Annotated in this window: 56 protein-coding genes (1 of these 56 only partly in view); 30 read left to right on the forward strand and 26 right to left on the reverse strand. The window is 71.6% G+C overall.

Translation table 11 applies throughout. The features are described 5' to 3' along the window. Positions 1-32: 32 nt before the first annotated feature. A complete protein-coding gene (locus ACERZO_RS44200; protein ID WP_372671972.1) occupies positions 33-1,442 on the reverse strand; it encodes an FAD-dependent monooxygenase in 1,410 nt (469 codons plus the stop codon). Positions 1,443-1,486: 44 nt separating this feature from the next. Here ACERZO_RS44200 and ACERZO_RS44205 point away from each other — a divergent pair, with 44 nt between their 5' ends. Beyond that, complete coding sequence (locus ACERZO_RS44205; protein ID WP_372671973.1) at positions 1,487-2,134, forward strand: TetR/AcrR family transcriptional regulator; 648 nt, start codon at positions 1,487-1,489, stop codon at positions 2,132-2,134. On the opposite strand, the gene dapC is transcribed toward ACERZO_RS44205, so the two are convergent. The 3 genes from dapC to ACERZO_RS44220 all read right to left on the reverse strand — a co-directional run bounded on the left by dapC (position 2,128) and on the right by ACERZO_RS44220 (position 3,828). Beyond that, positions 2,128-3,219, reverse strand: coding sequence for a succinyldiaminopimelate transaminase (gene dapC, locus ACERZO_RS44210; protein ID WP_372671974.1), 1,092 nt, complete (start codon positions 3,217-3,219; stop codon positions 2,128-2,130). The genes ACERZO_RS44205 and dapC overlap by 7 nt on opposite strands. After that, on the reverse strand, positions 3,216-3,536 hold the full coding sequence (gene fdxA / locus ACERZO_RS44215; protein ID WP_003083029.1) for a ferredoxin: 321 nt from the start codon (positions 3,534-3,536) through the stop codon (positions 3,216-3,218). Before fdxA ends, dapC begins: the two co-directional genes overlap by 4 nt. 109 nt (positions 3,537-3,645) lie before the next feature. Further along, positions 3,646-3,828 carry a hypothetical protein gene (locus ACERZO_RS44220; protein ID WP_372671975.1) on the reverse strand — a complete coding sequence of 61 codons (183 nt, stop codon included), beginning with the start codon at positions 3,826-3,828 and terminating at the stop codon, positions 3,646-3,648. Between the two features lie 57 nt (positions 3,829-3,885). On the opposite strand from ACERZO_RS44220, the gene ACERZO_RS44225 reads away from it, so the two are divergent. Genes ACERZO_RS44225 through ACERZO_RS44255 form a run of 7 tightly spaced genes read left to right on the forward strand, consistent with a single transcriptional unit; the run spans position 3,886 to position 8,631 of the window. Next, positions 3,886-4,638 (forward strand): GNAT family N-acetyltransferase, encoded by a 753-nt coding sequence (locus ACERZO_RS44225; protein ID WP_372671976.1) that lies wholly within the window; start codon positions 3,886-3,888, stop codon positions 4,636-4,638. Further along, entirely contained in the window at positions 4,635-5,624 is a 990-nt protein-coding gene (gene cofD, locus ACERZO_RS44230) for a 2-phospho-L-lactate transferase (RefSeq protein ID WP_372671977.1), read from the forward strand. The genes ACERZO_RS44225 and cofD overlap by 4 nt, the downstream gene beginning before the upstream one ends. Next, entirely contained in the window at positions 5,560-6,954 is a 1,395-nt protein-coding gene (locus tag ACERZO_RS44235; RefSeq protein WP_372671978.1) for a coenzyme F420-0:L-glutamate ligase, read from the forward strand. Before cofD ends, ACERZO_RS44235 begins: the two co-directional genes overlap by 65 nt. Continuing rightward, positions 6,951-7,496: an NUDIX hydrolase gene (locus ACERZO_RS44240; RefSeq protein WP_372671979.1), complete on the forward strand. Its 546-nt coding sequence runs from the start codon at positions 6,951-6,953 to the stop codon at positions 7,494-7,496. The genes ACERZO_RS44235 and ACERZO_RS44240 overlap by 4 nt, the downstream gene beginning before the upstream one ends. A 27-nt stretch (positions 7,497-7,523) precedes the next feature. Then, positions 7,524-7,991 carry a hypothetical protein gene (locus ACERZO_RS44245; protein WP_372671980.1) on the forward strand — a complete coding sequence of 156 codons (468 nt, stop codon included), beginning with the start codon at positions 7,524-7,526 and terminating at the stop codon, positions 7,989-7,991. Then, the gene (locus tag ACERZO_RS44250) at positions 7,988-8,353 is read left to right on the forward strand and encodes a GntR family transcriptional regulator (RefSeq protein WP_372671981.1); all 366 of its coding nucleotides are present in this window, start codon (positions 7,988-7,990) and stop codon (positions 8,351-8,353) included. The genes ACERZO_RS44245 and ACERZO_RS44250 overlap by 4 nt, the downstream gene beginning before the upstream one ends. 5 nt (positions 8,354-8,358) lie before the next feature. Beyond that, the gene (locus tag ACERZO_RS44255) at positions 8,359-8,631 is read left to right on the forward strand and encodes a hypothetical protein (RefSeq protein WP_372672139.1); all 273 of its coding nucleotides are present in this window, start codon (positions 8,359-8,361) and stop codon (positions 8,629-8,631) included. A gap of 93 nt (positions 8,632-8,724) precedes the next feature. On the opposite strand, the gene ACERZO_RS44260 is transcribed toward ACERZO_RS44255, so the two are convergent. Continuing rightward, entirely contained in the window at positions 8,725-9,621 is an 897-nt protein-coding gene (locus tag ACERZO_RS44260) for a DNA-3-methyladenine glycosylase family protein (protein WP_372671982.1), read from the reverse strand. Positions 9,622-9,623: 2 nt separating this feature from the next. Next, entirely contained in the window at positions 9,624-10,703 is a 1,080-nt protein-coding gene (locus ACERZO_RS44265; RefSeq protein ID WP_372671983.1) for a sugar phosphate nucleotidyltransferase, read from the reverse strand. Positions 10,704-10,844: 141 nt separating this feature from the next. On the opposite strand from ACERZO_RS44265, the gene ACERZO_RS44270 reads away from it, so the two are divergent. Further along, positions 10,845-11,312 carry a hypothetical protein gene (locus ACERZO_RS44270; RefSeq protein ID WP_372671984.1) on the forward strand — a complete coding sequence of 156 codons (468 nt, stop codon included), beginning with the start codon at positions 10,845-10,847 and terminating at the stop codon, positions 11,310-11,312. Here the strand turns inward: ACERZO_RS44270 and ACERZO_RS44275 are convergent. Beyond that, complete coding sequence (locus tag ACERZO_RS44275; protein ID WP_372671985.1) at positions 11,309-12,169, reverse strand: glycosyltransferase family 2 protein; 861 nt, start codon at positions 12,167-12,169, stop codon at positions 11,309-11,311. The two genes, ACERZO_RS44270 and ACERZO_RS44275, sit on opposite strands and share 4 nt — an antisense overlap. 127 nt (positions 12,170-12,296) lie before the next feature. Here ACERZO_RS44275 and ACERZO_RS44280 point away from each other — a divergent pair, with 127 nt between their 5' ends. Then, on the forward strand, positions 12,297-12,830 hold the full coding sequence (locus ACERZO_RS44280) for a DUF3800 domain-containing protein (protein WP_372671986.1): 534 nt from the start codon (positions 12,297-12,299) through the stop codon (positions 12,828-12,830). 119 nt (positions 12,831-12,949) lie between these two features. Here ACERZO_RS44280 and ACERZO_RS44285 read toward each other — a convergent pair whose 3' ends face one another. Together ACERZO_RS44285 and ACERZO_RS44290 are read right to left on the reverse strand one after the other, a co-directional pair. Further along, complete coding sequence (locus ACERZO_RS44285) at positions 12,950-14,080, reverse strand: glycosyltransferase family 4 protein (RefSeq protein WP_372672140.1); 1,131 nt, start codon at positions 14,078-14,080, stop codon at positions 12,950-12,952. A 46-nt stretch (positions 14,081-14,126) separates the two neighbouring features. Then, positions 14,127-15,227 carry a glycosyltransferase family 4 protein gene (locus ACERZO_RS44290; RefSeq protein WP_372671987.1) on the reverse strand — a complete coding sequence of 367 codons (1,101 nt, stop codon included), beginning with the start codon at positions 15,225-15,227 and terminating at the stop codon, positions 14,127-14,129. A 9-nt stretch (positions 15,228-15,236) separates the two neighbouring features. On the opposite strand from ACERZO_RS44290, the gene ACERZO_RS44295 reads away from it, so the two are divergent. From ACERZO_RS44295 to ACERZO_RS44305, 3 genes are read left to right on the forward strand one after another with little or no spacing between them, the layout of a single operon-like run. Further along, positions 15,237-16,172, forward strand: coding sequence for a glycosyltransferase family 2 protein (locus ACERZO_RS44295; protein WP_372671988.1), 936 nt, complete (start codon positions 15,237-15,239; stop codon positions 16,170-16,172). Between the two features lie 32 nt (positions 16,173-16,204). Then, on the forward strand, positions 16,205-18,715 hold the full coding sequence (locus ACERZO_RS44300; RefSeq protein ID WP_372671989.1) for a glycosyltransferase: 2,511 nt from the start codon (positions 16,205-16,207) through the stop codon (positions 18,713-18,715). Then, entirely contained in the window at positions 18,708-19,793 is a 1,086-nt protein-coding gene (locus ACERZO_RS44305; protein WP_372671990.1) for a glycosyltransferase family 4 protein, read from the forward strand. Before ACERZO_RS44300 ends, ACERZO_RS44305 begins: the two co-directional genes overlap by 8 nt. Here the strand turns inward: ACERZO_RS44305 and rfbD are convergent. Together rfbD and rfbB are read right to left on the reverse strand one after the other, a co-directional pair. Beyond that, positions 19,787-20,674: a dTDP-4-dehydrorhamnose reductase gene (gene rfbD, locus ACERZO_RS44310; protein ID WP_372671991.1), complete on the reverse strand. Its 888-nt coding sequence runs from the start codon at positions 20,672-20,674 to the stop codon at positions 19,787-19,789. The two genes, ACERZO_RS44305 and rfbD, sit on opposite strands and share 7 nt — an antisense overlap. Before the next feature lie 8 nt (positions 20,675-20,682). Further along, the gene (gene rfbB / locus ACERZO_RS44315; protein WP_372671992.1) at positions 20,683-21,672 is read right to left on the reverse strand and encodes a dTDP-glucose 4,6-dehydratase; all 990 of its coding nucleotides are present in this window, start codon (positions 21,670-21,672) and stop codon (positions 20,683-20,685) included. A 138-nt stretch (positions 21,673-21,810) separates the two neighbouring features. Here rfbB and ACERZO_RS44320 point away from each other — a divergent pair, with 138 nt between their 5' ends. Both ACERZO_RS44320 and ACERZO_RS44325 read left to right on the forward strand, forming a co-directional pair. Continuing rightward, entirely contained in the window at positions 21,811-23,337 is a 1,527-nt protein-coding gene (locus ACERZO_RS44320) for an LCP family protein (RefSeq protein ID WP_372671993.1), read from the forward strand. A gap of 38 nt (positions 23,338-23,375) precedes the next feature. Further along, the gene (locus ACERZO_RS44325; protein ID WP_372671994.1) at positions 23,376-24,671 is read left to right on the forward strand and encodes an LCP family protein; all 1,296 of its coding nucleotides are present in this window, start codon (positions 23,376-23,378) and stop codon (positions 24,669-24,671) included. Here ACERZO_RS44325 and ACERZO_RS44330 read toward each other — a convergent pair. Beyond that, positions 24,664-25,491, reverse strand: coding sequence for an NmrA family NAD(P)-binding protein (locus tag ACERZO_RS44330; RefSeq protein WP_372671995.1), 828 nt, complete (start codon positions 25,489-25,491; stop codon positions 24,664-24,666). The two genes, ACERZO_RS44325 and ACERZO_RS44330, sit on opposite strands and share 8 nt — an antisense overlap. Before the next feature lie 108 nt (positions 25,492-25,599). On the opposite strand from ACERZO_RS44330, the gene ACERZO_RS44335 reads away from it, so the two are divergent. After that, positions 25,600-26,310 (forward strand): TIGR03089 family protein, encoded by a 711-nt coding sequence (locus ACERZO_RS44335; protein WP_372671996.1) that lies wholly within the window; start codon positions 25,600-25,602, stop codon positions 26,308-26,310. Here ACERZO_RS44335 and ACERZO_RS44340 read toward each other — a convergent pair. Next, positions 26,307-26,747, reverse strand: a complete 441-nt coding sequence (locus ACERZO_RS44340) for a DoxX family protein (protein WP_372671997.1) — start codon at positions 26,745-26,747, stop codon at positions 26,307-26,309. The genes ACERZO_RS44335 and ACERZO_RS44340 overlap by 4 nt on opposite strands. 247 nt (positions 26,748-26,994) lie before the next feature. Here ACERZO_RS44340 and ACERZO_RS44345 point away from each other — a divergent pair, with 247 nt between their 5' ends. Continuing rightward, positions 26,995-28,839, forward strand: coding sequence for a GTP-binding protein (locus ACERZO_RS44345; RefSeq protein WP_372671998.1), 1,845 nt, complete (start codon positions 26,995-26,997; stop codon positions 28,837-28,839). On the opposite strand, the gene ACERZO_RS44350 is transcribed toward ACERZO_RS44345, so the two are convergent. Then, entirely contained in the window at positions 28,836-29,651 is an 816-nt protein-coding gene (locus ACERZO_RS44350) for a DUF1206 domain-containing protein (protein WP_372672141.1), read from the reverse strand. The genes ACERZO_RS44345 and ACERZO_RS44350 overlap by 4 nt on opposite strands. 137 nt (positions 29,652-29,788) lie before the next feature. Between ACERZO_RS44350 and ACERZO_RS44355 the strand changes: the two genes are divergently transcribed. Further along, complete coding sequence (locus ACERZO_RS44355) at positions 29,789-30,184, forward strand: hypothetical protein (protein WP_372671999.1); 396 nt, start codon at positions 29,789-29,791, stop codon at positions 30,182-30,184. On the opposite strand, the gene ACERZO_RS44360 is transcribed toward ACERZO_RS44355, so the two are convergent. The 3 genes from ACERZO_RS44360 to ACERZO_RS44370 all read right to left on the reverse strand — a co-directional run bounded on the left by ACERZO_RS44360 (position 30,181) and on the right by ACERZO_RS44370 (position 33,311). Further along, entirely contained in the window at positions 30,181-30,606 is a 426-nt protein-coding gene (locus tag ACERZO_RS44360) for a hypothetical protein (RefSeq protein WP_372672000.1), read from the reverse strand. The genes ACERZO_RS44355 and ACERZO_RS44360 overlap by 4 nt on opposite strands. Positions 30,607-30,674: 68 nt before the next feature. Continuing rightward, on the reverse strand, positions 30,675-31,604 hold the full coding sequence (locus ACERZO_RS44365; protein WP_372672001.1) for an esterase/lipase family protein: 930 nt from the start codon (positions 31,602-31,604) through the stop codon (positions 30,675-30,677). A 549-nt stretch (positions 31,605-32,153) separates the two neighbouring features. Then, a complete protein-coding gene (locus tag ACERZO_RS44370; protein WP_372672002.1) occupies positions 32,154-33,311 on the reverse strand; it encodes an acyl-CoA dehydrogenase family protein in 1,158 nt (385 codons plus the stop codon). Between the two features lie 110 nt (positions 33,312-33,421). Here ACERZO_RS44370 and ACERZO_RS44375 point away from each other — a divergent pair, with 110 nt between their 5' ends. Then, positions 33,422-35,095: a class I adenylate-forming enzyme family protein gene (locus ACERZO_RS44375; protein WP_372672003.1), complete on the forward strand. Its 1,674-nt coding sequence runs from the start codon at positions 33,422-33,424 to the stop codon at positions 35,093-35,095. Here the strand turns inward: ACERZO_RS44375 and ACERZO_RS44380 are convergent. Continuing rightward, complete coding sequence (locus ACERZO_RS44380) at positions 35,092-36,105, reverse strand: Lrp/AsnC family transcriptional regulator (protein ID WP_372672004.1); 1,014 nt, start codon at positions 36,103-36,105, stop codon at positions 35,092-35,094. The two genes, ACERZO_RS44375 and ACERZO_RS44380, sit on opposite strands and share 4 nt — an antisense overlap. 106 nt (positions 36,106-36,211) lie before the next feature. On the opposite strand from ACERZO_RS44380, the gene ACERZO_RS44385 reads away from it, so the two are divergent. Then, positions 36,212-36,898: an SDR family NAD(P)-dependent oxidoreductase gene (locus ACERZO_RS44385; RefSeq protein ID WP_372672005.1), complete on the forward strand. Its 687-nt coding sequence runs from the start codon at positions 36,212-36,214 to the stop codon at positions 36,896-36,898. A gap of 4 nt (positions 36,899-36,902) precedes the next feature. On the opposite strand, the gene purE is transcribed toward ACERZO_RS44385, so the two are convergent. From purE to ACERZO_RS44410, 5 genes are all read right to left on the reverse strand, one after another. Next, positions 36,903-37,400, reverse strand: coding sequence for a 5-(carboxyamino)imidazole ribonucleotide mutase (gene purE / locus ACERZO_RS44390; protein ID WP_372672006.1), 498 nt, complete (start codon positions 37,398-37,400; stop codon positions 36,903-36,905). Positions 37,401-37,414: 14 nt separating this feature from the next. Continuing rightward, positions 37,415-38,599: a 5-(carboxyamino)imidazole ribonucleotide synthase gene (locus ACERZO_RS44395; protein ID WP_372672007.1), complete on the reverse strand. Its 1,185-nt coding sequence runs from the start codon at positions 38,597-38,599 to the stop codon at positions 37,415-37,417. Positions 38,600-38,611: 12 nt separating this feature from the next. Further along, positions 38,612-39,820 carry a glycosyltransferase 87 family protein gene (locus ACERZO_RS44400; RefSeq protein ID WP_372672008.1) on the reverse strand — a complete coding sequence of 403 codons (1,209 nt, stop codon included), beginning with the start codon at positions 39,818-39,820 and terminating at the stop codon, positions 38,612-38,614. Then, entirely contained in the window at positions 39,795-41,144 is a 1,350-nt protein-coding gene (locus tag ACERZO_RS44405; RefSeq protein WP_372672009.1) for a glycosyltransferase 87 family protein, read from the reverse strand. The genes ACERZO_RS44400 and ACERZO_RS44405 overlap by 26 nt, the downstream gene beginning before the upstream one ends. A gap of 71 nt (positions 41,145-41,215) precedes the next feature. After that, positions 41,216-42,049, reverse strand: a complete 834-nt coding sequence (locus ACERZO_RS44410) for a GGDEF domain-containing protein (protein ID WP_372672010.1) — start codon at positions 42,047-42,049, stop codon at positions 41,216-41,218. A gap of 269 nt (positions 42,050-42,318) precedes the next feature. On the opposite strand from ACERZO_RS44410, the gene ACERZO_RS44415 reads away from it, so the two are divergent. The 3 genes from ACERZO_RS44415 to ACERZO_RS44425 are packed head-to-tail and all read left to right on the forward strand — an operon-like array spanning position 42,319 to position 45,582. Next, entirely contained in the window at positions 42,319-44,508 is a 2,190-nt protein-coding gene (locus tag ACERZO_RS44415) for a sigma-70 family RNA polymerase sigma factor (protein ID WP_372672011.1), read from the forward strand. Positions 44,509-44,518: 10 nt separating this feature from the next. Further along, the gene (locus ACERZO_RS44420) at positions 44,519-45,016 is read left to right on the forward strand and encodes a GtrA family protein (protein WP_372672012.1); all 498 of its coding nucleotides are present in this window, start codon (positions 44,519-44,521) and stop codon (positions 45,014-45,016) included. A gap of 38 nt (positions 45,017-45,054) precedes the next feature. Next, positions 45,055-45,582, forward strand: a complete 528-nt coding sequence (locus ACERZO_RS44425; protein ID WP_372672013.1) for a GtrA family protein — start codon at positions 45,055-45,057, stop codon at positions 45,580-45,582. Between the two features lie 16 nt (positions 45,583-45,598). Here the strand turns inward: ACERZO_RS44425 and ACERZO_RS44430 are convergent, their stop codons facing one another. After that, positions 45,599-46,060 (reverse strand): hypothetical protein, encoded by a 462-nt coding sequence (locus ACERZO_RS44430; RefSeq protein WP_372672014.1) that lies wholly within the window; start codon positions 46,058-46,060, stop codon positions 45,599-45,601. A 343-nt stretch (positions 46,061-46,403) separates the two neighbouring features. Here ACERZO_RS44430 and ACERZO_RS44435 point away from each other — a divergent pair, with 343 nt between their 5' ends. From ACERZO_RS44435 to ACERZO_RS44455, 5 genes are all read left to right on the forward strand, one after another. Further along, positions 46,404-47,708, forward strand: a complete 1,305-nt coding sequence (locus tag ACERZO_RS44435) for an MFS transporter (protein ID WP_372672015.1) — start codon at positions 46,404-46,406, stop codon at positions 47,706-47,708. Continuing rightward, positions 47,705-48,559: an NAD(P)H-binding protein gene (locus ACERZO_RS44440; protein WP_372672016.1), complete on the forward strand. Its 855-nt coding sequence runs from the start codon at positions 47,705-47,707 to the stop codon at positions 48,557-48,559. Before ACERZO_RS44435 ends, ACERZO_RS44440 begins: the two co-directional genes overlap by 4 nt. A gap of 18 nt (positions 48,560-48,577) precedes the next feature. Then, positions 48,578-49,222 carry a response regulator gene (locus ACERZO_RS44445; RefSeq protein WP_372672017.1) on the forward strand — a complete coding sequence of 215 codons (645 nt, stop codon included), beginning with the start codon at positions 48,578-48,580 and terminating at the stop codon, positions 49,220-49,222. A 119-nt stretch (positions 49,223-49,341) separates the two neighbouring features. Further along, positions 49,342-49,974 carry a response regulator transcription factor gene (locus tag ACERZO_RS44450; RefSeq protein ID WP_372672142.1) on the forward strand — a complete coding sequence of 211 codons (633 nt, stop codon included), beginning with the start codon at positions 49,342-49,344 and terminating at the stop codon, positions 49,972-49,974. 3 nt (positions 49,975-49,977) lie between these two features. Next, entirely contained in the window at positions 49,978-50,403 is a 426-nt protein-coding gene (locus tag ACERZO_RS44455) for a Pvc16 family protein (protein ID WP_372672018.1), read from the forward strand. On the opposite strand, the gene ACERZO_RS44460 is transcribed toward ACERZO_RS44455, so the two are convergent. Then, positions 50,400-51,683, reverse strand: coding sequence for an ATP-binding protein (locus ACERZO_RS44460; RefSeq protein ID WP_372672019.1), 1,284 nt, complete (start codon positions 51,681-51,683; stop codon positions 50,400-50,402). The two genes, ACERZO_RS44455 and ACERZO_RS44460, sit on opposite strands and share 4 nt — an antisense overlap. Before the next feature lie 3 nt (positions 51,684-51,686). Beyond that, positions 51,687-52,382: a response regulator transcription factor gene (locus ACERZO_RS44465; RefSeq protein ID WP_372672143.1), complete on the reverse strand. Its 696-nt coding sequence runs from the start codon at positions 52,380-52,382 to the stop codon at positions 51,687-51,689. Positions 52,383-52,424: 42 nt separating this feature from the next. Here ACERZO_RS44465 and hisN point away from each other — a divergent pair, with 42 nt between their 5' ends. Together hisN and ACERZO_RS44475 are read left to right on the forward strand one after the other, a co-directional pair. Next, positions 52,425-53,210: a histidinol-phosphatase gene (hisN, locus tag ACERZO_RS44470; RefSeq protein ID WP_372672020.1), complete on the forward strand. Its 786-nt coding sequence runs from the start codon at positions 52,425-52,427 to the stop codon at positions 53,208-53,210. Between the two features lie 134 nt (positions 53,211-53,344). Beyond that, positions 53,345-56,286: the 5' portion of a GH92 family glycosyl hydrolase gene (locus ACERZO_RS44475; RefSeq protein WP_372672021.1), read on the forward strand. 298 nt of this gene lie beyond the right edge of the window; the window shows 2,942 of its 3,240 coding nt (coding positions 1-2,942); its start codon is at positions 53,345-53,347; its stop codon lies beyond the right edge, outside the window.

Genomic DNA, 56,286 nt, shown 5'->3' on the forward strand with positions numbered 1-56,286 from the left:
CCTGACGACATGAATGAGTCATTCACGTCGTTTCAAGCGCGGACCGACCAGACGTAACCATCGGGGCGAACGAGCACCTCGGCACCCGGCTTGACGTCGTAAGCCGCGTACGCGAACCCGCCGTCGTCCACCAGGTCCGCACCCGTCGCGACACTCCCCGCGGGCAGGATCCGGACCCCCTCGGAAGGCCCGTCGCCAAACACCAAACGCGTCGCGTGCGGGCCCCGGAACACCTCGAACAACCGCACCCGCTTGCCATCGGCGGAGACCAACGGCGAGTCCGGCGCCCGGTCGCCAGGCCGCAGCGCGCCAGCACCCGAAGGGGACAGCGGGCCGCCGCGGTAGCTGATGTCCAGCTGCTGCGTCTCCTCGCCGCGGTGGTGGGCGTCCTCGTCGCCGTCGACGTACTTCTGCATCAGCCCGGTCGAGACCCCCAGCACCCGCGCCGCCACCGTCCGGCGCTCGGCCTCGTAGCTGTCGAGCAGCTCGGGTGAGCCGTCCGCGAGCTTCCAGCCCAGGTTGTACGCGTCCTGGACGCCGGTGTTCAGGCCCTGGCCGCCGGTCGGCGGGTGGACGTGCGCGGAGTCGCCGGCCAGGAAGACGCGCCCGTCGCGGAACCGCGCGGCCAGCCGGACGTTCGGCCGCCACACCGTCGACCACGCCAGGTCCGACAGCCGGACCGTGCCGCCGCTCAGTGCGTCGAGCCGGGCCTGGACCGCGGGCAGCGCCGTCTCGACGTCGGTCTCGCCCTCGGCGAGCGACGCGCCGAACTGGAAGTGCGGCGTCCCCGGCAGCGGGCTGAACACCATGCCGCTCATCGGCTCATCCGGCGTCGCGAACCAGTGGCCGTAGCTCCGGTCGAGCCCGTCGGCCCGGACGTCGCCGAGCAGCATCCGGATCGACTCGTCGGTCGTGCCCTCGAACGCGATCCCCAGCGCCTTGCGCACGAAGCTCTTGCCGCCGTCGGCACCGACCAGGTACTCCGCGCGGACCGTCTCGCCCGTGCTCAGCGTGGCCGTGACGCCGTCAGAGGACTGCTCGAAGCCGGTCAACGCGGTCGCCAGCTCGACATGGACGCCGAATTCGGCCAGCCGGTCGCGCAGGATGCCCTCGGTCTGCGACTGGCCCAGGAACCAGCCGGTCGGGTACGGCTTGTCTGGCGTCGGCTCGACCGGGTCGAACATCATCCGCTCGCCGACCACCTCGCCGCCGAGGTGGATCTTGATCGGCACCGGCGCGGCCCCCTGCGCCAGCACCTCGTCGAGCACGCCGAGGTCTTCGAAGACCTCCAGGGTCCGCGGCTGGAGCCCGTCGCCGCGCGAGCCCACGAAGAAGGTCTCGGCCTTGTCGATGATCCGGACTCCGACGTCGCGCCGCGCCAGCTCGATGGCCAGCGTCAGCCCGGTCGGTCCCGCCCCCGCGATCAGCACCCGTGTGTCCATGTCGCCCTCCCAGTGAATTGCGATTCAGTGAATCTGGATTCAGAATGACACTGCTAGCGTCCCGCGTCAAGGAGGTGCCGGTGAACCGCAAGGAGAAGGCGGCGGAGACCGAGGCCGCGCTGAAGGCGGCCGCCCGGCGCGTGTTCGCGCGCAAGGGCTACCTGAACACGAAGATCACGGACATCACCGCCGAGGCGGGCCGGGCCGCGGGATCGTTCTACAACCACTTCGCGGGCAAGGAGGAGCTGCTCGAGTCACTCCTGGCCGACATCGCGGCGTCCGGCGACGAAAGCGCGCTGTCCGAGGGCCACCTCTCCGACTTCAGCGACCCGGCGGCGGTGCGCTGGCACGTGGCCCAGTACTGGGACTTCTACAAGGAGCACGCGTCGACGATGCAGGCGCTGCGCCAGGCGGCGATGGTGAACGAGGCGTTCGCCCGCACGATGGCGAGCTTCGGCGCGACCCAGGCGGCGGACCTGAACGGCCACCTCGCCCAGGTGACGGCCGCCGGCCTGCGGCTGCCGGCGAGCACGGAACTGTCGATCGCGATGATGTACCAGCTGGTCGACAGCTTCGCGCAGATGTGGCTGCTCGACCCGGTCCCCGCGGCGTGGACACCACCGACCGACGACGAAGCGATCGAGGCGCTCACCCGGTTCGTCTACCGGGGCTTCACCGGCCGGGACTACTGAGCCAGCCGCTCCACAGCGGCGTCGACGCGCTCATCGGTCGCCGTCAACGCGACCCGGACGTGCGTGTCGCCCTTCGGGCCGTAGAACGTCCCCGGCGCCACCAGGATCCCGCGATCGGCCAGCCACTCGACCGTCGCCGAGGCGTCCTCGTCCCGGGTTGCCCACAGGTACAGGCCGGCCTCGGAGTGGTCGATGCGGAACCCGTTGTCCTGCAACGCCTTCCGCAGTGACAGCCGGCGCCGGGCGTACCGCTCGCGCTGGGCGGCCAGGGCCTCGTCGTCGGTCAGGGCGGCGACCATCGCCTCCTGGACCGGGCGCGGCACGATCATGCCCGCGTGCTTGCGGATGTCGAGCAGCCGCTTGATCAGCCGCGGGTCACCGGTCAGGAAGCCGGCGCGGTAGCTGGCCAGGTTCGCCGACTTGGACAGCGAGTGCACCGCGATCAGGCCGTCCGTGCGGCCGCCGCTGACGTCCGGGTGCAGGACCGACAGCGGGGACGTCTCCCAGCCCAGCGCCAGGTAGCACTCGTCGGACACGACGACGACGTCGCGCTCGCGGGCCCACTCGACGACCTTGCGCAGGTGCTCCGCCGGGAGCACGCGACCGGTCGGGTTGGACGGCGAGTTCAGCCAGATCATCGCCGGTTTCTGCGGGCCGAGCGCGACAGTGCTGTCGGCACGCAGGATCGACGCGCCCGCCAGGAGCGCGCCGACCTCGTACGTCGGGTAGGCCAGCTCCGGGATGACCACCAGGTCGCCGGGGCCGAAGCCGAGCAGGCGCGGCAGCCAGGCCACGGCCTCCTTCGACCCGATCGTCGGCAGCACGGCGTCCGGCTCGATGCCGGTGACGCCGTGCCGGCGGCCGAGCGCGGCGACGGCCGCCGCGCGCAGGGCCGGGATGCCGTGCGTGGTCGGGTAGCCCGGGATCTCCGAGACGGACGCGAGCGCGTCGCCGATGCCGGCCGGGACCGGGTCGACCGGCGTGCCGATGGAGAGGTCGACCACCCCGCCGGGGTGGGCGCTCGCCTTGGCCTTGACCTCGGCGAGCGAATCCCAGGGGAAGTCGGGCAGCGCGACCGGGCTCATTCGCCCTGCGGGGGCAGCGCCTTGATGAACGCCGGGTCGTGCGCGGTCTTGCCCACCTTGGAGGCGCCGCCGGGCGAGCCCAGCTCGTCGAAGAAGTCGACGTTGGCCTTGGTGTAGTCCGACCAGTTGTCCGGGACGTCGTCCTCGTAGTAGATCGCCTCGACCGGGCAGACCGGCTCGCAGGCGCCGCAGTCGACGCACTCGTCCGGGTGGATGTACAGCATCCGCTCGCCCTCGTAGATGCAGTCCACGGGGCACTCGTCGATACACGCCTTGTCGAGCACGTCGACGCAGGGCTCGGCGATCACGTAGGTCACTGCGCACTCCTGCTTTTCTCTGCAAACAGCCAGTCGTGGCCGACACTACGCGGTTCGGCCACCCGTTCGGTTGGTGAGGCAAGCCTTAGCCATACCCGGGGTATGGCGCTCACCTCCGCCGACGGCGCGGGGGCGGGGTGGCCCGGGCGTCGCCGGTGATGACGAAGCGGGGTTTCGGAGCTTCGCCTGCGTCACTCTCGGCCTTCTTCTCCCCCACGGCGCGGTTGAACCCCTCGGAGATCTCGTCGACGAGCTTCTCGTTGTGCCGCTCGTCCTTGCGCTGGATGCCCACGGCCACCTCCTCGGAAATCCGCTCCGCGCCTTTCACGGCCTCCGTCACAATCTAGTCGTGAACGCACGTGAAGCGCTCGAAATCGTCTGCAGCAGAGCATGGCCGCCCCTGGTCGAGGAACCCCTGAACGACTGGCGGCTGCGCTGGGCAGGGGGCTTCACGGGCCGCGCGAACAGCGCGCTCGCGGTCGGCGACCCCGGCCGGCCGATCCCGGACGCCCTGCGCGCGGTGTGTGACTTCGCCCACGATCGGGGGATCCAGCCGATGGTGCAGGTGATCCGCGACAGCCCGAACGAGCGCGCGGTCGTCGCCGAGGGCTGGTTCCAGGCGACCCGCCACCACCGTGGCCACGAGGTCGTCGTGCTCACCACCCCGCTCACCGGCACGTCCCCGGTCGACGGCGTCGAGGTGCACGACGAGCCGACGCCGGCGTGGTGGGAGCTGACGCTCGGGCCCGGCGAGGACGTCCCGGCCGCGCGCAGCGTCTTGACCGGCGGGAAGGTCGGCTACGGCGTCGCGACGCTCGACGGCGCCACCGCCGGCGTCGTCCGCGGCGCCCTGGTCGACGGCTGGCTGCACGTCGGCCGTCTGGAGGTCGGCCCCGCCTTCCGCCGCCGCGGGCTCGCGAAGGCGCTGATGGGCGCCCTGCACACGTGGGGCGCGGAACACGGGGCCGACCACGCGGTGTTGCAGGTGGCGGAGGGGAACGCGGGCGCGCTCGCGCTCTACGCGGGGCTCGGCTACGCCCCGCACCACAGATACCGGTACTGGGTGCCCGCACCCGGCTCGTGCGAGGATTCGACGTCGTGAAGATCGTGGTAGTGGTCGGCGGAGTGGGCGGGGCCCGCTTCCTGCTGGGTGTCAAGGCAGCGCTGGGGATGCCGGCGGAGGGTTCCGGGGACTCGGAGCACGAGGTGACGGCGCTGGTCAACACCGGCGACGACGTCTGGATGCACGGGCTGCGGATCTGTCCCGACCTGGACACCTGCATGTACACGCTGGGCGGCGGGATCGACAAGGAACGCGGCTGGGGGCACTCGGGCGAGACCTGGGTGGTCAAGGAGGAGCTGGCGGCCTACGGCGCCGACCCGGACTGGTTCGGCCTCGGCGACAAGGACATCGCCACCCACCTCATCCGGTCGCGGATGCTGCGCGCGGGCTACCCGCTCTCGGCGGTGACCGAGGCCCTGTGCGACCGCTGGCAGCCCGGCGTCCGGCTGCTGCCGATGTCCGACGACCGCGTCGAGACGCACGTCGTGATCGACGACCCGGAGCAGGACGGCCAGCAGAAGGCCATCCACTTCCAGGAGTGGTGGGTGCGCTACCGCGCCGAGCCGAAGGCCCACTCGATCGTCGCGGTCGGGGCCGACGAGGCCAAGCCGGCGCCGGGGGTGCTCGACGCGATCAAGGACGCCGACGCGGTGCTGTTCGCGCCGTCGAACCCGGTGGTCTCGGTCGGGACCGTGCTGGGCGTGCCGGGGGTCCGGGACGCACTGCGCAAGACGTCCGCGGGCGTCGTCGGGGTGTCGCCGATCATCGGCGGCAAGGCGCTGCGCGGGATGGCCGACGCGTGCCTGACCGCGATCGGCGTCGAGACGTCGGCGGAGGCGGTGGGCCGGCACTACGGCTCGCGCCAGGACGGCGGTGTGCTGGACGGCTGGCTGATCGCCGAAGGCGAGACCGCGGACGTGCCGGGCGTGACCGTCCGCGACGTGCCGCTGCTGATGTCCGATGTGGACGCGACCGCGGCGATGGCCCGCGCCGCCCTCGACCTGGCCGGAGCCCCCGTTGCATGACCACGCCTCCCCCAAGCTGGAGATCCTGCCCGTCACCGGGCTGCCGGAGTTCCGCCCCGGCGACGACCTGACCGGCGCGATCGTCAAGGCCGCGCCGTGGCTGCGCTCGGGTGACGTCCTGGTCGTGACCAGCAAGATCGTCTCGAAGGCCGAAGGCAGGCTCGTCAAGGTGCCCCAGGATCCCGAGGCCCGCGACGCCGAACGCCGGAAGCTCGTCGAGCGCGAGGCCATCCGGGTGGTCGCGCGGATCGCGCGCACGGTGATCACCCAGAACCACCTCGGGATCGTGCAGGCGGCGTCGGGCATCGACGCGTCGAACGTCGAAGGCGACGAGGTCGCGCTGCTGCCCGCGGACCCGGACGCGTCGGCGCTGGCCCTGCGCAACGGGCTGCGCGAACGGCTCGGCGTCGAGGTCGCCGTGGTCGTCACGGACACGATGGGCCGCGCGTGGCGGGTCGGGCAGACCGACGCCGCGATCGGCTCGTCCGGGCTGCGCGTGCTGCACGCCTACCGCGGCGAGGTCGACGGGCAGGGCAACGAGCTGGCCGTCACCGAGGTCGCGATCGCCGACGAGCTGGCCGCGGCCGCCGACCTGGTCAAGGGCAAGCTCGGCGGGACGCCGGTCGCGGTCGTGCGCGGGCTGGACCTCTTCGACGACGGCTCGACCGCGCGGAACCTCGTCCGGCCGCTGGAGGAGGACCTCTTCCGGCTCGGCACGAACGAAGCGATCGCGCAGGGCAAGCGGGCGGCCGTGCCGTCGCGGCGGTCGGTGCGGCAGTTCGCGGACGCGCCCGTCGACCCGGCCGCGATGCGCCGCGCGGTGGCGTCCGCGCTGACCGCGCCCGCGCCGCACCACACGCACCCGGTGCGGTTCGTCTGGCTGCGCGACGCCGGCCTGCGGCACAAGCTGCTCGACGCGATGCGCGAGTCGTGGCGGGCCGACCTCGAGGGCGACGACTTCACGCCGGAGCAGATCGCGAAGCGGCTCAGCCGCGGCGACATCCTTTACCGCGCACCGGAAGTCGTCATCCCGTTCCTGGTCCCGGACGGCGCGCACACCTACCGCGACGAGCGCCGCAACGACTGCGAGAAGACGATGTTCACCGTCGCCGGCGGCGCCGCGGTGCAGGGCCTGCTGGTGTCGCTGGCGGCCGAAGGGCTCGGCTCGTGCTGGATCGGGTCGACGATCTTCGCCGCGGACATCGTCCGGGACGTCCTCGGCCTCGACGAACGCTGGCAGCCGCTGGGTTCGGTCGCGATCGGCGTCCCGTTGGACGACCCCGGCCCGCGCGGGCCGATCACGCCCGGCGAAGGGCTGCTGGAGCTGTGAGCCTGCACGCGGAAGCCGTCGCGACGCTGGGTTCGTGGCGGCCCGCGCTCGCTTCCCAGGAGTCCCTGCGCCAGGCGTTCCTGGGGTTCCTGGCGGCGCGCGAGGACTCGTGTCAACGGTCGTGCGCGGCCGGGCACCTGACGGCGTCGGCGGTGGTCCTGGACCACACCGGGACCCAGGTGCTGCTGACGCTGCACCCGCGCGTCGGCCGGTGGCTGCAGCTGGGCGGGCACTGCGAGCCCGCGGACGCTTCGCTGGCCGACGCGGCGCTGCGGGAAGCGACCGAGGAGTCCGGCATGACCGGGCTGCGGATCGACCCGGAGCCGGTGCACCTCGACGTCCACCCGATCACGTGCTCGCTCGGCGTGCCCACGCGGCACTTCGACGTCCGGTTCGCGGTGCACGCCCCGGCGGGTGCTTCGCCGGTGCGCAGCGACGAGTCCGACGACCTGCGGTGGTGGCCGGTGGACGCGCTGCCGGCGGGGTCCGAAGATCTCGCCGATCTGGTGAAAGCGGCCGTTCCTGTCGGTGCCGGGCACTAGCCTGGGGTGCGGACAGGGAGGGACCACATGGCTACGCAGTTTCCGCAGCGCGTGCACTACCACTCGGGAGGGGGCGGCGGCGACGGGGTGTTCGGCTACATCGTCGTCGGCCTGCTGATCCTGGCGATCATCGTGTTCGTGATCGTCGTGGCGGTGCGGGTGTCGAAGATGCGCCGCGAAGAGGCGATGAAGCAGAGCGGGCAGTTCCCGCAGCAGAACTTCCCGCCGCAGCAAGGGTTCGCGCCGCCGCCGGGCGGGTTCACCGGGCCGCAGGGCACCGCCGCGTTCCCGCCGCAGCCGGGGTCGGGCGGGTTCCCCGCGCCGCAACCGGCGTACCCGCCGGGTCCGCAGGCCGGGTACGCGCCGCAGCAGGCCGGGTTCCCGCCGTCGCAACCGGTTCCGCAACAGCCGGGCTTCCCGCCGTCGCAACCGGTGCCGCAGGGGCCGTACGGGCAGCGGCCGCCGGGCCCGGGAGCGGGTCCGCAGAGCTGGTGATCGTCCCCTTCGACAGCGCTTCCCCGGTCCCGCCGTTCGAGCAGGTGCGGTCCGGGCTCGCGACGCGGATCAACGACCGGAGCCTGCCGGTCGGCACGAAGCTGCCCACGGTCCGCGCCCTGGCGGCCGACCTGGGGATCGCGCCGAACACGGTGGCCCGCGCGTACCGCGAGCTGGAGGAGGCCGGGCTGATCGAGACGCGCGGCCGGGCGGGCAGCTTCGTCGCGGCGGCGGGCGACCAGACCCGCCGCCGCGCCCAGCAGGCGGCGGCCGGCTACGCGGACCTCACCCGTAAGCTCGGCCTGGACGACGCCGAGGCGCTGGCGATCATCCGCGCGGCGCTCGACGAAGGAAGGGGCTGATCTTGGTGCTGAGCGTCCTGACGCTGCTGATCATCCTGGTGCCGGTCGCGGTGGTCGTGACCGTGGTGGTGCTGGTGCTCAAGATGAACAAGCCGAAGCAGCCGCCGTACCAGGGTTATCCGCCGCAGCAGGGGTATCCGGGGCAGCAGCAGCCGGGTTATCCGCCGCAGCAAGGCTTTCCGCCTCAGCAGGGCGGCTATCCCGGGCAGCAACCGCCTTACCCGCCCGAGCAGGGCGGCTATCCCGGCCAGCAACCGCCTTACCCGCCCCAGCAGTAAGCCCCTCCCACGCGTAGCGACTTTCCTGCCCTGTGAGGAGAGCTTGTGTGCGGCGGCTTGCTTCGAACCGGCCGCCGCAGCGACTTCGGCTGATCACATCGCGCGGTAGTCGCGCAGCTCGATGCGCGGTCCGAACCGTGGCCGCCGGTGGCCCGCCGCCTCCAGGTACCGCACCGCCCGCTGCCGCTGCGGCGCGTACGGCGCCAAAACCTCCGCCATCCCCGCGTCGTCGAGTTTCGCGCCCAGCACGGCGTTCCCGACCATCGACGGGATGTTGTAGTCGCCGAAGCTGACCGCGTCCGGGTCGCCCCACGCGCGCTGCGCGATCTCCGCCGCCGTCCACACCCCGATGCCCGGGACGTTCCGCAGCAGGTGGCGCCCCGCCAGCCCGCGCAGCTCGACCGCCCGCTCGAGGTGGCCGGCCACCCGCGCCGCGTTCAGCAACGCCGTCCGCCGCTTGATGTCGACGCCCGCGCGGTGCCAGTGCCAGTCCGGCAACGACCGCAGCGCCACCGGTGTCGGCGGCACGCGCAGCCGCTCCGGCCCCGGCCCGGGCGCCGGCGCGCCGAACCGGCGGCACAGCTCGGCCCACGACCGGATCGCCTCCTTGCCGGTCACCTTCTGCTCCAGCACCGCCAGCACCAGCCAGTCCCACACCACGCCCGTCGCGCCCAGCCGCAGCCCCGGGTTCTCCCGGCGGGCGCGCGCGACGACGTCGTGGTGCGCGACGAACTCCGAATCGTCGTCGTCCGCGCCGAGCAGCGCCGGGACGCCGGTGAGCAGCCGGTCCGCGCCGTCGCCCCAGGCCGCCGCCTCGATCCGGCCGTCGGTGAGCTTGCGCAGGGCCAGCGTGCCCGGGCCGTCCGGGGTGTTCGACGCGAGCCACGTGATCCCGCGCTCGTCGGTCAGGATGTTGAGCGACCCGCGCCCGCGCTTCAGCGGACTCAGGACGCTGCCCAAGTCGACCTCGAACGCGGGACGCCAGTACATCGCTACGCGTCGCTCGAGAAGCGGACGGAACCGTCGGGCAGCACGGTGTCCGGCCAGATCCGGGCCCCGTCGAGGAGTTCGCAGCCGGCGCCGACGGACACGCCGTCGCCCAGCACGACGCCGCGCAGCACCGCGCCGGCGCCGACGCGCGCGCCGTGGCCGAGCACCGAGCGCTCGACGATCGCGCCTTCGGAGACGGCCGCGCCGTCGAACAGCACCGAACCGTCGATCTTCGCGCCGGAGCCGACGACCGCGCCGCCGCCGATGGTCGAACCACCGCACAGGTGGGCGTCTTCGGCGACGGAAGCGCCGTCCAGCACCAGGAAGTCGCCGGGCCGGCCGGGCAGCGCCGACGTCGGCGCCACACCCCGCACCAGGTCCGCCGACCCGCGCACGAACGCTTCCGGCGTGCCGACGTCCAGCCAGTAGGAGGCGTCGACGAAGCCGTGGATGTGCGCACCCTGCTCCAGCAGCTGCGGGAATGTCTCGCGCTCGACGGAAACCCGACGCCCGGTGGGGATCGCCTCGATCACCGGGCGGCGGAAGACGTAGCAGCCGGCGTTGATCTGGTCGGTCGGCGGGTTCGGCGTCTTCTCGAGGAAGGCCTGGACGCGGCCGGTTTCGTCGGTCGGCACCGAGCCGAACCGGCTCGGGTCGGGCACGCGCTGCAGGTGCAGCGTGACGTCGGCCTCGGACTCGCGGTGCACGCGCAGCTGCTCGCCGAGGTCGGAGCCGGAGATGATGTCGCCGTTGAAGACGATCACGTGGTCGGCGCGCAGCTTGTCGTAGACGTTGCGGATGGCGCCGGCCGTGTCGAGCGGCTCCTCCTCGACGACGTACTCGAGGTCCAGACCGATCGACTTGCCGTCGCCGAAGTACTCCTCGAACACCTCCGCACGGTAGCTCGTGCCCAGCACGACGTGCCGGATCCCGGCCTCGCGGATCCGGGAGAACAGGTGGCTCAGGTAGGGCGTCCCGGCTGTCGGGAGCATCGGCTTCGGTGCCGAAAGGGTCAGTGGCCGCAGGCGCGTGCCCTTGCCCCCGACCAGCACGACGGCGTCGATCTCGACCTCGGACGTCACGGAAATCTCCTCTTGTATCACGCACCGCTGAGCGACAAGCCGCGGGAAACCCTGACGGAGGTCGCCCGGAGGGCCTACCCTAGACAGGAAACAGGCGGGCCTTTCCCCAGAGGGCCCCGGGTCAGTCGGGAGGCCGAGGGGATGGACCCCCGCGATCGGGCGGACGCCCTGCTCGCACGAGCCCAGGCGCGCGGTGTGTTCGTCGTGACACCCGACAGCGCGACGTCACCGATGGACTCGTCGAACACCCAGCAGATACCCCGGGCGCAGATCGACGGGCTCGACCGCAGCCAGGACCCCGACACGACCACGCAGCTGCCGGCGTCGCTGATCGAGGAGAACGACCACCCGCTGGCCGGCGCGGCGCCGACGCGGCGGCTGGAGGCCCGCGGTGGCCGCCGCCCGCAGGCGACGACGCCGTTGAGCACGCCGTCGCAGACGACCCCGCTGCCCACACCGCCGGTGACCACGCCGCTCGCGCGCCGGCCCCAGGCCGAGCCGATCACGAGCCCGCTGAAGGAGCCGGACCCGGAGGACACCGGCCTGGTGCCGACGGTGACGCAGACGAACGGCAAATCCGACCTCTCGCGCCGGCTCGACGGGATCTAGCGGGTCTCGAGCTTCAGCCGCAGCGCGAGGCCGAGCTTCGCGGCGGCGAGCACCGGCTTCCAGGCGAAGCCCTGGTGGCGGTCGGCGAGGAAGCGGTAGGCGCTGTCGTGGTGTGCCTTGAGCATCTTCGCCGACGCCTGCGACGTCGAGTGGCCGCCTTCGTGGGTGACGCGCGCGGAGGGCGCGTAGACGTTCAGCCAGCCGGCCTGGGCGAGGCGGTCACCGAGGTCGACGTCCTCGAAGTACATGAAGTAGCGCGTGTCGAAGCCCCCGACGGAGTCGAACGCCTCCCGGCGGATCAGCTGGCAGGAGCCGGAGAGCCAGCCGGACGTGCGCTCGACCGGGGTGCCGGTTTCCTGGCGGTACTGCCGCGTCCAGGGGTTGCCGGGCCAGACCTTCCCGAAGACGGCGTGCCCGATGCCGCGCCCGAAGGAGGGCAGCAGGCGGGCGGAGGGGTAGACGGTGCCGTCGAGATCGTGGATGAGCGGCCCGAAGGCCCCACCCCGAGGCCACCGGCTCGCGACCTCGAGCAGGGCGTCGAGCGACCCGGGTTCCCATTCGAGGTCCGGGTTGACGACGACGACCCAGCCGTAGCGGTCGTCCAGCTCGGCGACCCCGCGGTTGGCGGCGGTGCCGTAGCCGACGTTCTCGCCGATGCTGAGCAGCTGAACGTTCTTCCGGTTGGCGGTGGCCTCCTCGAGGGCACCTTCGACGGAGGCGTTGTCGGCGACGACCACCTTGACCTCGCGCTCGGTGGCCTTCTCGAGGGTGTCGAGGAACCGTCCGATGGTGTCCTCGGAGAAGTAGGTCACGGTCACGACGCCGACTTCGTCGCCATAGCGGGGGTGCTCAGTCACCCGGCCATTGTCCACCGGTCACGGATCGCGACCCCGCCACCCCGTCGACGGTGACCCTTCGCCGAACTGTCACGCCAAGTAGTGACCCGACTGCGATACGTGTGATCGACAACGCCATGATGAAGCGATGACGGTGCACGCGTTCGTCGACGAATCCGCACGTGCGGGCAGCTACCTGCTCTGCGCGACGATCGTGGAGCCCGCTCACCTGTCTTCGACCCGCCGCGCATTGATGTCCCTGCTGTTGCGGGGGTCACGCGAGCTGCATTTCAAGAAGGAAAAGGAACCCCGCCGCCGGATGCTCATCGACCGCATGGCGGCCATGACCGTCTCGTCCAGGCTCTACATCGCCGAGTGCTCCCCCAAAACCGCGGAATCGGCCCGCCAGCGCGGACTGGACCGCCTGGCCCAGGAGCTCCTCGCGCTGCAAGCACATCGGCTGGTCCTCGACACCCGCGACCACCGCGACGGGCAGGACCGCCGAACTCTGCAGCAAGCTCTCGGTCACCGACCTTCCAAGACCGAACTCACCTACGAGCACGTCGATTCGACGGCCGAGCCGCTGCTGTGGATTTCCGACGCGGTGGCGTGGTGCTACGGGGCGGGTGGCGACTGGCGCAAGCGAGCCGGCACCTTGATCACCGACATCGTCACCGTCTGAGAACGGCGAAAAGCCCGCGAGACGACCGTCCGGACGCGTCGCGGGCTTTCATACTCGGCCCCACCGGGGCCTCGCAATGTCACTTTACCACTTTCACCTCTGCCGCAGCCGAGCGCTGCTCAGCGGGTCCGGAGGTGCCGGGACCAAGCCTTGGCGTAAGCCTCCCGATGCCGCTCCGCAGTCGTGGCCCAGGAAAACTCCTTGGCCCGCTGCTGAGCCGCCGTCGCCAGCTCCGCCCGCCGCCCGGGGTCGGCCAGCAGTTCCGACAACCCCGCCGCCACGTCGCCGGCCCCGACCCCGCAGTACGCCACGGCATCACCACCCACCTCGGGCAACGACAACCGCCGCGTGGTCAGCACGCAGGCCCCGCACGCCATCGCTTCCAGCACCGGCAACCCGAACCCCTCGCCCAGCGACGGGTAAGCCACCAGCTCGGCACCCCCGAGGAACCCGGCCAGCGTCCCGAAGGGCAGATACCCTGCCCGAATCACGCGAAGCCGGTGCGGAACGGCGTCCAAAGCCCGCTCCACCTGGGTGTCCCACCCCGGCTGCCCGGCCAAGACCAAAGCCGGCGCGTCACGCTGTCCGGCCACCGCCCGCGCGAACCCGCGGATCAGCGCCGGCACGTTCTTGCGCGGCTCCAGCGCCCCCAGGAACGCCACGTACGGCGTCCGTCCGAGGCCTACCGCCGAACGGGCGGCCTCGACCTCCGATGGTGACGGTGGGTGAAACCGCTCGCTGTCGACGCCGTGGTGAATCACTTCCAAGGACGCGTGCCGGACCGGGCCCACGCGGGCCAGCTCCGCCGCCGTCGCCGCCGAGGGGACCACGCACAGCGTCGCGCGGCGCAACGCCGTTGCCGTCCACGCCCGGAAGAACCGCGCCTTCACCGACGAGTGCAGCACGGCGTCGGTGAAGAACGTCGCGTCGTGGAGCGTGACGACCGATGCCGCCGACGTGGCCAGCGGCATCGTGTAGTGCGGCGAGTGGACGACGTCCGCGCCCAGGCGGCGCACCAACCGGGGCAGGGTCGCCTGCTCCCAGGTCAGCCGCGCGGTGCGGGTGGTCGTCGTCGGGGACGCGGGCACTACGCGCGAGCTCGGCGCCAGCCGATCGTAAAGCTGCAGGTCCCGCGGCTGGCACACGACGGTGAGCCGCGCCCCGTCCGCGTCGAGCGCGGCGACGAGCGAATCCACGTACCGGCCGACCCCGCCGCGGTCCGCGGGAACCGCGGTCGCGTCGATCAGCACCCGGGGGTCATCGCTCACCCCTGCAGGGTACGGCGGTGACCCGGTGTCATGGTGAGGAACTGGCAAACCGGTCAGGGGCGGCACGGGTGTGGATCGCCCAGACGGCTTCCGCCGCGCGGCGCCAGGTGAACGTCCGCGCCCGCTCGCGCCCCGATCGAGTGAGGTCAGCCGCCACGGAGGGTGATCCCAGGACCTCTCGCAACGCCGAAGCCAGCGCCCGGGCGTCGCCGCGCGGAACCATCCGGCCCGCGCCGCCCGCCACCTCGGCCAGCGCCGGGACGTCCGTGTGCACCACCGGAACCCCGGCCGCCATCGCCTCCAGCAGGCCCATCCCGAACCCCTCGGCCAGGCTCGGCACCGCCAGGACGCTCGCCTGGCGCAACGCCGTCGCCAGCTCGGCGTCCGACACCTTCCCCAGCATCCGCAACCGGTCCGCGGGAAGCCCGCGGTCCGCCGCCAGCGCGGCCGGGTCGACGCCGCCCCAGCCCGGCTGCCCGGCGAGCACCAGCACCACGTCGTCGAGCGCCGCGACCGCGTCGACCAGGACGTCGATCCCCTTGCGCGGCTCGATCGTCCCGACGGCCAGCACGTACCGCGGCGGCAGGTCCAGCGGCGCCGACCCGGCCGGGACCCGCACGCCGTGCGGCACCACGCGCACCGGGACGTCGACGTCGATCAGCACCGCCAGCTCGTCGGCGACCGCCCGCGTCGGCACCACCAGCCCGGACGCCCGCCGCGCGGCCCGCGCGATCATCGACCGGTGCCAGCTGACCCCGCGCGCGGTCAGCGTCTCGGGATGGGTCCAGGGCACGGTGTCGTGCACGGTGACGCTCAACGTCTTCCCGGCCGGCGCCCGCGGCGGCGCGAACGGCGTCGGCGCGTGCACCGCGTCGCCGCCCGGCCACCAGCGCAGGCCCAGCTGCCACGCGGCGACCAGCGCCCGCGGCGGGATGCGCAGCACCCGCGGGCCCTCGACGCCGTCCAGCCGGGCCGCGCCGACGTCGGCGTGCCGCGCGACGACGCTGGACACCGTCCAGCCGCGCGGCGCGGTCTGCGCGAGCGCGGGCAGCAGCTCGGCCGTGTAGCGCCCGGTGCCACCGGGCACGGGCGCGAGGAGCTGCTCGGCGAGCACGACCAGTTCGGGCACGCGGCTATTGTGCGGGACGTGACCGCGAATCCCGCCACCACGGTGGTCGTCGTGACCTGGCGGGGTGCCGGGCACGTCACCGCCTGCCTCGACGCGCTCGCCGCGCAGACGCGTCCACATCGGACGCTCGTGGTGGACAACGCCTCCGACGACGGCACCGCCGCCCTGCTCGCAGCCCATCCTTCGCACCCGCAAGTAATTCGCCTGCCGCGCAACACGGGTTACGCGGGCGCGCTCGCCGTCGCCGCGAAACGCATCGAGACGCCGCTGATGGCGTGGCTGAACGACGACGCCGAACCCGAGCCGGACTGGCTCGCGACGCTCGAAGACACCCTGGAAAAGGCGCCTTTGGCCGGCGCGGCGACGTCCCGGCTCGTGCGCCCCGACGGCACCACGCAGTCCGCCGGCGTCCGGCTGACCGCCGACGGCCACGGCGCCGACCTCACCGAGCCCGCCGCCGAGGTGTTCGGCTTCTGCGGCGGCGCGGCGCTCCTGCGGTCGGACGTGCTGACGAGCGTGCACGGCGTCCCGGCCGGGTTCTTCTGCTATTACGAAGACACCGACACGGCGTGGCGCCTGCGGCTGGCCGGCTGGGACGTCGTCGCGGCGCCCGAAGCCCGCGTCCGGCACGCCCACGGCGTCAGCAGCGAGCTGGGTTCCCCGCTGTTCCACCGCTGGAACGAGCGCAACCGGCTGCTCATGCTGCTGCGCTGCGCACCTCGCGGGATCGCGGTGAACCAGCTGGTGAAGTTCGCCGTGTTGACAGCGGTGCTGCCGCTGCGACCGGGACGTCCCCAGGCGGCGAACTTCCGGTTCGGCCTGCGCTGCCGCGTCCTGGCCGAGGTGGTCACGCGGCTGCCGGCGACGCTGGCGGCCCGCCGCAAGATCGGCCGCGAGGCCGCGCTGAGCCGAGGCGCGGTCTGGGAGGCTTGGGCTGGCCTTTAAGCTGGCGCTCGATCCCGACGAAGGAGCTGGCTTTGGCGCAGGGGGAACCGCAACCGCTCGTCTCGGTGATCGTGGTCAACTACCACGGTGCCGACGACACGATCACCTGCCTGCGCGCGCTCGCCGAGCACGACTGCCCCGAGCTCGAGCTGATCTGCGTGGACAACTCCGTCAACTCCGACGAAGCCGCGCGCATCCGCGAAGCCGTCCCTCAGGCCAACGTCATCGAGGCCGGCCGCAACACCGGGTTCGCCGGCGGTTGCAACCTCGGCGCGAAGCACGCGAAGGGCACCGTCCTCGGCTTCCTCAACAACGACGCCCGCCCAGCGCCCGGCTGGGTCTCCGCCGCGGTCGCCGAGCTGCGCGCGCAGCCCCGCGTCGCCGCCGTGGCCAGCAAGGTCCTCGACTGGGACGGCACCGGTACCGACTTCGTCGACGGCGGCCTCACCTGGTTCGGCATGGGCTACAAGCGCCACGCGGGCTCGCCGCTGGCCGACGTCCCCGCCGCCGAGCACGAAGTCGCGAAGGACGTCCTCTTCGGCACGGGCTCCGCGATGTTCGTGCGCGCTTCGGTGTTCGCCGAGCTCGGCGGCTTCGACGAGCGGTTCTTCATGTTCTACGAGGACGTCGACCTCGGCTGGCGGCTCAACCTGCGCGGCTGGCGCGTCCGGTACGTGCCGGAATCGCTGACGTACCACCGCCACCACGGCACGATGGCCGCGGTCGACGCGCCGGAAACCGGCCGCGAGACCTTCCTCCTGGAGCGCAACGCCCTGGCCGCGCTCTACAAGAACCTGTCCGACGAGACACTCGCCCGCGCGCTGCCCGCGGCGCTCGCCCTGGCCGTGCGTCGCGCCACCGCGCGCGGCGAGCTGGATGCGACCCAGCTCGACCTCGAGCAGGGCGTCGGCCCGATCGAATCCGGTGACGTCGCCATCCCGCGCACCACGCTCGCCGGGCTCCTCGCGATCGACCAGTTCGTCGAGCAGCTGCCCTCGCTGGCCGAGTCACGTGCGGTCGAACAAGCCGCCCGCGTTCGCACCGATGCCGACCTGCTTCCGTTGCTGCGCAAGGCTTTGGAGCCCGCCTACCCGCTGCCGCGCTACCTCGCCGCGCACGACATCCTCGTCGAGGCGTTCGGCATCGAGAAGGCGTTCGGACAGCGCCGCAAGATCCTCGTGATCACCGGTGACGCGCTCACCGAGCGGATGGCCGGGCCGGCGATCCGCGCGTGGAACATCGCGCTCGCGCTGTCCGCCGAGCACGACGTCCACCTGGTCACCACGAACCCGCTGGCGACGCCGCCGCCCGCGCCGTTCCGCGTCAGCGCCGGCAAGCACCGCGAGCTGGAAGCGCCGGTCGCCTGGGCCGACGTCGTCGTCCTGCAGGGGCACGTGCTCGAACTCGCGCCGTCGCTGAAGAAGGAGCACAGCGGCAAGATCGTCGTCGCCGACCTCTACGACCCGATGCACCTGGAGCTGCTGGAGCAGGGCAAGGGCGTCGCCGACGACCGGCGCGCGGCCGACCTCGCCGGCGTCACCCGCGTGCTGGACGCACAGATCGAGCGCGGCGACTTCTTCCTCTGCGCGTCCGAGCGGCAGCGGCACCTGTGGCTCGGCCACCTCGCCGCGCTGGGCCGGCTTTCCCCGCGGCTCTACGACGCCGACCCGACGACGCAGTCGCTGCTCGCGGTCGTCCCCTTCGGACTGTCGCCGCAGGCCCCGGTGCGCACCGGGCCCGGGCTGCGCTCGTCACTGGGCATCGGCGGCACCGACCACGTGATCCTGTGGGCCGGCGGGGTGTACAGCTGGTTCGACCCGCTGACGCTGATCCGCGCGGTGGACGAGCTGCGCCGCCGCCGCGCCGACGTCCGGCTGGTGTTCCTCGGCATGAAGCACCCGAACCCCGAGGTCGCCGAGATGGACATCGGCACGCGCACGATCCGGCTCGCGGATTCGCTGGGGCTGACCGGGAAGCACGTCTACTTCAACGAGCAGTGGGTGCCCTACCACGAGCGCCAGAACTGGCTGCTGGACGCGAACTGCGGCGTCACCACGCACTACGAGCACGTCGAGACGACGTTCGCGTTCCGCACCCGGGTGCTCGACTACCTGTGGGCCGGGCTGCCGATCGTCACGACCGACGGCGACTCGTTCGCCGACCTCGTGCGGGCGGAACGGCTGGGTGTCGTCGTCCCGGCGGAAGACGCGTCCGCGCTCGCCGACGCGCTCGAGAAGTGCCTGTACGACGAAGAGTTCGCCGCCGGCTGCGTCGAGCGGATCGCCGTCGTCGCGCAGCGGTACACCTGGCCGGAGGCGCTGAAGCCGCTGGTGGAGTTCTGCCGCGACCCGCGCCCGGCGGCCGACCGGCTGCCCGGCTCGGCGGACCTGACGACGACGGCGCCGGTCCGCGGCCGCGCGATGCTGCGCCGCGACGCCGACCTGATCCGCGAGTACCTCGCCGCGGGCGGGCCGTCGGAGCTGGCGCGGCGCGCGGGCGGCCGGGCGTTGAAGATCGTGAAGCAGCGGCTCCGCCGTGGCTAGGTCCCTGAGCGTCCTCCTCGACGGCACTCCGCTGCTCGGCGCGCGCACCGGGATCGGCCGGTACACGTCGGCGCTGATCGAAGAGCTGGTGTCGATCCCCGAGGTGGACACGCGCGCGGTGGCGTTCACGCTGCGCGGCTGGCGCCGGCTGCGGCACGTGCTCCCGTACGGCGCCCGGGCGCGCGGGATGCCGGTGGCGGCGCGGCTGCTGCGGGCGGCGTGGGAGCGTTCGGACTTCCCGCCGGTGGAGCTGTTCGCCGGCCCGACGGACGTCGTGCACGGCACGAACTTCGTGCTGCCGGGGCGATTGCGCGCGGCAGGCGTGGTGACGATCCACGATCTGGCCTTTTTGGACAATCCCGCGGAGCTGGCCCCGAGTGACCGGGGTTTGCCCGAGCTGGTCCGCCGCGGCGCCCGCCGCGCCAACGTGATCTGCACCCCGACGGCGGCGGTGGCCGACTCGGTGGCGGAGCGCCTGGACGTCTCCCGCGACAAGATCGTGGTGACGCCGCTGGGGGTCAACCCGGCATGGTTCACCGCCCGCCCGCCCGACGACGAGCGCCGAGCGCGCCTCGGCTTGCCGGCGCGGTACTTGTTGTTCGCGGGAGCGGCGGGCCCGCGCAAGGGCTTGGACTGGCTGACCCGCGCGCACGAGGCCGCCCCGGACCTGCCGGACCTGGTGTTCGCGGGCCCGGGCCCGTTCCCGCGCTCGTCCCGGACGTCCCAGACCGGCTATCTGTCCGATGTGGACCTGCGCACGGTGGTGGCGGGGGCATCGGCACTGGTGCTGCCCTCGCGCGACGAGGGGTTCGGGCTGCCGGTGCTGGAGGCGATGGCCTCGGACGTCCCGGTGGTGTGCACGGACATCCCGGCGCTGCGCGAAGTGGCGGGCGACTGCGCGAGCTTGGTCCAGTACGGCGACGTGGACGGGCTGGCGGAGGCGTTGCGAACGGCGGTGACGGACCCGCACGCGGTGGCGACATCGGCGTCCCGGCGAGCGCACGCGGCGAACTTCACGTGGCGGACCTGCGCCGAGCTGACCGTCGGCGCCTACCGGATGGCCTCAGGCCGTCACTGAGCTTCGAAGTAGGCCGCCAGGGCTTCTTCCCACGGCCGCATCGGGGTCAGCCAGGCCTCATTCCACGAAACCGGCGACAGCACCGAGTACGCCGGCCGCGTCGCTGCCTGCGGGTACTCCGCCGACGTGCACGGCTTCACCCGCGCCGGATCCGCCCCCAAATGGGAAAAGATCGCCCGAGCGAACCCGCACCAGCTCACCGCACCGCCGTTCGTGCAGTGCAGGATCCGCCGCTCCGGCCCATCCCCGGCAGCCACGCGCGAAGCCAGCTCGAGAAGTCCCGAGGCCAGATCGGAAGTCCAAGTAGGACCGCCGACCTGATCGTCCACAACAGACAGTTCCGAACGAGAAGACTCCAACCGCACCATGGTCTTCACGAAGTTCGACCCCGACCGCCCGTACAGCCACCCGGTCCGCACGACCCACGAGGAAGCACCGGAACCAAGCACAGCGTCCTCACCAGCCGCCTTGGTGCGGCCGTACGCCGACCGCGGTCCCAGCTCGTCCGACGGCTCGTACGGCGAAGAAGCGTCCCCAGGAAACACGTAGTCCGTCGACACGTGGATCAACGGCACCCGCCGCGAAGCGCAAGCCGCCGCCAAGACGCGTGGCCCGTCCGCGTTCACCGCGAACGCCCGCTCCTCGTCCGTCTCGGCCTTGTCGACCGCCGTGTACGCCGCCGCGTTGATCACCACCGGGGACGACCCGTTCTCGCGGGCCCGGTCGGCCAGCGCGCCGACCGCGGCCAGGACCTGACCCGTCGAAGTCACGTCCAGCTCGGCCGAGCCCGGAGCGACGACGTCGAGACCGGAACCAGCCAGCGCGGCCAGGTCCCGGCCGAGCTGCCCGGAACCCCCGGGCACAAGCACCGTCAGCGGCACGAAAACCCCTACTTCTTCAGCGCGGCCCGCTCCGCCAGGGGCTCCCACCACGCGCGATTGTCCGTGTACCAGGCCACTGTCGCGGCCAGACCGTCCTCGAAGGACACGCGCGGAGCGTACCCCAGCTCCGAACCGATCTTCGTGATGTCCACCGAGTACCGGCGGTCGTGACCCTTGCGGTCCTCGACCGGCTCGACGCTGTCCCAGCCCGCGCCCACCGCGGCAAGGAGCTTCTCCGTCAAAGCGCGGTTCGTCAGCTCGGTGCCGCCGCCGATGTTGTAGATCTCGCCCGGCCGTCCGCCGTCGGCGACCAGCTGGATGCCGTGGCAGTGGTCGTCCACGTGCAGCCAGTCACGGACGTTGAGGCCGTCGCCGTACAGCGGCACCTTCCGGCCGTCGAGGAGGTTCGTCACGAACAGCGGGATGACCTTCTCGGGGAATTGGTACGGACCGTAGTTGTTGGAACACCGCGTGATGCACACCGGCAGCCCGTGGGTGCGGAAGAACGACCGCGCCACCAGGTCGGACGACGCCTTCGACGCCGAATAGGGCGAGTTCGGCTCCAGCACGTGGTCTTCGGTCCAGGACCCGGTCTCGATCGAGCCGTACACCTCGTCGGTGGACACGTGCACGAACTTCGAGACGCCCGCTTCCAGGGCCGCCTGCAGCAGGTTCTGCGTGCCCAGCACGTTCGTCAGCACGAAGTCGGCGGCACCGAGGATCGAGCGGTCCACATGCGACTCCGCGGCGAAGTGCACCACCAGGTCCACCCCGCGCATGACTTCGGCGACCTTCCGCGCGTCGCAGATGTCGCCGCGGACGAACCGCAGCCGCGGGTCGGCGGCGACCGGGGCCAGGTTGGCCTCGTTGCCGGCGTAGGTGAGCTTGTCCAGCACCACCACCTCGGCGTCGCGCAGCGCCGGGTAAGCGCCGCTCAGCGTCTGCCGGACGTAGTGCGACCCGATGAAGCCGGCACCACCGGTGACCAGGACCCGCATCTTCCCGCCTTTCCTCGGCCCCCGACCGGGGCAATCGGCCCCCAGCCTACGGAGGCCTGACAACACCCTCAGTAGAGTCATGGTGGAGGCACATCGGTGCCCTGGGGGAAGCACGGGGTTTCACAGGGGAGGAAGCGCGTGACCGAATGGCCTGCGCCGACCGTCCCGGCGCGCCGGAGCCACGGCGCCGCGGTCTTCGCCCGCCGCGGTGGCAAGGTAGTGGTTTCGTTGCTGTCCGTCGCGATCCTGGCCCTGACCTGGTACGGCTGGCACTACATCGGCGACCCGAACACCGGCCTGACCACGACGAACGTCTTCGCCGACACCGAAGCCCACGCGAAGCCGCTCGACGGCGCGATCGACATCCTCCTGGTCGGCCAGGACAGCCGCACCGACGCGCAGGGCAACCCGCTGCCCCGCGAGGTGCTGGACATGCTGCACGCCGGCGTCTCCGACGGCGAGCTCAACACCGACACGATGATCCTCGTGCACATCCCCCAGAACGGGAAGCACGCGATCGCGATCTCGTTCCCGCGCGACTCCTGGGTGGAACTCGCCGGCGGCTACGGCAAGCACAAGCTCAACAGCGCCTTTGTCTACGCGTACACGGACACTTACAAAACGTTGCAGCGCCAGGGTATGACCGACCTGAAGCAGGCCGACGCGGAAGCCAAGGTCGCCGGCCGGAAGAACCTGATCGCGACGATCGAGAAGTTCATCGGCAAGCCGGGCATGATCGACCGCTACGCCGAGGTAAACCTGGCGAGCTTCTACGAGATCACCAAGTCGATCGGCGGCGTCGAGGTCTGCCTCAACGGACCGGTCAAAGAGGTGAAGTCCGGCGTGGACCTGCCGGGCGGGCGCCAGACGATCGAGGGCGTGCAGGCGCTCGCGTTCGTCCGCCAGCGCTACGGCCTGCCGAACTACGACCTCGACCGGATCGCGCGCCAGCAGGCGTTCCTCTCCGGGCTCGCCCGCAAGGTGATCTCGTCCGACGTCCTGACCAGCCCGGCGAAGATCGCCGACCTCGTGTCGGCGGTGAAGAAGTCCGTCGTGGTCTCGCAGGGCTGGGACCTGACCGAGTTCGCCGAGCAGATGCGCGGCCTGACCGGCGGCAACATCGAGTTCCACACCATCCCGACGCTGGGCAACGCGGTGATCGGCGGCGCCGACGTGCTGCGCGTCGACCAGGCCGCGGTCCAGGCCGAGGTGACGCGGCTGACCTCGGACGGCGACGCCCCGGCCCAGCCGACGTCGACGCAGCTGCCGGGCGCGAAGGCCGTCACGATCGAGCTGTTCGACGGCACGGGCTCGGCGGCGCTGGCCGGCCAGACGCACACGCTGCTCCAGACCAAGGGGTTCACGCTCGCCGCCGACCAGAAGCTGAGCACCCGCAACACCACGGTCGTCCGGTACAACCCGGCCGACAGCACCGCGCTGGACCTCGTCAAGCAGGCGCTGGGCACGACGGTCCAGGCCGAGCCGGACCGCGACGTCACCGCCGGGCACGTGCGCGTGCTGCTCGGCAAGGACTTCCGCAGCTCGGCCGCCGGCGCGGGCGGCGCGCCGACGTCGTCGGCCCCGAAGGCGCCGCCGTCCACCGCGGCTTCGTCCGCTCCCGCCGCGCCGCCGATCACCGCGGGCGACGTTCCCTGCGTCAACTAGACTGAGCACGCAGGGTGGTCGGGGGAGGTAAGCAGGGGATGGAAGACGAGCAGGAACAGCCGGAACCGGTCGAAACGCCGGTGACGCAGCGCGACGATCCGGAGTGGAAGCCGTCGCCGTTCCCGCGCACGGCTCCGGTGGCCGAGGCGCCTTCGCGGGTGCGACGCGCCGGGCGGGTGACGCGCCGGATCGCGGTCGGGCTCGTCTCGTTGCTCGCGCTCGGCGCCAGCGGCTACGCCTACGTCACCAAGGACCAGCTGCAGGAGAACGTCCCGACGACCGACGCGCTCACCCCGCGGGCCGGCGAGCCCGCGCCGCCGCCCGCCGACGACGGCGCCGACGACATCCTGCTCGTCGGCAGCGACGCGCGGACGGACGCGCAGGGCAACCAGCTCCCGCTGCGCGTGCTGAAGGAGCTGCGGACCGAGGCCAACAGCGGCGCGGTGAACACCGACACGGTCATCCTGCTGCGGGTGCCGAAGGACGGCTCGAAGCCGTCGGCGGTGTCGGTGCCACGGGACACGTGGACCGAGATCCCCGGCCGCGGCAAGGCGAAGATCAACTCGGCGTACGGCATCGCGAAGGCCCACTTCGCGCAGCAGCTGCGCGCGCAGGGCGAGCGCGACCAGGCGAAGATCGAGCGCGATTCGGACACCGAGGGCCGCCGGGTCCTGGTGCAGACGGTGCAGGACCTCACGCAGGTGCGCGTCGACCACTACGCCGAGATCAACCTGCTGGGTTTCTACCTGCTCACCGAGGCGCTCGGCGGGGTCAAGGTGTGCCTGAACCACTCGACCGAGGACAAGGACTCGGGCGCGAACTTCCGCCGCGGCGAGCAGACGGTGTCCGGCGGTGAAGCGCTTTCGTTCGTCCGGCAGCGCAAGAACCTGCCGCGCGGCGACCTCGACCGGATCGTGCGGCAGCAGGCGTTCCTGTCCTCGGCGCTGCACCAGGTGCTGTCGGCGGGCACGCTGACCAGCCCCGGCACGCTCAACAACCTGATGGACGCGGTGCACCGGTCGCTGGTCCTCGACCCGGGCCTCGACCTGCTGCAGTTCGCGCAGCAGGCGAAGGGCATCGCGTCGGGCGACCTGTCGTTCGCGACGATCCCGGTGATCACCGCGAACGGGCGCAGCGAAGACGGTCAGAGCATCGTGGAGATCGACCCGAAGGCGGTCCGCGCGTTCGTGGCGGGCCTGGCCGGCCGCCCGGCCCCGGGCGGCTCCCCGGCGGCCGGCGGCGCGGTCCCCGCGGGCGGCGGCTCGGGCAGCGGCGCCGCCCCCGCGGCGGCACCGCTGCTCCAAGCCTCCGACGGAGTCCCCTGCGTCAACTGAAGTCGGCGCGGTGGTCCTCCGCCCACTGCCGGAACGTCCGCGGCGCGTGCCCGGTCACTTCGCGCACCACACCGGTCACCACCGACGGCTCGCGCGTCGACCGCTCCCACGCCCGCAGGACGTCGGGCGGCACGTCGGCGGGCCACCCGAGCGCGATCATCCGGGCGGTGGCTTCCTCCGTGCTCAGCTCTTCGACCCGCAGCGGCTTGCCGAGCACGTCGGCGAGCACCTCTGCCTGCTCGCGGAACGAGATCGGCGACGGTCCGCTCAGCGGCAGCGCTTCGCCCACGTGCGAGCCGTCGACCAGGACCTTCGCGGCGACGTCGCCGATGTCCCGCTCGTGGATGGCGCCGATCCGCGCGTCCGGGTGGGCCGTGCGGATGACGCCCGAGGCGACGTCCGCGCGCCAGCCCAGGACGTTCGTCGCGAACGCGCCCGGGTTGAGCAGCGTCTCCCCGAACGGTGCCGCGATCAGCGCCTGCTCCACCGCGCGGTGGAGCGTCGCGAGCCGGCCGCGCGACTCCGGCTCCCGCGTGGCGATCGACGACAACAGCACTACGTGCCGCACGCCGGCCGCTTCGGCCGCCTTCACGAAGCCTTCGATCCCCGACGGCCGCGTGTACAGGAACACCGACGAGACGCCGTCGAGCGCGGCGTCCAGTGTGGACGGATCTTCGAGGTCGGCGCTCACCTTCGCCGTGGGCACGTCGAGCGTGGTGGCGTCGCGGCTCGCCGCGCGCACGTCCTGACCTGCGGCGACGAGCGCGTCGAGCACGGCGCGGCCGACGTGCCCGCGCGCACCGGTGACGAGAACGGTCATGGCTGTCCCCCAGCTCTCCAGTTGCATTTGCTTGCAAAGCAAACGTACTGAGCTTCGCGTGGTGGTGTCAACCGGCGAAGCGCGTGGTCCGCGCTTTAGCCTGTGCGCATGAGCCTGACCGACGAGCTGCTGCGCCCGCTGCTGGCCTCGCCCGCGAAACCGTTGATCACCCACTACGACGACCAGCTGGGCAGCCGCGTCGAGCTGTCCGTGGTGACGACCGCCAACTGGGCGGCCAAGACGGCCAACTGGCTGACCGAGGAGTTCGACGTCGAGCCGGGCGACGCGGTGGCCGTGCAGCTCCCGGCGCACTGGCAGACCGTCGGCGTGCTGCTCGGGGCGTGGTGGTGCGGGGCGCGCGTCGTGACCGAGGGCGCCGGCGCGCGGGTGGCGTTCGTCGGGCCGGACGACCCGGAGCCGACCGGCGCCGCGGCGACGGCCGTCGTCACGCTCGACCCGATGGGCCGCGGGCTGGCCGAGCCGCCCGGCGGCGGCGCGTTCGACTACCTGACGGAGTCACGCGCCGCGGGCGACCAGTACCGCCCGCTGTTCCCGATTCCGGGCGACACGGCCGCGCTCTTCGATTCCACTGTGGACGAAGTACTGGCCGAAGCCCGGGCCCGGGCAGCGAAACTCGGCCTCACCGCGGACGACCGGGTGCTGTCCACCCGGGACTGGAGCGGGCCGGAGGGCATCCTCGACGGCCTGCTCGTCCCCCTCGCCGCGGGCGCCCACCTGGTCCACGTGAGCAACGCGGACCAGGGCAAGCTGCAGGCCCGCCGCGATGCCGAGCGCACCACGGCGGACCTCCCGGCCTAGGCGGTCTGCAGCTCGCCGGCCTCGGCTTCGCGGCGTGCCCGCTTGCGGCCCCACAGCAGGTGGTCCAGCGAGAGGCGGCCGCCGTTGAAGCCGAGGGCGAGCCCGGCCAGCGCGAGCACCAAGACCAGCTCGTAGCCGCCCTGCCCGGTCAGGCCGTTGTCGATGTGCACTGAAAGCAGCGCGCCCACCGAAATCACGACGTACCCGATGCCCACCAGCGGCAGCAGGAACCCGGCGATGAACGCGATCGAGCCGAGGATCTCGACGGTCATCGCGAAGACCGCGGCGACCGTGGGCAGCGGGATGCCCGTCATCTCGAAGAACTTCGCCGTGCCGTCGATGCCGTTGTTCCACTTCTGGAGCCCGTGCGCGAGGAAGACGACCGCGACGCCGATCCTCCCCAGCAGCAGCGCCACGTCCTTGAATCGTCCGAACATCGGTTTCAGCTCCCCGGTGGGTGAATTTTCAACTGACCCGCCCCAAGTTAGGGGTCCGGAACGTCCGATCGAAGCATCGGAGGGTGATCGACAGGGAACCGACAGGGACCGGAAACTCGGTTGGCGACCGCCGCGAGGAGCGCTACCTTCGCCTTGACCTGCGTCAACGACCGTGAGGAGACCCCGATGCGCCGACAGACCGTCCTGCCCGGCCTGTCACCCGCATCACAAAGGACCTCCCACGACCGTGAAAACCCTGAACATCGGCATCCTCGCGCACGTCGACGCCGGTAAGACCAGCCTGACCGAGCGCCTGCTCTTCGAAGCGGGCGCGATCGACCACCTCGGCAGCGTCGACGGCGGCGACACCCAGACCGACTCCCTCGAGCTGGAGCGCCGTCGCGGCATCACCATCCGCTCCGCGGTGGTCTCGTTCCTGGCCGGCGACACCCGGATCACGCTGATCGACACCCCGGGCCACTCGGACTTCATCGCCGAGGTCGAACGCGCGCTGCGCGTGCTCGACGGCGCCGTCCTCGTGGTGTCCGCCGTCGAAGGCGTCCAGGCCCAGACCCGGGTGCTGATGCGGACGCTGCGCCGGCTCGGCATCCCGACGCTGGTCTTCGTCAACAAGATCGACCGGCTGGGCGCCCGCGACCAGCTCGGCGACATCCGCGCGAAGCTGGCGCCGCGGGCGGTCGCGGTGCACGACGCGACGTCACCCGAATTCCTCGCCGATGGCGACGACCTGTTCCTGGAGTCCTATGTGGACGGCCGCGTCGACGAGGCCGCCTGCCGCACCGAGCTGGCCCGCCAGGTCGCGTGCGGCCTGGCGCACCCCGTCCTGGCCGGGTCGGCGATCACCGGCGCCGGCGTCGCGGAGCTCGTCACCGCGATGACCGAGCTGCTCCCGGCGACCGAACGCACCGGCGCCGGCCGGCTGGCCGCGACGGTGTTCAAGATCGACCGCGGCCGAGCCGGCGAGAAGATCGCCTACGCGCGCCTGCACTCCGGCTCCCTGGCCGCGCGGCAGCGGATTCCCTTCTACCGCGGCGAAACCGAGCTGACCGGCCGGGTCTCGGCGGTCGAGGTCGCCGGCGACGACGTGGCGCTCGCCGGCGACGTCGCCCGGATCCGCGGGCTGCGCGAGGTCCGGATCGGCGACCGGCTCGGCTCCCCCGGCACCGGCCGCGACGGCGTGTTCGCGCCGCCGAGCCTGGAGACCGTGGTGCGGCCGGTCCGGCCCGAGGAGGCCGCGGCGCTGTTCACGGCGTTGACGCGGCTGTCCGAAGAGGACCCGTTGATCGACGTCCGCCGCCGCGGCCACGACGTCTCGGTCCGGCTCTACGGCGAGGTGCAGAAGGAGGTGCTGCGCTCGATGCTCGCCGAGGGCGCCGGCATCGACGTCACGTTCGAAGAGACGCGCACGCTGTACGTCGAGAAGCCGATCGGCGCCGGGGAAGCGGTCGAGGAGCTGGATCCGGCGCAGCGGCTGTACTTCTTCGCCACGGTCGGCTTGCGGGTCGAGCCCGGCTCCGGCGTCGAGTTCGGGCTCTCGGTCGAGCTGGGCTCGTTGCCCCTGGCGTTCCACAAGGCGATCGAGGAGACCGTCCACCGCACGCTCGAGCAGGGGCTGTACGGCTGGGAGGTGCTCGACGTCGCCGTCACGCTGACGCACACGGCGTTCTTCAGCCCGCTCAGCGCGGCGAGTGACTTCCGCAAGATGACGCCGCTGGTGCTGATGGCGGCGCTGCAGGAGGCCGGGACGCGGGTGCACGAGCCGGTGCACCGGTTCGAGCTGGAGATCCCGGCGAACGCCGTCAGCGCGGTGCTGCTCAAGCTCGGGCAGCTGCGCGCGGTGCCTGGCGAACCCGTCGTGGGGCCGTCGTCGTGCACGCTGCACGGCACGATCCCGTCGGAGCACGTCCACGCGTTCGAGCAGGCGCTGCCGGCCCTGAGCCAGGGCGAGGGCGTGTTCCTCAGCGAGTTCGCCGACTACCGGCCGTACCCCGGTCCGCCGCCGACGCGGCCGCGGACCGGTGAGAACCCGTTGGACCGCAAGGAGTACCTCGCCCAGGTGGCCCGGCGTTAGCGCTTGTGCGCCCAGGCGGCGCCGAAGCAGTACGCGCCGAACGCGGCGAGGCCGAGCGCGACGACGGTGAGCAGCACGGTGCCGAAGGGCTGGGCGGCGAGCGTCTTGAGAGCGCTGTCCAGCCCACCGGCCTTGTTCGGGTCGGCCTGGAACCCGGCGATCGCGAGGAGGATCGCGACGATCGCGAGGACGACGCCCTTGGCGAGGTAGCCCACGCGGCCGACCCCGCCGATCCAGCGCTTGGTCTTGCCCGGTAGCTCGGACGTGTTCAGGTCTTCGAGGAACTTCTTCTTGAAGCCCTTCACCCCGGCGGCGATGGCGACCCCGAGGATGCACGCGGCGGCGATGACCACCAGCGCCGGCCCGGCGGGCAGCTTCAGCAGCTCGGCGGTGAACTCCTGCTGCTTCTGGCTGCTCGACCCGCCACCCCCGCTGCCGGTGGCGATCCGGAAGGCGGTGAAGCCCAGGACGATGACGACGACCCCGCGGGCGGCGGCGCCGATCCGCTTGCGCGTCCGCTTCCCGCCGCTGACCCACTCGTAGCCGGTGGCGGCCATCAGGAACTGCCAGAGGCCGAACAGGACGAGGCCGATGGCCACGATCCACAGCAGGACCTGGCCGAACGCCGTCGAGCCGATCTGCTGCAGCGCGCCCTTCTGGTCGGCCTGTTCGCTGTCGCCGAAGGCGACCTGGACGGCGAGGTAGGCGATGACGAGGTGCACGACGCCGTAGCAGGCCATGCCGATCCGGCCGAGCAGCTGCGCGGTGTTGCTCTTCTCGCCTCGCTGGGCGTCGGCCTCGGTCCGGTGCACTCCTCTTTCGGCCTTCGCCTCGGTCCGGTTCGTGCCGTCTGATGTCCGGTTCATGCCTGCTCGGATACCCACTCCGGGCCGCGATCGGCTGGGCCAAGCGGACTAATCACTTGCTGTGCCTGTGGAACGATCGCGTTGTGAACGCGCGATTGGTCGGCTACTGGTCGGAGTCGGAGCTGTACCCCGGCTCGCCCGAGTACACCGAACTCGGCTTCCGCGCCGACGGGACGGGCTGGCAGTACTGGTCGAGCTGGAGCACGGAGTTCGCCGTCCACCGCTTCGACTGGGCGGAACCGCAACCGGGCCGGCTAGCCCTGCGGCTGCGGCTGCAGCTCGACGGCACGTGGTCGCTGGCCGGCACCGAGGTCACCCACCGCGTCGAGCACCGGCAGCACGTCGACGAGCTCATCGAGCTGGCGTGGGCCCTCGAGCCGGGCCCGGAGCTGACGCTCGACCGCCCGCTCGACGAGTTCCTGGGCGGCACGCGGTTCCGGCCGGTCGACGGCGGCGGTACGGACCCGACACTGGCCTAGGCGGGCCGGCGCCGGACTTCGTCGAGGCGCGCCCAGCCGCCGTTGACGGCCAGCAGCGTCAGCACCTGTTCGGCCTGCTCGGCGAAGCGCGCGAGGTCGTCGTGCAGCAGAGCGGCGCGTTCGCCGTCGAGCTGGTCGAAGTCGTCCCACCAGAGCGAGATGGCCGAGCCCGCGGTGACGGCCAGCCCCTGGGTGAGGCTCAGGAACCCGGGCGACGGCGCGGCGGAAGCGGCGCGATAGGCCGTCTCGATCTCGTCACAGGCGGCGAGCAGGTCACGCAGCTGGCGGACGGCGCCGGCCGGGGTCCCGTCCCAGGCGGCCGTCGGCCAGGCGCGGTCGGACAGCTCGAGCCACAGCCGCCAGCCGGCGACCAGCTCGGCTTCGTCGTGGGGCGTCCAGGACGCCGGAACCGGCCAGTACATGCTTCGAGAGTGACACCGCCGGAGCGGAAATCCGCCCCGGCGGTGGGTTATGTCTCATGTGGCGAAACTCAGCTGATCACCGGCGGCACGGGCACGCAGGGCGGCGTCTTGGCGTGGGCGGGGTCGAGCGCGTTGAGCACTAGCCCCTCGGCGACGGGGTCGTAGGTGATGCCGAGGTGGTCGGTGAAGTCGAGCACGCAGACGTTCTGCAGCAGGATGTTCTTGACGTTGGGTCCTGCCGGGAGGAACGCACTGGTGTAGGGCGTGACGACGTCGTCGTACCGGGTCTGGATGACGGTGTACTGGATGCCGTCGACGGTCTCGCCCCCGGAGTTGAGCGCGGTGAGGAAGTCCGAGCCGACGGCCTGTTCGTTGCAGGCTTGGCAGACGGTCCCGAGCGCGGCGGGCACGCCGGGGATCATTTCGAGGGTGCTGAGCAGGCCGAAGAGGTCAGTTCCGTGGTTCGACGGAGAGAGCCCGACGACCCGGCTGATCTTGTCGGCGCCCCCGAGGTACTTGATCCAGTACCGCACGTTCATCCCGCCTTGCGAGTGCCCGACGACGTCGAGCTTGGCGGCCCCGGTTTTTTCGAGGATCTTGTCCCCGAAGGCGGCAAGCGCTTTCGTGGTGTCGGCGATGGGCCCGACGGTCTGCAGGAAGGACCCGGGCGCCCCACCGAAGTTCCCGGCGAAGACGCAGTAGCCGGCGTTGGCGAGCTTCCAGGAGAGGTTGGCCCAGTTTTCGTAGGCGTTGGCGGTGGTCCCGTTGGAGAGGAGGACGGGGTTGGGGTGCTGAGCGGTGGGTTTGCAGTTCCAGTCGTTCGCCCCGGGCGGAGCGATGGTGGGGTTCCCGAGCGAGTAGACGGCGGCGGTGAGAATGTTGGGCTGAACAGGCCCGGTGGGTTCTCGTTCGGCCGCATGAGCGGTCCCACCCCCGAGTACGAGAACCGCCACAGTGGCAGCGGCGGCCATGAGCCACCCGCGCGTCGTTGCGCCCATCCGTTTCACCTCTCTGTGAACCGATGGTGATCCGCGTCACCAGTGACTTAACGCGCGGGTAACTTGTTCGGACACTCCCCCTAGTGGGTGACTTTCTGCGCGCAGACGCACCTGGTAGACGGCTTGCGGCCCGCGGTGAGGGTCCGGGAGACTCGAGGGCGGGTAGCCAGGTCTCGCACGACAGTTCTCCGACAGCGGCTTGGTGGCCGCACCCAGCCGGAGCACGCCGCACGTGACGTGGTTATCCAGCAGTTGCCGGCAACCCACGACCCTCGGCGCGGATCCCACCGAGGGCCGCGGGACGCCGAAGGCGAAGAGACCCAGACCGTCCCGCAACCCCGATCCGAAGCCAGAACACGGCCGGCGGCGCCGGGTCAAGGCATCTTTCCCGCCTTGACGCGGTGCTGCCGGCCGTAGTCACAATGGGCGAGCGGGGTGGCGAAGACCAAAGAAGGCTTCGGGACGGCGAAGCCGTCCCAACCCCCACTCACACAAAAACGGCCCCCAGCGCGATCACCGCACCGAGAGCCGTTTCCGGTCTTCCGAAGATCAGCCCTTGAGCAGAGCCCGAGCCATGACAACCTTCTGAATCTGGTTGGTACCTTCATAAATCTGCGTGATCTTGGCGTCCCGCATCATCCGCTCGACGGGGAAGTCCCGCGTATACCCAGCCCCACCAAAGAGCTGAACGGCATCGGTAGTCACCTCCATGGCGATATCCGACGCGTAAGCCTTGGCAGCCGAAGCCATGAACCCAGCCCGCTTGTCCCCACGCTCGCTCGCCGCCGCCGAGGCGTAGACCAAATGCCGGGCAGCCTCGATCTTGGTCCCCATGTCGGCCAGCATGAACTGGACACCCTGGAACTCCGCGATCGACTTGCCGAACTGCTTGCGGTCCTTCACGTACGCGATCGCCGCGTCGAGAGCACCCTGGGCAATACCCAAAGCCTGAGCACCGATCGTCGGCCGGGTGTGGTCCAACGTCCGCAGCGCCGTCTTCAACCCCGTACCCGGCTCACCGATGATCCGGTCCTCGGGAATCGTGCAGTTCTCGAAGTAGATCTCACGAGTCGGCGAGCCCTTGATACCGAGCTTCTTCTCCTTGGGCCCCACCGAAAAACCCGGGTCGTCCTTGTGCACGACGAACGCCGAAATCCCGTTGGCCTTCTTCTCGGCATCCGGGTCGGTCACGGCCATCACCGTGTACCACGACGACTCGCCGGCGTTGGTGATCCAGCACTTGGTGCCGTTGAGCACCCAGTGGTCACCGTCGAGCCGAGCTCGCGTCCGCATCGAAGCCGTGTCCGAACCCGCCTCGCGCTCCGACAGCGCGTACGACGCCGAAGCCTCGCCCGAAGCGATCGACGGCAGCACCAGCTTCTTCACGCTCTCCGAACCGGACAGGATGATCGGCTGCGTGCCGAGCTTGTTCACCGCCGGGATGAGCGACGCCGACGCGTCGACCCGCGCGACCTCTTCGATCACGATGCAGGCGCCGACGGCGTCCGCGCCCTGGCCGTCGTACTCCTCGCCGATGTGGACGGCGTTGAACCCGGACTTGACCAGCGCGTTGTACGCCTCGATCGGGTAGCGCTCGTTCTCGTCGACCTCGGCCGCGTACGGCGCGATCTCCTTCTCGGCCAGGGCCCGGACCGCGGCCCGCAGCTCCTCGTGCTCCTCGGCAAGCTGGTACAGGCCGTCGGTCACTTCGGGTCACCTTCTCTACGACGTCGGGAGAGTCCTGCTCGATGTTAGCGCTCGTTCACCGACCGGCTGCGTCCTTGTGTCGTGGACCGCAGAATTCGTAAGGTCGAGTGATGCCGCTCACCGCGCCGACGACGCCGCCCGGGTTGCCCGCCTCCCTCGACTACCCCGAAGTCCCGGCCGGTTCGATCCTCGCCGCGGGCGCCGCGCGCTGGGGCGACCGGACCGCCTTCGCCCACGACGGCCGCAGCCTCACCTTCACCGAGACCTACCGCGCGGCCTGCCGCTTCGCCCACGCGCTGCGCGCGCAGGGCATCGGCCGCGGCGACGTCGTCGCGCTGCACCTGCCGAACTGCCTCGCCTTCCCGGTCGCCTACTACGGCACGCTGCTGGCCGGGGCCACCTTCAGCCCGGCCAACCCGCTGCTCCCGCCGGACGACCTGGCCTTCCAGCTGACCGACTGCGAGGCCGCCGCCGTCGTGACGTTCGGCCCGGTCGCGGGCGCGCTGGCGAGCGTCGCCGACCGGATCCCGGCGCGGCTGACCGTCGTGGTCGGGCCGACCGGTGACCTGCCCGAGGGCGGGTTCGAGTTCGAGGCGTTCCAGGCCGGCCACCCCGATACGCGCCCCTCGGCGGACATCGACGTCCACGAAGACCTCGCGCACCTCGCCTACACCGGCGGCACCACCGGCCGGTCGAAGGGCGTGCGGCTCACGCACCGCAACGTCGTGGTCAACACCCTCCAGCACTCGTGCTGGGGCAGCGGCTCGGTCCCGGCGCTCGACTCCCGCGGCGACGTCACCCTCGACGAGGTCGGCAGCCCGGACGAGTGGCCGACGCGCCTGGGCACCGGCGTCGCGATCAACCTGACGCCCTGGTTCCACGCGATGGGCATCATCGGCGGCATGAACGCGGCGGTGATCGCCGGCACGACGATCGTCCTGCACTCGCGCTTCGACCCGCCGGCCTACGTCGCCGACGCCGAACGGCTGCGCATCACCGGCATCGGCGGCGCGCCCGCGCTGTTCGCCGCGCTGCTCGCGACGCCGTCGTTCCACACGGCGGACCTCTCGTCGGTGCGCGCGATCGGCTCGGGCGCGGCGCCGATGAACCACGCGATGATCAACGCGTTGCGCGAGCGGTTCCCGGGCGTGGTCGTGAGCGAGGGCTACGGCCTCACCGAGGCGACGATGGGCGCGGTGATCTCGCCGACGTACGCCTCGGGCACCCGCAAGGTCGGCTCGGTCGGCGTGCCGATCTTCGACACCGAGGTCAAGGTCGTCCCGGCCGAAGGCGGCGAAGACCCGCTCCCGGCGGGAGAGAAGGGCGAGGTCTGCCTGCGCGGCCCGCAGATCATGCAGGGCTACCGCAACCGTCCCGAGGAGACGGCGGCCGCCCTGGTCGACGGCTGGCTCCACACGGGTGACATCGGCATCCTCGACGCGGACGGCTACCTGTCCATCGTGGACCGCAAGAAGGACATGCTGCTGTACAAGGGGTACAACGTCTTCCCGCGCGAGCTGGAGGAGCTGCTGATCACGATGCCGGGCGTCGCGGCGGCGGCCGTGGTCGGCCGTCCCGACGTCGAGGTCGGCGAGCTGCCGGTGGCGTTCGTCGTCCCGCGCGGCTCGCTGGACGCCGATGAGCTCATGGCCGCGGTCAACGAGAAGGTGACGCCCTACAAGCGGTTGCGGGAGATCCACGTGGTCGAGCAGATCCCGGTGTCGGCCGCGGGCAAGGTGCTCAAGCGGCAGCTGCGGGACCAGCTGACCGGCAAGCTCGACTAGGCCACCAGGCGGTCGCCCGCCAGGCGGGTGCCCGCCTGCTTGACGTGCCGGAGCAGCGGCGAGACCTCCAGGCTCTGCAGCCCGGGCAGCGAGCCGATGCGGTCCGACGTGAGTTCGAACAGCTCGTCGAGGTCCCGGCAGTGCGCGACGGCGTGCAGGTTGTGCGGCCCGGAAACGGCCGCCACGAAGGCGATGTCCGGCCACCGCGCGAGCGTGCGCCCGGCCTCCTTCACCGCCGACGGGTGCACCCGCAGCCAGAGGTTCGCACCGGCCCGTTTGCCCAGCGCCCCGGCCGCGATCTCGACGTCGATGTGGACGACCCGCCGTCGCAGGAACGCCTCCAGCCGGCGCGAGGCGCGGCCGGGCGTGAGGCCGGCCGCCTCGGCGAGGTCGACCAGCGCGGCGCGGCCGTCCTCGGCGAGGACGGCGAGCAGCCGCTCGTCTTCGGGCGTGAGCCGGACGGGATCGCCGTCGACGACCGGCGACTCGGTGAACGGCGCGCCATCGGCCCCCAGCGCCGCCTCTTGCGCGGGCGTCAACGTGCCGTCGAGGGCCGCCCAGTAGTGCCCGCGGCCACCGAGGAACTGCCGCAGCATCGCGGCCGCGTGGATGTCGAGCACGGCCGCCGTCCGCGGCAGCTGACGGCCCAACAGGTCGTCACGCTGCTCGCGAGTCCACGACCGGACCGCGAAGGTGACCTCGGAGCCGGCCGCGCAGAGCGCCACCCAGTTGACGTCGTCCCGCTTCGCGAGGGCGTCGGCGATCGTCTCGACGGCGCCGGGACGGCAGCGCAGCCGCACCAGCCACTTGCTCTGCCCGAGCATCCCGGGGTCGACGATGCCCGCGACCCGGACGATCCCTTCGGCCCGCAACCGCCGGTACCGCCGTCCGACGGCGGCTTCGGTAACCCCCAGCACGGCCGCGATCGAGGCGAACGAAGCCCGCGGAGCCACTTGAAGCGCCCGAATGAGACGCACATCGTTGGGCTGCACAGAGACGGATTCAGCCATCGCAGCTCCTCTCAGCGAGGCAATCCTACAGATCGGCCTCCTGAACCCGCCTTCCCGAACAGCCGGCGCGGACACTCGGATCCGGAGCGGCTCTCAGGAGGACCCCATGCCACAGACAGCTTTCATCGCCGGCGCCTCGCGCGGCCTCGGCCACGCCATCGCCACCGAGCTGGCCACCCGCGGGTGGCAGGTGATCGGCACCGTCCGCGACCCGGCAGCCCGCACGCCGCTGCACGGCCTGGCGGACGCGTCGGACGGACGCGTCGAGGTCGAGCACCTCGACATCACCGAGCCCGGCCAGCTGCCGCCCCTGCGCGAACGGCTCGCCGGCCGCCGGCTCGACGTGCTCTTCGTCAACGCGGGCGCCACGAACAACCCGGCGACGCCGATCGGCGAAGTCCCGACCGCCGACTTCGTCGACGTCATGGTCACCAACGCGCTCAGCCCGATGCGCGTCATCGAAGCGCTCCAGGACCTCGTGCCCGCCGACGGCCTCATCGGCGCGATGTCGTCGGGGCAGGGCAGCATCACCAACAACACGGCCGGCTCGCGCGAGGTCTACCGCGCCAGCAAGGCGGCGCTGAACATGCTCATGCGCAGCTTCGCCGCGCGGCAGGCCGACCGGGCCCTGCTGCTCATGGCCCCCGGCTGGATCCGCACCGCTCTCGGCGGCGACCAGGCGCCGTTCACCCTCGAGGAGACCGTGCCGCTGATCGTGGACGTCCTGCTGGCCAAGCTCGGCAAGCCCGGCCTCGAGTTCCTCGACCGCACGGGCGAGACCGTGCCGTGGTGACCCGCTAGCGGCCGGCCTTGGCGCGCAGCGCCGCGTCCTTGTCCAGGACCAGCTTTTCCAGGTCCTGCTGGAACTTCGCCATCTTCGAGCGCAGGCCCTCGTCGGACGCCGCCAGGATGCGGACCGCCAGCAGGCCCGCGTTGCGCGCGCCGCCCACCGAGACCGTCGCCACCGGGACGCCCGCCGGCATCTGGACGATCGACAGCAGCGAGTCCATCCCGTCCAGGTACTTCAGCGGGACCGGGACGCCGATCACCGGCAGCACCGTCGCCGACGCCACCATGCCCGGGAGGTGGGCGGCGCCGCCCGCGCCCGCGATGATCACGCGGATGCCCCGCGCCACCGCCGACGTCGCGTAGTCCAGCATGCGCTGCGGCGTGCGGTGCGCCGAATACACGCCCACCTCGTACTCGACGCCGAACTCGTCCAGCGCCGCGCCGGCCGCCTCCAGCACCGGCCAGTCCGAGTCGCTGCCCATGATCACGCCCACCTGCGGCGCCATAGCCGATACTCCCGTCAGTGGATCTCGTAGCCGTCGAGCCAGACGGCGTGGGACAGCCAGTGCGCCGACAGCAGCGCGCGGTCGCGCAGGTCGTCCATGCGCTCGCCGGTGAAGTTGACGTGCCCGAGCTTGCGCCCCGGCCGCTCCTGCTTGCCGTACAGGTGCACGCGCACCTCCGGGTACCGCGCGAACAGGTGGTGCAGCCGCTCGTCCGGCCCCATCTCGGGCAGCTCCGGCGCGCCCAGCACGTTCGCCATCACGCACGCCGGCGCGACCAGGTCCGTCCGGCCCAGCGGGTAGTCGAGCACCGCGCGCAGGTGCTGCTCGAACTGGGACGTCCGCGAGCCGTCCATCGTCCAGTGCCCGGAGTTGTGCGGGCGCATCGCCAGCTCGTTCACCAGCAGCCCGGTGTCGGTTTCGAACAGCTCGACCGCGAGCAGCCCGGTGACGTCCAGCGTCGACGCCACCCGCAGCGCGAGGTCCTGCGCCTCGTGGACGCGCTCGGGCGCGAGGCCCGGCGCCGGCGCGAGGACCACGGTGTTGATGCCGCCCTCCTGCACCGTCTCGACCACCGGGTACGCCGCACCCTGCCCGAAGGGCGAGCGGGCGACGAGCGCGGCCAGCTCCCGCCGCATCGCCACCTTCTCCTCGACCAGCAGCGCCGTGCCCGCTTCGAGCAGCTCCGGCACGGTTTCCCGGGCGTGCCGCGCGGTGTCCAGCATCCAGACGCCGCGGCCGTCGTAGCCACCGGTCGACGCCTTGAGCACCACCGGCCAGCCGTGCTCGCCGCCGAACGCCACCACGTCGTCCACAGTGGACACCTCGGCGAAGGCGGGACCCGGCACGCCGAGACCGGCCATCATCTCGCGCATCACCAGCTTGTTCTGCGCGAAGCCCAGCGCCGACGGCGCCGGCCGGATCGCGTAGCCCTCCATCGCCAGCGTCAGCAGGTGCTCGCCCGGCACGTGCTCGTGGTCGAACGTGAGCACGTCGACCGACGCCGCGAACTTCCGCAGCGCGTCGAGGTCGGTGTGGTGCCCCAGGGTGACGTCACCCGCGACGAGCCCCGCCGCCTCGTTCTCGCTCGCGGCGAGCACGCGCAGGGACTGGCCGAGGGAGATCGCCGCCTGGTGGGTCATCCGGGCCAGCTGGCCGCCGCCCACCATGCCCACGACGGGCAGACCGGTGTGTTTGTCCATAGCCCGCTCAGACTAAACGGTGACCACCTGGGGTGACCGCCGGACCAGACGTAGCTCACGCGCCGCCAGCCCGAGGATCCCGGCCGCCGCCGCGAGCACGTAGACGTTGCCGAGGACCGACCAGCCGAGGCCCCAGCCGAACTCGGTGTCGCCACCGTTGGGCACCAGCATCACGATCTGCGAGACGAACAGCAGCGCGACCGCCGCCGCGGCCCACCACCGCGCCTTCACCACCAGCAGCGTGAGCAACGGCACGCACCAGACCCAGTGGTGCGACCACGACACGGGCGACAGCAACAGCCCGTAGAACGCCGTGACCAGCAACGCGCCCGCGTCCTCGCCCCGCCGGTGCAGCCGCACGACCAGCCACACCGCGGGCACGGCCAGCACCGCCGCCACCCCGACCGCCACCGCCAGCGACCAGGGCGCCAGGTGCGTGGCCCGGTTGACCAGCCCGTTGAGCGACTGGTTGAAGATCCAGTGCACCGACCCGACCCGGCTCGGGTCGGTCGCCGAATCCCGCCAGAACCGCGCCGCGTCGACCGGGATGACCGCGAACATCACCGCTTCGAGCGCCACGAACGTGCCCAGCGCCCGCAGCCCGTCCTTCCACCGGCCCGTGAAGAACAGGTGCGGCACGAAGATCAGCGGGGTCAGCTTGATCGCCGCCGCCACGCCGATCAGCACGCCCGCCAAGCGCGACCCGCGCAGCGACAGCACCAGGACGTCCAGCACCACGAACGCCATCAGTATCAAGTTGATCTGGCCCAGGAACAGCGTCTTCCACACCGGTTCCAGGACCAGAGCGATGGCCGTTCCCGCCGGCAGCGCCCACCACCTTCTTCCCAGAAGGGATGCGCTCCCCGGCGACGACGAAACCACCGTGATCACGACCATAAGGGCGACCACCGACAAAAACGCGAGCACGCCCCACACCAGCCCGGACGGCACGAGAGCGAGCGGCAGGAACAGCGGCGCGGCGGCCGGCGTGTAGGTGAACGGCAGCCGCACCCAGTCCGGCAGCGCGGTCAGCACGTCCCGCGTGTAGAGCGGATCGCCGTGCACCAGCGTCAACGCACCGGCGCGGTAGACGGCGCTGTCCGCCCCCAGGTGCCACCCGGCCAGCCAGCCGACGACACCGAAGACCAGCACCAGCAGCGCGATCCCGCCGGCGACGAGGCGGCCGGCGCGCGCCTCAGACGCCGGTCGCGACGTCGACATGCTCGTCCGAAGCGGCCTTCTTCCGCGCCCGCCGCTGCAGGCCCCAGCGCAGGATCAGCGCCGCGGCCAGGACGACCGGCATCAGGATGTAGGCGTCCCCCAGCACGTTCTGCCACACCTTCCAGTGCAGCTCGACGTTGCGGCCGTTCGGCAGGATCAGCAGCACGCAGCTGACGAACACGAACGCCACCAGGCCGGTCCCGACCCAGCGCTTCCACGCCGTCTTCGGCGTGGTCTTCGGCAGCCGCGAGACCAGCAGCACGACCAGCGGGATGACCCACACCCAGTGGTGCGTCCACGAGATCGGCGAGATCAGCAGCGTCCAGAACGCGGTGACGAGCAGCGCTGCGAGCGCCTGGCCCTTGCGGTGGAAGCGGATCAGCAGCCACAGCGCCGGGACGGCGAGCAGGAACCCGATGCCCATCGCGGCCTTCGACGCCCACGGCGCGAGGTCGGTGGCCCGGTTCATCAGCGCGTTCAGCGACTGGTTGCCCGCCCAGTGCACCGGCCCGATCCGGCCGGTGTCCGGCAGCGTCACGGTCCAGTACTTCGCGGCGTCGTGGGCGTTGATCAGGAACATCAGGCCCTGCAGCACGAGGAACGTCGCGAAGCCGCGGATTGCGTCCATCCGGCGGCCGGTGACGAACAGGTGCCCGAGGAACACCAGCGGCGTCAGCTTGATCGCCGCCGCGACGCCGACCAGCACGCCGCCCCAGCGGCTCCCCCGCGCGCCGATGACCAGCATGTCCAGCAGGATCATGGCCATCAGGATCAGGTTGATCTGGCCGAGGAAGATCGTCCGCCACACCGGTTCGAGGCCGAGGCAGACCAGGAAGAACACGATGGTCGAGCGGGCGGGCGAGGCCCACCAGCGCGGTCCGTCCGCGGCCGGGCGGGGCAGGGCGCCGATCGCGATCCGGATCGACAGCGCCATCGCCGCCAGCGAGACGGCAGTGATCAGGCCCCAGGAGATCTGCGTCGGGAACGCGGCGAGCGGCACGAAGATCAGCGCGGCCGTCGGCGGGTAGGTGAACGGCAGCAGCGCCCACCACGGCTCGGGGGTCAGGGTGTTGGCGTCGTAGAGCGAGTCGCCGTGCAGCAGCGTGAGCGCGCCGGCCCGGTAGACCGCGCTGTCGACGCCGAGCACCCAGTCGTGCTGCCAGCCCCAGATGCCGTACCCGATCGCGACCAGCGGGATCACCGCGAGGATCAGGATCGACCGCGGGCGGACGGACAGGCGGGCGAGTGACTTGCGCAGGGCCAGGCGGTGCTGCGGTCTGGCCGCGACTGGGCCGTCGACGTCGGTGGGTACGGTCCGGGTCACCTCACCAGGAAATCATGACCGGCCCGATCCGGGTCAGAAGGGTCCGGGGCAAACCAGACTTTTCGTGCCTTCTACACCCGAGCGAGACGTGCCAGCAGGTCGCACGCCATTTCGTGGGTGGCGGGCAGGCGCACGGCCGACACCCGCGGCCGGCCGGCGTCGGCCAGCTGCGAATCGACCGACAGCCGCTCGTGCAACGCCCTTCGCAGCGCGACGCCGTGTGAAGCGACTCCCTCGTCCTTCGGGACCAGCGCGGCGACTACGGACGGTCCCAGGGACGCGACGCTCTGCCCGCTGTCGAAGACCGCCCGCAGCGCGTCGGCGACCAGGATCATCCCGGTCAGCCGCGGGAACCCGGCGACCGTGCTGAGGTCCATCGAGACGACCAGCAGGACGTGCTCCTCGGCGGCGGGCCGCTCGCGCGCGGCGGCGGCCTGGTAGACCTCGGCGAGCCGCGTGCGTAGGTAGGCGGCCGACGGCAGGCCGGTCAGCGGGTCGGTGACCTCGGTGTGCGCGAGCTGGTCGGTGGCGACGTCGGCCCAGGCCAGCGCGGTGGTCCGGAGCAGCCGCGCCGGGGTGGCGTCGACGTCCGGGGAGACGAAGCCGTCGTCGCCGTGGCCGAGCACCGCGTGCAGCGCGGCCAGGTCGGCGAGGGTTTCCGCGAGGCCGGCACCGGCCGCCGCCCGGGCCCTGGCCAGCCCGGCCAGCGCGGTTTCGGCGGCTTCGACGCGGCCCTTGGCCATCACCGCCGCGCAGACGGCGTCCACCTCGGGCAGGGCCCAGTCGCTGGGGAAGCGCCAGCCCGCGGCCATGCTGGCCGTGCGCCAGCGGGCCCGCAGCGCGAGCAGGGCGCGGTCGGCGGGTGGAGCGTCACCGGGACCGGAACGCGCAGCCGGAACGTCCACTGGCCCCCTGTCCCTTCCATCCGGTCCGTGTCGATCTTGCTCGGTGCTTCACGGTGAGGACGTGCCCCACCGGATCCCGTGACGCGTACTCGCGAGTTTTGTTAAGAAGCTTTTCCACGGCGCGACCCGGGGATGGGTGATTTTGCTCCGCCGTCGGAGTCAACACCCCGACCACCGCGTGACGGCCCGGGGTGGGTCAGTCACACTTGTCTCGCGCCCCGGACCGGCCTGTAATGGCAGGTCCTGGCCCTAACCGACCGAGGAGTGCCGTGTCCACCGTTCCCGCCGATCTCAGCGGAAAGAGTGACGCCGAGCTGATCGCCGAGGTCCGCGCCGGGAAGATCGAATCGTACGGCCCGCTCTACGAACGGCACACCGGAGCGGCGCACAACCTCGCTCGTCAGCTGGCTCGTTCGAGCTCCGAGGCCGACGACTTGGTGTCCGAGGCGTTCTCGAAGGTGCTGGACACTCTCCGTGGCGGCAAGGGGCCGGACACCGCCTTCCGGGCGTACCTGCTGACTGCGCTGCGTCACACCGCGTACGACCGCACGCGCAAGGAACGCCGGGTCGACCTCAACGAGGACATGGCCGACGTCCCGTCCGAGGCGCTGACCGTGCCGTTCTCCGACACCGCCGTCGCCGGGCTCGAGCGGACCATGGCCGCCAAGGCGTTCGCGCGGCTGCCCGAACGCTGGCAGGCGGTGCTCTGGCACACCGAGATCGAGCAGCAGAGCCCGGCCGAGGTCGCGCCGCTGCTGGGCCTGACCGCGAACGGCGTCTCCGCGCTCGCCTACCGCGCCCGCGAGGGCCTGCGCCAGGCGTACCTGCAGGTCCACCTGCAGGAGAACGCCGAAGAACGCTGCCGCGCGTGCGCCGAGCGGCTCGGCGCGTGGACCCGCGACGGACTGTCCAAACGCGAACGCAACCAGGTCGAGAACCACCTCGACGAGTGCGAGAACTGCCGCGCGCTGGCGGCGGAGCTCGCCGACGTCAACGGCGGGCTGCGCGCGATCATCGCCCCGATCGTCCTGGGTGGCGCGGCGCTCGGCTACCTCGCGACCATCGGCGCGGCGAAAGCCGGCGCGGTCACCGCGGCGGCCGCGGGTGCGGCCGCCGGTGCCGCCGCGGCCGGGGGCAAGGCCGGCGCGGCCGCGGGCGCCGCCGCCGCGGGACCCCGCCAGTTCGCCGGGGTCGCGGCCTCGGGCACGGCGATCGTCGCGGCCGTCGTCATCGCGCTCACCGCCGGCGGGGGGACGCAGGAGATCCCCGTCGCGGCCCAGCAGCCGCCGCCCGCGGCCCAGCCCGTCGAGCCGCCGGCGCCCCCGCAGCCCCCCGCGCCGCCGGCCCCGCCCGCGCCACCGCAGCCGCCGCCCCCGCCCGTGGCGCCGGCGGTCGAGCCCCCGCCGCCCGCGGTCGAGCCGCCCGCCCCGGCACCGGCGCCCCCGGCCCCACCCGCGCCGGCCCCGCCGTCGGTGTCCGCGACGACCCCGCCGGACGGCGTCGAGCTCAGCCCCGGCTCCGCGACGAACCTGCCGATCACCGTCCGCAACGACGGCGGGACCCTGTCCGAGCCGGTCGCCGTCGCACTGAAGCTGCCTCCGGGCGTGCACGCGGTCGACACCGGCGGGGGCGGCGCGCCGATGGCGTTCGCCCAGGACGGCGCCCCGATTTCGGTGAACTGCCCCGGCGGGGACGGCACAGTGACGTGCAAGACCGGCACCGGCCTGCAGCCCGGCCAGAGCGCGACGCTGAACTTCCGGCTCCAGGCCGACCAGGACGCCGAAGGCGGCACGGTGACCGGGTCGGTGACCGCCGGCGTGCAGATCAACGTCACGGTGAGCGTCAAGGTCACCGTGAGGCAGCCGCCGGACGCGGTGGTCCTCGAAGCGCAGGGCGACGGGCTCTCGGCGTTCCCGTGGACCCGCAACCCGCTGGTCTACCTGCGGGTCCGCAACACCGGCGAGACGACCCGGCCGGTCACGGTCACCTTCGACCACCCGCTGTGGCAGTGGTGGAGCCTGCGTGGCTTCCCCTGCACGACGACGTCCGACGGCGCGACCTGCACGACGAAGACCGCGGTCGCCCCCGGCCAGCACGTCAACCTGTGGGTGCGGCTGAAGGGCCGTCCCGACGACGGGCGCGTCACGATCGGCGCGCAGCTGGGCAAGGCGTCGGCGGAACCGGTGACGATCGACTTCGGCTGCTACCACCACTGGTGCGGCAAGGACCCGCTGCCGACGACGTCCACTTCGCCGTCGGCCACCCCGTCGAAGCCGGCTCCGACGAAGCCCTCGAAGCCCACGTCGACCCCGCCGACCACGACCTCGGAGACCGAGCCGACGACCGAGCCACCGGCGTCGTCGACCACGACCAGCGCGCCGCCGCGGCCGGGCACCAAGCCGGGCAACCAGCCGCCGACCGTCACCCCCGAGAAGGGATTCGGCTGGCTGACCGGGTAGCGTCCGCGCGGTGCGCGAGCTGCTGAAGAAGCATCGCGAGCTCCTCCGCTTCGCCGTCGTCGGCGGGATCAGCTTCGTGATCACGATGTCCGTCAACTACGGCCTGAAATTCACCGTGCTGCGGACCCACCCGGTGACGGCGCTGATCATCGGCGTCCTCGTCGCGACGATCTTCTCCTACGTCGCCAACCGCGAGTGGTCGTTCCGCACCCGCGGCGGCCGCGAACGCCACCACGAGGCGGCGCTGTTCTTCCTGATCAGCGGCATCGCGCTGGGCTTGAACGCGCTGCCGCAGTGGTTCTCGCGGTACGTGCTGGACCTGCAGGCGCCGCGGTTGTCGCCGTTCGGCGTCGAGGTGGCCGACTTCGTGAGCGGGATCGTCATCGGGACGCTGCTGGGCACGGTGTTCCGCTGGTGGGCGTTCAAGAAGTGGGTGTTCCCGGCCGAAGGGGCCCGCCTCCTCCAGGTTGCGGAAGATCCGGACATTCAGGACCGCAAGGCCGCCTGAACCACAGGTCAACGCGGTGTGCTCCTAGACTGCGTGGTGTGACCGTTGTGGAAACCGTGCTCAAGCGCACGCCGGAGCCACTGCGTTCGGTGCTGATCAAGCACCGGGAGCTGCTGAAGTTCGCGATCGTGGGCGGCACGACGTTCCTGGTCGACAACGGCGTCTGGTACTTCCTGAAGCTGTCGGTGCTGGAGTCGAAACCGACCACGGCGAAGGCGATCGCGATCATCGTCGCGACGATCGTGTCGTACATCCTCAACCGCGAGTGGTCGTTCCGCACCCGCGGCGGCCGCGAACGCCACCACGAGGCCGCGCTGTTCTTCGTGATCAGCGGGATCGCGGTCGTGGTGAACCTGATTCCGCTGTACGTGTCCCGGTACGTGCTGGATCTGGAGGTCCCGCACGTGACGCGGCTGGTGCAGGAGGTCGCGGACTTCGCGAGCGGCTCGATCATCGGCATGCTGATGGCGATGTTCTTCCGCTTCTGGGGGTTCAAGAAGTGGGTGTTCCCGGACGAACTGGGCGAGCGCCGGCGCGACACGGGCGACGTGACCCGGCTGCACTGAGCCGGGCCCACCTCTCCTAAGGCCACACGAGGTACTCGGGATCATCGTCGCGATCGGCGTTGACGGGCGTGCTGCAGTAGGTCTTCCCGCTCTCGCAGACCGTGATCTTGAGCCGGTCGAAGCCGCCGACCAGGTCGGGGTTGCCGATCGAGAAGTTGTAGGACACGTCGTCGTGGGGTGGTGCGGTCCTGGTGTCGCTGTCGATCTTGGTTGCTCCGGCGTAGGCCTCGAAGTAGACGGTCGTTCCACGGCCGAGGTAGTCCGCGATGCTTCCCTGCACCGTCGCGGTGCGGTTGCCCCAGACGACGCCGCCGATGGCCTGGCCGCCGCAGCCCTGGGTGGTGCAGATCCGGAACGTGTCGTTCGGCCAGGTCGCCTGAGTGCCGGCCGTCGCCGGCGTGCCCAGCGCCGCCGCCGCGGCGAGCGCGATTCCGGAGACCACCGTGCCATTCCGCGCGGCTCGTCCTGTGAAGGTCATCGGGGGTTTCCCTCCGGCCGGGCCCTCGGTCGTTCCGAGGGCAACGCGATGGACACCCCCTGGCTCGACCGGCGGTTGAGCCCACCGGTCCCGGTTCACCCGGACGGCCGGTAAACTACTTGTCTTCTGACATGTAGTTGTCTACAGTCATCTTCGTCAGTGTTCCTTCGTGAGGACGCCGTCCGGGTTCGGCCGGGCGAGCGGGACGATTCGAGGTGGTTTCCGAGCGCGAAGAGGTCGCACCTGCTCCGCAGGTGACGATGGAGCCTTTTCCCGACTCGACGGGACGTGCGTAAAAGCACGTCCGCATCTCTCGTCCCTTCTGACGAAACAAGGACTTCTCTTGAGCACCACTGCGCTGAAACGCGCCCAAACACCGGCCCTTGCCGGGCTCTTCCTGTCCGTCTTCCTGGCGATGCTCGACGCCCAGGTCGTCGCCACCGCACTCCCCCGGGTCGCCGCCGACTTCGGCACCACCGGGACCTACGCCTGGGTCACCACCGCCTACCTGCTCGCCGGGAGCGTCACCGCTCCCCTCCACGGCAAGCTCGGCGACGTCTTCGGCCGCAAGCGCGTGCTCCTCGGCGCGCTCGCCCTCTTCCTGCTCGGTTCGCTCGCCTGCGGGCTCGCGCCATCCGCCGCGACGCTCGTAGCCGGGCGCGTGCTGCAGGGCGCCGGCTCCGGTGGCCTCTTCGTCTCTGTCGGCGCTTCGCTCGGCGAGATGTTCACGCCCCGCGAAGGCGCGAAGTACTTCGGGTGGTTCTCGATCTGCTTCGCCGTAGCGTCGCTCGCCGGGCCCGTGGCCGGCGGGCTGCTCACCGGCTTCGCCGGGTGGCGGTCGATCTTCCTCGTCAACCTGCCGCTCGGCCTGGTCGCCGTCGCCCTCCTCCTGAAGCTCGACCTGCCGAGACGACGGCGAGAAGCACCGTTCGACTTCGCCGGTGTCGTCCTGCTCGGCTGCGCCATCACCGGGTTCACCCTGCTCACGCCGTGGTCGGTCCCGCTCGGGGCGGTCGCCGCCGTCGCGTTCGTGCTCGTCGAACGCAAGGCCGGAGCGCCGGTGCTGCCGTTGCGGCTCTTCACCGACCGGACGTTCACCGTGTCCGTCCTGCTCAGCGTCCTCGCCGGGTTCGCCTTCCTCGGCTCGGTCAACTACGTCGCCGTCTTCCTCCAGCAGGACGCGGGACCGGCCGAAGGCGGGCTCCTGCTCGCCCCGATGACGCTCGCCGTGGCCGCTTCCTCCGTCGTCGCGAGCAAGGTCATCGCCCGCACCGGGCACTACCGCTGGGCCCCGCGGCTCAGCATGGCGCTCGGCCTGCTCGCCGTCCTCGGCCTGCTCACCGTCGACGGCCTCCCGGCGACCGTGGCCTGCCTGGTCGTCTTCGGCCTCGCGGCCGGGCTGAACCTGCAGGTCCTCGCCCTCGCCACGCAGAACACCGCGCCACCCGAAGACCGTGGCGCGGTCGCCGCCGGCGTCAACCTCGCCCGCGCGCTCGGCTCGAGCCTCGGCCCGGTCGCGCTCGGCTTCGCCTACACCGCCGGCACCCACGGCGTCTTCCTCGCCCTGCTGCCGGTCCTCGCGCTCGCCCTCGTCACGGCGTTCGCGCTCCCCCACGTCCCGCTCCGCGGAAAAGGAGAACCCCGATGATCTTCGTCCTCGGCGCCACCGGCAAGGTCGGCCGCGCCCTCGTCCCCGCCCTGCTCGACGCCGGCACCGCCGTCCGCGCGCTCACTCGAGACGCGGCCAAGGCCCGCATCGACCCGCGCGCCGAAGTCGTCCAAGCCGACCTCGACACCGCGGACCTGCCGGCTCTGCTCGACGGCGCCGACCGCGTCTTCGTGCTGACCCAGGGCCACCGCGCCGACCTCGAAGCGGCGGTCGCGCGGGCCGCCGCCCGCGCCGGCGTCGCCCACCTCGTCAAGCTGTCCACCACCGGTGTCCACTTCGGACAGAACGACCCGATCACCCGCTCCCACGCCGAAGCCGAGCAGGCGGTCCGCGAAGCCGGACCGGCCTGGACGATCCTGCGGCCCGGCGCGTTCATGGACAACCGGTTCGCCTGGCTCGGCTCGATCCGCGACGAGAACGCCGTGTACGTGCCCGAGGGCGACCCCGCGTCGGCGCTGGTCCACGTCCGGGACATCGCCGCGGTCGCAGCCCTCGTCCTGACGACGTCCGGGCACGACGGCGCGACCTACGAGCTCACCGGCGGTGAAGCCCTCACCCCCGCACAGCAGGTCGCGATCCTCGCCAAGGCGATCGGCCGACCGATTGAATTCGTCGAAGAACCGGAAACCGCCGCCAGGGAACGCATGCTGCACCGATTCGGCTGGCCCGCCGAAGCTGTCGACGGAATCTTCGCGCTGAAGCGGGAATCCGCCGAATGCGAACACGTCGTCTTCGACACCGTCGAACGCCTGCTCGGGCGGCCGCCGCTGACCTTCGCGAAATGGGCACGTGAGAACGTGGCCGCATTCACCTACCATTACGGGGGGTGACAGCGGGGAGGTGACCGGATGGGTCTGCGCGTGCTCGTCGTGGACGACCACCCGTTGTTCCGGTTCGGCGTGTGCACGCTGCTGGACGCCGAGCCCGAAATCGAGATCGTGGGCGAGGCGGCCAGCGGCGCCGCGGCCGTCGAGGCCGCGGGCGCGCTGCTGCCGGACGTCGTGGTGATGGACCTGCACCTGCCCGACCTGTCCGGGATCCAGGCGACCCGGCACATCGCGGCCGTCAGCCCGGACACCGGCGTGCTGATGCTGACGATGGCCGACGAAAGCGAGTCGGTCTTCGCGGCGATGCGCGCCGGTGCCCGCGGCTACCTGCTCAAGGACGCCGAGCCGGACGAAATCATCCGCGCGGTCCAGGCCGTCGCGCGGCGCGAGGCCATCTTCGGCCCCGACATCGCGAACCGCGTGCTCGGGTTCTTCAACCAGCCGCCACCCACGAGCGAGCCGGTGTTCCCGGAACTGACCGGGCGCGAGCGCGAGGTCCTGTCCCTGATCGCGGCCGGGCACAGCAACGGCGTAATCGCGAACACGCTGTGCCTCAGCCCGAAGACGGTGCGCAACCACATTTCCAACGTTTTCGCCAAACTGCACGTCGCCGACCGCGCGGAAGCGATCGTCCGGGCACGGGACGCGGGGCTCGGCCGGTCCTGACGGGCAGTACCCGGGGGCAATTCGGGACCCCGGTCCCATGCGCTCGGGACACCCGAGCGGGCACTGTGGACAGGGTGAGGGGTGGAAACCCTCGCACCGTTCGAGGGGAATGGGTGACGATGTTCGAATCCGACAGGACGCCGGTGGTGGTCCGCGCCACCGATCCGATCCTGCACAACGGCGTCTGCATGGCGCTGCGTTCGCGCGACGAAGTCCGGGTGGTCGACGGGGAGGCGGCCGACTCGGCCATGGTCGCACTGCTGGTCGCCGACCGGCTCGACGAGACGATGACCCAGCTGCTGTCCGCGCTGCACCACCAGGGCTTCACCCGCATCGTGCTGGTCGCGGGCGAGGTCGACGACAACGAGATCCTGAACGCCGTCGAGCACGGGGTCTGCGCGGTCGCCCGCCGCGCCGACGCCGGGCCGGAGGTGCTCGTCCGGCTGATCAAGGCGGCCGCGGCCGGGGAGGGCGCGCTGCCGCCCGACCTGCTCGGCCGGCTGCTGAGCCGGGTGTCCCGCCTGCAACGCCAGGTGCTCCAGCCGCGTGGCCTGCACCTGGGCGGGATGAGCAACCGGGAGACCGAAGTGCTGCGGCTCGTCGCGGCGGGGTACTCGACGCAGGAGATCGCCGACGAGCTGTGCTATTCGCAGCGCACGGTGAAGAGCATCCTGCACGACGTGACCAACCGGTTCCAGCTGCGCAACCGGTCGCACGCGGTCGCGTACGCGCTGCGCGAAGGGTTGATCTGACCCATGATCGCCCAGGTCGACGAGGCTCTGTGCCGGCTGCTGCGGCCCCGCTTGCCGGCGGGGACGCAGATCCGGCTCGATCCGCCGAAACCGACCTGGCAGACGGAGTCGCAGGTGCGCAGCGTGGAGCTGTTCCTCTTCGCGCTGCGCGACGCCGTCGGGGAGGGAAACGAGGGGGAAGGGAAGCGCGCGGCCCGGCGCTGCGCGCTTTCCTACCTCGTCACGGCGCGAGCCGGGGCGATCCAGGACGAACACGCCCTGCTCGACGCCGCGCTCCACGCGGTCCTCGACGCCGGGCAGCTGCCCTCGGAAAGCGCTTCCCCAGTACGGATGTCTTTGGCCGCAACGGATCCGACCGGGCTGTGGACGAGCCTGGGCATGCCCGCGCGAGCCGGGTTCGTCCTGCTCGTCACGGCCGACGCCGACTAACGCGGGACGCGCTCCGCGGGCCACCGGACCTCGGGCACGTCGCTCGGCCGCGGCACCTTGAGGAACAGGCTGAACACCGCCGGCCGCCGGTTCGACAGCTCCAGGCGCCCGCCGTCCGCCTCCACCAGGGCGCGTGCCAGGGCCAGCCCGACGCCGGTCGACCCGCCGCCCGAGAAGCCGCGCTCGAAGATGTGCGGGGCCAGCTCGTCCGGCACCCCGGACCCCGTGTCGCTGACCTCGATCACCACCGTGCCCTCGGCGTCGCCGCGGCGGGCGGACACCATGACCGTGCCCGAACCGTGGCGCAGGGCGTTGTCCAGCAGCACCCCGACCACCTCGCGCAGGCGTCCCGGGGTCGCGCGGGCCATCAGGCCGTCGGCGACCCGCATGCGGAGGTTGCGGCCTTCCGAGCGGAGCAGCTCTCGCCACTCCTGCGCCATTTCGGGCAGCTGGGTCGGCAGGTCGACCGGTTCGGCGCCGACCTCGCGCGCCGCGCGAGCCGCGGCCAGCAGCTCGTCCAGCGCTTCGGCGAGCCGGTCGGCCTGCTCCTGGGCGGCCTTCGACTCGTCGGCCACCTCTTCGTCCGGGTGCACGGTGAGCGGTTCCAGCCGCAGCTGCAGCGCCGTCAGCCGGCTGCGCAGCTGGTGCGAGACGTCGCCGACGAGCTGGCGTTCCCGCTGCACGAGCTGGGCGAGCGCGGTGCCGGACGCGTCCAGGGCCTCGGCGACCATGTCGAGCTCGCCGACGCCGTAGCGGCTCGGGTCGGGCCGGAAGTCGCCGCCGCCGAGGCGGGACGCGCGTTCGGCGACGTGCCGCAGCGGCTTCGCGAGCCGTCGGGCCGTCGCGATCGCGACCACCGCGCCGGTGCCGACCGACAGCAGCACCAGCAGCACGACGACCAGCGTCACGGTCGTCTGGCGCTCGTGCATCGGGCCGGCCGGGACGGCGATCGCCACCTTGCCGTCGCGGGCCAGGTCGGCTGTCTCGGCCACGGTCTGGGGCCCGGGATCGTTGCCGTAGCGCTTTTCCTGCTGGTTGGGGACCTGCACGGTCAGCAGGCCGTTCGCCGGGACGGCCGCACGCACCTGGTCGAGGTCGATCGCCTGGCCGTTGGCGATCTCGGTGTCCAGGATCGCCGCCGCCGCGCGGGCGTTCTCGGCGAGCGTCTCGCGGTAGCTCGACTCGATCTGCCAGCTCGCCACTATGCCCAGCGGGATGCCCAGCACCGCCGCGGTGACGGCGACGGCCAGCAGGATGGCCAGCAGGATGCGGCGGCGCACGGCTTATTCGGCGTTGAACCGGAAGCCGACGCCGCGGACGGTCGCGATCCGCCGCTCGCCGTCGTGGGCCTTGCTGGTGCGCCCGGCGGCCTCGTCGGCGGCGATGGCGAGCTTCCGCCGCAGCCACGACATGTGCATATCGAGCGTCTTGGACGTCTTCGACTCGAGGTCGTTCCAGACCTCGGCGAGGATCTCGTCGCGGCTGACGACCTGCCCGGCGCGGCTCATCAGGACGCGCAGCAGCTCGAACTCCTTGTTCGCGAGCTGGACCTCGTGCAGGTCGACGGTGACCAGTCGCGCGCCGAGGTCCATCCGCACCCCGCCGGCCTCCAGCACCTCGGGCACCCGGCGGCGCAGCAGCGCGCGGATCCGGGCGAGCAGCTCGGCGAGCCGGAACGGCTTGGCGACGTAGTCGTCGGCGCCCGCGTCCAAGCCGACGACGAAGTCGACCTCGTCGGTCCGGGCGGTGAGCATCAGGACGGGCAGCTCGGTGCCGTTGGCGCGCAGGCGCCGGCAGACCTCGAGCCCGTCCATGCCGGGCAGCCCGAGGTCGAGCACGAGCAGGTCGACCTTCTGGGCGGCGGTCGCGTCGAGGACCGAAGGGCCGTCGGTGACGACGTGGATCTCGTATCCCTCGCGTTCGAGGGCGCGGGAGAGCGGTTCGGCGATGGCCGGATCGTCTTCGGCAAGTAGGACCATGCTCACCTGGCCAACTCTACGGCGCGCGGGCGTGAAACCATCGTGACCGTGCCTGGCTACGAAGATGATCTGGCCCTCGCCACCCGGCTGGCCGACGCCGCCGACGCGATCACGACGGCGCGGTTCCGCGCTCTGGACCTGGCGGTGGAGCGCAAGCCCGACCGCACGCCGGTGACCGACGCGGACACCGCGGTGGAGGACGCGATCCGCTCCGTGCTCGCGGAAGAACGGCCGGCCGACGCGGTGCTCGGCGAGGAGCGCGGCGGCTCGGCGGCGACCGGCCGGGCGTGGGTGCTCGACCCGATCGACGGCACCAAGAACTTCCTCCGAGGTGTACCCGTCTGGGCGACCCTCATCGCCCTCGTGGCGGACGGCGACCCGGTCGTCGGCATGATCAGCGCGCCGCTGCTGGGCCGCCGCTGGTGGGCAGCGACCGGTTCCGGGGCCTTCTCCTCGGACTCGGCCGGGACGCGGCAGCTGTCGGTTTCGAAGGTTTCGTCCCTTTCGGACGCTTATCTGTCCACTACGGACTTGAACTCGTGGACGGAGTACCACTCGCGCGAGAAGTACCTCGGCCTGGTGGACGCGTGCTGGGAGACCCGCGCGTTCGGCGACTTCTGGCACCACGTGCTGGTGGCCGAGGGCGCCCTGGACGTCGCGGCGGAGTGCATCGTGAACCCGTGGGACGTCGCGGCGGCGCAGGTGATCGTCACCGAGGCCGGCGGGCGGTTCAGCGACCTCGGCGGGGCGGCGAGGTACGACAACGGGAGCGCGCTGTCGACCAACGGGCTGCTCCACGACGACGCGCTCGCGCTCCTCAAGAGGTAACCGGGTAGGCCGCTCGGCGGGAACTTCTTGACCGGTCTGAAGCGCCGGTGGTTCACTCCCAGTGCTCGCCGGGTCACCCGGTCCGTTGACAACGTTGTCAGCCCGGGCGGCCCGCTCACCCCGGGAGGAAGAGCATGCGCAGAGTCGTCACCGCGGCTTTGGTCATTCCCCTGTTCACAGCCGTCGCGGCCACTCCGGCGGCCGCCCACGAGACCGACCTCGCGTCCTACGTCAACCCGTTCGTCGGCGCGAAGGCCGGCGACACCCCCGAGACCAACACCTACGCCGGCGACACGTTCCCTGGCGCCGACGTCCCGTTCGGCATGGTGCAGTGGAGCCCCGACACGCCGCTGCAGCCCAAGCCGCCCGCCGGGCAGGGCCGCTACTACGCCCGCGACCGCGACGGCGGCTACGCCTGGGAAGAGAACAAGCTCCGCGGCTTCAGCCTCACCCACTTCAACGGCGCCGGCTGCGGCGGCGCGGCCGGAGACGTCCCGTTCCTGCCGTTCGCCGGGAACATCACCACGTCACCCGCCGTCGACGCGACGAAGTACTTCCCCACCTTCAGCCACGCCGACGAATCCGCGTCGCCCGGCTACTACAAGGTGACGACGGACTCCGGCATCACGACCGAACTGACCGCGACCCAGCGCTCCGGACTCGGCCGCTTCACCTTCCCGAAGAACTCCCCCGCGACGCTGCTCATCGACGTCGCGCAGTCGGCGATGGGCAGCGACGACGCGGCCGTGACCGTCGACCCGGTTCGGCGGACCGTCGAGGGGTGGGTGTCCAGTGGGCACTTCTGCCGTGGCCCCAACACGTACAAGGTCTACTTCACGGCGTCGTTCGACCAGCCGTTCACGACGTCCGGGACCTGGCAGAACGCCACCGTGACGCCCGGCGGCACCAGCGCCCGTGGCGGAAACCTGAGCAAAACGACGTGGGACAAGCAGGTCGTCACCGCCGACGGCGGCTCGGGCGCCTACCTCACCTTCGACCCCGCCAAGCCGGTGCAGGTGCGCGTCGGAGTGTCCTATGTGGACTTGGCCGGTGCGCGGCTGAACGCCCTGCTGGAACAACATCACGACTCGTTCGACACGGTGAAGGCGCGGGCGCGGCAAGCCTGGAACGACCGGTTGCGGCAGATCACCGTCGAAGGCGGCACGGACGCGGCGACCCGGACGTTCTACACCGCGCTCTACCACACGCTCATGCAGCCCAACGTCTTTTCCGATGTGGACGGTCGTTACGCCGGCTTCGACAGAGCCGTCCACCTCGCGAAACCGGGTCACGCGCAGTACGCCAACTTCTCCGGCTGGGACACCTACCGCGACGAGGTCCAGCTGCTGTCGATGCTCGCGCCGCACGAGGCCGCCGACATGGCGCAGTCGATGCTCAACCAGGCGGACCAGGCGGGCGGGATCTGGGACCGGTGGTCGCAGAACAACGACTTCATGGGCGTGATGGGCGGCGATCCGTACCACTCGATCATCGCGAGCACGTACGCCTTCGGGGCCACGGACTTCGACGCGTCCCACGCGCTGAAGTCCATGGTCACCGGCGCCACCCGCGTCCAGCAGGCCGGCGAACGCGCCCTCGAACGGCCCGGCCTGTCGGACTACCTGACGCTCGGGTACCACCCCAACAACGTCTCCGACATGCTCGAGGAGACGACGGCGGACTTCGGCATCGCCCAGCTCGCGCAACGACTCGGTGCTTCCGACACCTATCACCGGTTCATGTCACGGGCCCAGTACTGGGAAAACGTCTACAACCCGGCGACGGGTTACCTGCAGACCCGGATGCGCGACGGCCGGTTCCTGTCGCCGTTCGATCCCGCGCAGTACCAGGAAATGCGGTACCAGGAAGGCAATGCGGCGCAGTACACGTGGATGGTGCCGTACGACGTCCGCGGGCTCTTCGACGCGATGGGCGGCGATGACGCGGCGAAGAAGCGGCTCGACTTCTTCTTCACGAAGCTGAACAGCGACGCCAGTTCGCCGTACGCGTTCATGTCGAACGAGCCGTCGTTCGAGGTGCCGTGGGAGTACGCGTATGCGGGCGCGCCGTCGAAGACGCAGGACATCGTGCGCCGCTCGGCGGAGCTGCTGTTCAAGCCCACCGAGGACGGCCTGCCCGGCAACGACGACCTCGGCGCGACGTCGGCGTGGTACGTCTTCGCCGCGCTCGGCATGTACCCGGAGGCGCCCGGCCGCGCCGAACTGGTGCTGGCCAGCCCGATGTTCCCGAAGATCACGCTGACCCGGGCGACCGGGCAGCGGATCACGATCACCGCGCCCGGCGCGTCCAGCTCGGTGAAGTACGTGCAGGGTCTTCGCGTGAACGGCAAGCCGAGCACGAAGCCGTGGCTGCCGGAGTCCTTCGCGGTCGACGGCGGCCGGCTCGACTTCACGCTCGGCGCGTCGCCGACATCGTGGGGTTCGGGCACTTCCGACGTCCCACCGTCCTTCCGCGACGGTGAAGTTCCGGTGCGCGGACGTGTCGGACCGGGTCGTGTGGTCGTCGCGCCGGGCTCCGCGACGACGGCGACGGTCATCGCAGAAGGCATCACCGGCGCCGGCTCGGTGACGTGGCAGGCGAAACCGCCGGCGGGGATCACCGTGACGCCGTCGAGCGGGACGCTCACCGTGGGCGCGCACGGGTCCGCTTCGCAGCGAATCCGCGTGACCGCGGTGACCGGAAGTCCGGACGCTTACACGAGCGTGCCTGTGGAGTTCGGCGGGCAACTGCCCGCGCAGCTGCCGGTCACCGTCGGGACACCGGGGACGCTGCACGCGGCGAACACGAACGTCGGCGTCACGGACGATCGGTTCGTCCAGTACGGCGACTTCGGCGAAACCGACCTCTACCCGGGCCAGTTCGCTTACTCCGCCCAAGGTCTGGCGAAGAGTGGCATCGAGCCGGGCGCGAAGGTGCGGGAGTTCACCTGGCCGTCGAGTCCGGCGGGGTCGCCGGACAACGTGATCGCCGCGGGGCAAACGCTTGCGGTGAACGCGGCCAAGGGAGCGACGAAGCTGTCGTTCCTCGGTTCGGCGACCGGCGGTGACGCGCAGGG

The organism is Amycolatopsis kentuckyensis (genome assembly GCF_041679295.1).
Classification (GTDB): domain Bacteria; phylum Actinomycetota; class Actinomycetes; order Mycobacteriales; family Pseudonocardiaceae; genus Amycolatopsis; species Amycolatopsis kentuckyensis_A.

What these genes read in the sequence shown, in the direction of transcription:
- ACERZO_RS44200 (WP_372671972.1), bottom strand. Translation starts at nt 1,442, where the DNA reads ATGGACACACGGGTGCTGATCGCGGGGGCGGGACCGACCGGGCTGACG.
- ACERZO_RS44205 (WP_372671973.1), top strand. Translation starts at nt 1,487, where the DNA reads ATGACACTGCTAGCGTCCCGCGTCAAGGAGGTGCCGGTGAACCGCAAG.
- dapC (WP_372671974.1), bottom strand. Translation starts at nt 3,219, where the DNA reads ATGAGCCCGGTCGCGCTGCCCGACTTCCCCTGGGATTCGCTCGCCGAG.
- ACERZO_RS44235 (WP_372671978.1), top strand. Translation starts at nt 5,560, where the DNA reads ATGTGGACGCGACCGCGGCGATGGCCCGCGCCGCCCTCGACCTGGCCG.
- ACERZO_RS44245 (WP_372671980.1), top strand. Translation starts at nt 7,524, where the DNA reads ATGGCTACGCAGTTTCCGCAGCGCGTGCACTACCACTCGGGAGGGGGC.
- ACERZO_RS44260 (WP_372671982.1), bottom strand. Translation starts at nt 9,621, where the DNA reads ATGTACTGGCGTCCCGCGTTCGAGGTCGACTTGGGCAGCGTCCTGAGT.
- ACERZO_RS44270 (WP_372671984.1), top strand. Translation starts at nt 10,845, where the DNA reads ATGGACCCCCGCGATCGGGCGGACGCCCTGCTCGCACGAGCCCAGGCG.
- ACERZO_RS44280 (WP_372671986.1), top strand. Translation starts at nt 12,297, where the DNA reads ATGACGGTGCACGCGTTCGTCGACGAATCCGCACGTGCGGGCAGCTAC.
- rfbB (WP_372671992.1), bottom strand. Translation starts at nt 21,672, where the DNA reads ATGCGGGTCCTGGTCACCGGTGGTGCCGGCTTCATCGGGTCGCACTAC.
- ACERZO_RS44325 (WP_372671994.1), top strand. Translation starts at nt 23,376, where the DNA reads ATGGAAGACGAGCAGGAACAGCCGGAACCGGTCGAAACGCCGGTGACG.
- ACERZO_RS44330 (WP_372671995.1), bottom strand. Translation starts at nt 25,491, where the DNA reads ATGACCGTTCTCGTCACCGGTGCGCGCGGGCACGTCGGCCGCGCCGTG.
- ACERZO_RS44335 (WP_372671996.1), top strand. Translation starts at nt 25,600, where the DNA reads ATGAGCCTGACCGACGAGCTGCTGCGCCCGCTGCTGGCCTCGCCCGCG.
- ACERZO_RS44340 (WP_372671997.1), bottom strand. Translation starts at nt 26,747, where the DNA reads ATGTTCGGACGATTCAAGGACGTGGCGCTGCTGCTGGGGAGGATCGGC.
- ACERZO_RS44360 (WP_372672000.1), bottom strand. Translation starts at nt 30,606, where the DNA reads ATGTACTGGCCGGTTCCGGCGTCCTGGACGCCCCACGACGAAGCCGAG.
- ACERZO_RS44365 (WP_372672001.1), bottom strand. Translation starts at nt 31,604, where the DNA reads ATGGGCGCAACGACGCGCGGGTGGCTCATGGCCGCCGCTGCCACTGTG.
- ACERZO_RS44375 (WP_372672003.1), top strand. Translation starts at nt 33,422, where the DNA reads ATGCCGCTCACCGCGCCGACGACGCCGCCCGGGTTGCCCGCCTCCCTC.
- ACERZO_RS44380 (WP_372672004.1), bottom strand. Translation starts at nt 36,105, where the DNA reads ATGGCTGAATCCGTCTCTGTGCAGCCCAACGATGTGCGTCTCATTCGG.
- ACERZO_RS44385 (WP_372672005.1), top strand. Translation starts at nt 36,212, where the DNA reads ATGCCACAGACAGCTTTCATCGCCGGCGCCTCGCGCGGCCTCGGCCAC.
- purE (WP_372672006.1), bottom strand. Translation starts at nt 37,400, where the DNA reads ATGGCGCCGCAGGTGGGCGTGATCATGGGCAGCGACTCGGACTGGCCG.
- ACERZO_RS44395 (WP_372672007.1), bottom strand. Translation starts at nt 38,599, where the DNA reads ATGGACAAACACACCGGTCTGCCCGTCGTGGGCATGGTGGGCGGCGGC.
- ACERZO_RS44400 (WP_372672008.1), bottom strand. Translation starts at nt 39,820, where the DNA reads ATGTCGACGTCGCGACCGGCGTCTGAGGCGCGCGCCGGCCGCCTCGTC.
- ACERZO_RS44430 (WP_372672014.1), bottom strand. Translation starts at nt 46,060, where the DNA reads ATGACCTTCACAGGACGAGCCGCGCGGAATGGCACGGTGGTCTCCGGA.
- ACERZO_RS44440 (WP_372672016.1), top strand. Translation starts at nt 47,705, where the DNA reads ATGATCTTCGTCCTCGGCGCCACCGGCAAGGTCGGCCGCGCCCTCGTC.
- ACERZO_RS44445 (WP_372672017.1), top strand. Translation starts at nt 48,578, where the DNA reads ATGGGTCTGCGCGTGCTCGTCGTGGACGACCACCCGTTGTTCCGGTTC.
- ACERZO_RS44450 (WP_372672142.1), top strand. Translation starts at nt 49,342, where the DNA reads ATGTTCGAATCCGACAGGACGCCGGTGGTGGTCCGCGCCACCGATCCG.
- ACERZO_RS44455 (WP_372672018.1), top strand. Translation starts at nt 49,978, where the DNA reads ATGATCGCCCAGGTCGACGAGGCTCTGTGCCGGCTGCTGCGGCCCCGC.
- ACERZO_RS44465 (WP_372672143.1), bottom strand. Translation starts at nt 52,382, where the DNA reads ATGGTCCTACTTGCCGAAGACGATCCGGCCATCGCCGAACCGCTCTCC.